Genomic DNA, 55,576 nt, shown 5'->3' on the forward strand with positions numbered 1-55,576 from the left:
CGCCCGCCCGCCCGGACGTCAGTGCCCGGCGGCCCGGTGCTCGGGTGCAGCTGCCAGCGAGGCGTCGAGCCGGGCCAGGAGACCCCTGAGCTGGTCCTGCTCGGCCTGGTCCAGTCCCGCGGTCGTCACCGCCTCGAGGGTCGCCCACACGGCCATGACCGGCGCTTCGAGCGCCCGCCCGGCATCGGTCAGGGACACCAGGAGCACGCGACGGTCGGACCCGGAGCGTTCACGGGTGACCAGCCCGAGGTTCTCGAGCCGGGCCAGTGCCTTCGCACTGGTCGGCGGCTCCACCATCAGCTGCCGCGTCAGGTCCGCCTGCGACTGCGGTGACACCTGCCACAGGAGCATCAGCACGAACTCCTGGCCGGCGGCGAGACCCAGGTCCTGCAGCAACGAGCCGGCGAGCTTCCGGTGTGACTTCGCCACGGCCGGGATCAACGAGCTGATCGGCACGACGGCCGGTGCCGGGATCGGCTGTGAGTCTTCCGCGTGGTCCATCGCACACCTTCCGGGAATGTTCTTAGCCGGCTAATGATTGAGACCGAGACCGACCACGAAGGAGTCAACCATGAGCACCCAGACCACATCGACCACGCCGACCATCGCCGTCTTCGCCGCCACGGGCAGTCAGGGCGGTGCCGTCACCGATGCCCTGCTCGCGGCGGGCGCCCGGGTCCGCGCACTCCTGCGGGACACGACCTCGGAGAAGGCGACGGCCCTCGCCGGACGCGGTGTCGAACTCGCGCAGATCGACGTCCACGACCCGTCGTCCCTGGTGACCGCACTGCAGGGCGTGGACGCGTTCTGGTTCATGACGACGCCCCCGGGAGGCATGCAGCAGCCCGACACGGAGGGCGAGACCGCGCAGGGCATCGCACTCGCCGACGCTGCCGCCACCGCGCAGGTGCCGCGCGTCGTCTTCAGCTCCGTGGGCGGCGCGGAGCGCGACTCCCACGTCCCGCACTTCGAGTCCAAGTACCGCGTCGAGCAGCACCTCGCCACGCTGGGGCTCCACGTGACCGTGGTCCGGCCGGTGTTCTTCACGGACAACTTCCACGCGTTCGCACCGACCCGGGAGGACGGCACCCTCGTGCTCCGGCTGCCGTTCCCCGACGGGATCCCGCTGCAGATGATCGCGACCCGCGACGTCGGCGCGATCGCGGCCACCGCGCTGCTCGACCCGACAGCAGTCCCCGCCGAGATCGAGATCGCCGGGGACGCCCTGACCGGGAGCGAGATCGCCGCGGCCTTCGCCGAGCAGACCGGCACGCCGACCCGGTACGAGGCCCTGCCCCTGGCGGTCCTGGACGGACAGGACGACATGCAGGCGATGTTCCGGTGGTTCGCCGAGACGCCCGCGTACCAGGCCGACCTCGAGCAGGTCCGCCGGATCGCCCCGACCACGTGGACGCTCGCCCAGTGGCTCGAGACCGCCGGCCCCACCCGGGACTCCTGACCCCGCGCCACCACCCCGTCATCCCACCCCGACCTGAGGACCCGACCATGCGAGCAGTGCAGTTCACCACCTACGGGGCACCCGACGTGCTCGGTGTCGTCGAGATCGACGCACCCCGTCCCGGTCCCCGCGAGGTGCTCGTCCGGGTCGCCGGCGCCGGGGTCAACCAGATCGACACCAAGATCCGCTCCGGCTCCATGGCCGGCGGCGCCGCGCTCGCCGCCCCGAGCGGCACCGGGTTCGACGCTGCCGGCACGGTCCTCCGGGTCGGCACGTCGGTGGGCGACGTCGCCCCCGGCGACCTCGTCTTCGGCACCGGCCGGGACACCCTGGCCGAGCAGGCGGTCCTGACGCAGTGGGCCAGGGTGCCTGCAGGTGTCGATCCGGTCATGGCCGGCGGATGGGGTGTCGCGGTCGAGACCGCCCACCGGCTCCTCACCGAACTCGCCGTCGACGAGGGCACCGTCCTGCTCAGCGGCGCCTCCGGCGGGGTCGGCTCAGCACTCGTCCAGCTCGCCCGCGCCCGTGGCCTCCGGGTCGTCGGCACCGCCAGCGTCGAGAACCACCCGTACCTCGCCCGGCTCGGGGCCACGCCCGTCACCTACGGCGTGGGACTCGTCGACCGCGTCCGGGCGGTCGCGCCGGAGGGTGTGGACGGTGCGCTCGACCTGTCCGGAGCCGGAGTCATCGCCGACCTCGTCGCGTTGGTCGGCGACCCGCGGAAGGTGATCTCGATCTCGGACTTCACCGCCCCGGCGCTCGGTGCCCGTGTCTCGACCGGCGCCGGGCGGACGACCGATCCCCGCGACGGGTTCGCGGAAGCCGCGGCGCTCCCCGGGTTCACACTGCAGATCGAGCGCCGGTACGCACTGGACGAGGCTGCCGCCGCGCACCGGGCAGCGGAGGGCGGTCACACGATCGGGAAGCTCGTGGTCGTCCCGTAGCTCGACGGGGCTCCGGACCGGCCGGTCCGCGAGGGCGACGACGACAGACCAGTCGTCACCGTGGGCTTCGCGTCAGCGGCCCTGGTCGCGGGTCGCGCGGCGCTGCGCGAGGACACCCTGCACTGCCCACACGACGAGTCCGACCGCGCCGACGACCGTCCCGCCCAGCATCAGCGCGCCCGCACCGATGTCCGCGTCGCCCGCCGGACCGGCCGCGTTGCTGAACCCGCCGAGCACGACCATCACGAGCCCGCAGGCGAGCAGGATCATGCCGACGAGGGCGATGGGACGACGACGCTGCATGCCACGAACACTAGTGCTCGGCGGCGCAGTGGCGGCGATCCCGCCGGTCAGAGCCAGACTGCGACGCCGCCGTGCCGTGAGCACGTGCCCCGGCGCGACTGACTGAAGCTGTAGGTGCCGTCTCCACACTTCGCGGTGGCACCGCTCGGCGCGCTCGACGAGACCTCCGGTCGGCAGACGGTGGCTCCGGCGCTGTTGACGTACGTCCCGTTCGTGCAGGTCGTCGCCGGAGCTGGGGCGGGAGCAGGAGGCGCGACGTACGTGCCGACCGTCGTCACCTGCGTGACCGGTGCCGTCGTGACGTCGTCGCTCACGAGCGTGCGACCGGTCTCCACACCGTCCGTGGACGTGACCGTCCAGGTCTTCGTCTCGACGCCGTTGACCCCAGCGGTCGTCACCGCGCTCGTGCCCTTCGCCGCGGTCGCGCTCTGGGCCGTGGTCGACGTGAACGGGATCGCCACCGTCTCCGTGACGGTCCGGGTGGTGACGACCGGTGTCGGTGTAGGGGTCGCTGTCGGTGTCGGGGTCGGTGAGCCGCTCCGGGTCGGTTCAGGCGTCGGCGTGGAGACCGGTCGCGAGGACGCCGAAACGTCCGCGACCGCCGCCAGTGGCCGCGGAGCGGTCTCCGTCGTGGGATGGGTGGCCCCGAACGCTGCGCCGGAGCCCATCATGACGAGGAAGGCGATTCCGGTGCCGAGAGCCGCGACGCTGCGCTTGCGCGGCAGGCGGAGCCAGGTGGTCCGGCGGAAGAGGACGCCGTAGACGGCGGTCACCAGCACCACCAACGCGGCCATCATCACCATGCCCCAGGGGCCGCTCGAGGCCAGCCCGATGAGTGCCACCAGGATCGTGCCGACGACACCGATCCAGGTCGTGAGTGGGATCCGGCGGCGGGGACGCGGGCTCGCCTGCGAGCCCCGGGTGGAACGAATGGACACGACACTCCTTGGAAGTGAGAACTGCACAAGTCTGTTGCGCCACGGACGTCCCCCGGAGACCCACTTCGGGGGGCCGGATGTGGCTCGTGACTCTGCGTGACGTCCCGCCGGCGATGTCCCGACCGCCCTGCATAGGCTCCGGGCACCGGCGGACCCGCCGCCGGGACCCCCCAGAGGAGCCCCGATGCCCCAGCAGTCCCTGGCTGAGCAGGTCGCGACGTTCACCGACGGCTTCGCCGCACAGATCGGCCGCGAGCTCAGCGCGGTCTTCGACGAGGAGCAGGCCGAACTGCGAACAGCCGGGGTGCCGAGCGGTGCCGCTGACGTCGGGACCCACGTACCGGACGCGACGCTGCTGACGCCGAGCGGGGCGTCGACCTCACTGGCCGCTGAGCTCGGAGGCGACCCGGGCGTCGTCGTCTTCTACCGCGGCGCCTGGTGCCCGTACTGCAACCTGACGCTGCGGACCTACCAGCAGGACCTGCTGCCGGAACTCGATGCCCGCGGGGTGCGGCTGATCGCGATCTCGCCGCAGACTCCGGAGGGCTCGGAGCTCGCGATCGCGAATGGCGAGCTGGCGTTCGCGGTGCTCTCGGACCCGGGCAACGTGCTCGCGGCCGCGCTCGGCATCGTCACCGCGCCGAGCCCGTCCGCACGGGAGGCGCACACCTCGCTCGGCTTCGACGTCGCGGACAGCAACGCCGACGACACCGCGCAGATCCCGTTCCCCTCGGTGTTCCTGGTCGACGGGGAACGGGTGGTGCGGTTCGCTGACGTGCACGTCGACTACACCACCCGGACCGAGGTCTCGGAGATCCTGGCCGCGGTCACCCGCGTCGCTGGTTAGCGAGGGGGGGGTGACCGCGATCCGGCAGGAGGCGCCTACCGGTCCTGCGGCCGGTCCCGCGGCGCGGTCGCCCACTTCGTGTCCGGGATGCTCCCGACCCGGAGCGACAGCGTGCCACCCCGGTTCACGAAGGACGCCGGCACCCACGACTTCGTCAGGGTCCGACCGTCGAGCCGTGCGCCCTGCACGTACTGCTCGGTGCCCGAGGACCGGATGACGATCCGCTGGCCGCTCGACCGCCGGATGTCGACCGTGCTGAACGTCGGGCTGCCGATGAGCATCTCGGCACGGCCCGGCGTCTGCGGGAAGAGTCCGATCGAGGCGAAGACGTACCAGGCGCTCATCGTCCCGAGGTCGTCGTTCCCCGGCAGCCCGCCGGGCCCGGTGCCGTAGGCGTCGTCGACGACACGGCGCACGGTCTCCTGCGTCTTCCAGGGCTGTCCGAGCGCGTTGTACATCCACGGGGTGTGGATGTCGGGCTCGTTCGTCGGGTCGAACTTCGTCGCGTCGCCGCCGGTCACCGCGAAGTTCCCCGCGGCGTCGTGGAAGAACGCGTCGAGTCGGGCCACCGCGGCGGCGTCGCCACCCAGCGCGGCGGAGAGCCCGCTGACGTCCTGCGGCACGAGCCACGTGTACTGCGCGCTGGTCCCCTGCGCGAAGCCGGTCCCGGTGGACGGCGACCACCCGGGCGTCCACGACCCGTCCGCCTGGCGCGCTGCCTGGTACCCGACGGCCGCGTTGAACGTGTTCTTCCAGTACGTCCCGCGCTCCGCGAACATCCGGGCGTCGGAGCGCAGCCCCATGGATCCCGCCCAGGAGCCGAGCGCGCTGTCGGAGATCGAGTCCTCGAGCGTCGCGGCGGCCCCACCCCAGCACGAGCAGTCGTCGTTCGCGGCGTACTGCCGCTGGAGGTACTCGTCGAGTGCCGGTCGTTGCGCGAGGCACTGCCCCGGGCAGCCGATGTCGCTCTCGGCGTCCGCGTTCTCCACCGTCGCCTGCCGCTTGAGCGACTGGTACGCGGCCTGGACGTCGAAGTTCCGGACGCCCATCGCGTACCAGGTGGCGAGCGTCGCCGCCGAGGGGTCACCGGTCATCACGTGGGTCGGGGCACCGAGGTGCAGCCACCGGTCCCAGATGCCGCCGTTCTGCTGGGCGAACCGCAGCATCGACTGGGCCATGTCCCCGGCGACGTCCGGTCGGAGCAGGGCGAGCAGCTGGATCTGCGCCCGGTACTGGTCCCACCCGGAGTACGTGCCGTAGACCGCCGCGTGCCCACGGTCGATGCGGTGCACCCGCATGTCCGGCCCGAGGTACCGACCGTCGCGGTCGTTCAGCGTGTTCGGCTGCATGAGCGCGTGGTACACCGACGTGTAGAGCTGCGTGGTCCGGTCAGCCGTGCCGCCGCCGACCCGGATGCGGGACAGTTCGCGGTTCCAGGAGGCCCGTGTCCCCGCCGCCACACTGGCGACCGTCGCGTGCCGCTGCACCTCGGCATCGCGGTTCGCGACCGCACCCGCGGCGCTGACGTACGAGATGCCGATCTTCGCGTGCACGGTGGCACCGCGACGCGCGTCGAACCCGACCCATGCACCGGAGCCGCGTCCGGCACGGTCGGCCCCGGTCAGGTAGCCCTCCCCGCCGGAGGCGCGCGTGCCTCCCGGCTGGACGGTGCCGTCCTTCCAGGTGCCGGTGCTCGTGAAGTCGCGGTCGAAGGTGGCGGTGAAGTAGAGGCGGAAGTAGCTGCGACGGTCCGGGTTGGTCGCGCCGCCGCCGTTGCCGCGACGGCTGCAGAAGCCGCCGGTCAGGACGCTGCCGCTCACCGTGCGGGTCCGGGCGTCGACGCGGGTGTCGGCGGCTTCGCTGCCGTTGATCGAGTTCGAGGTGCGGAACAACAGGTTCGCGTCCTTGCCGGCGGGGAAGGCGAACTCGCCGATGCCGGCACGCGTGGTGACCGCGAGGTCGGTGCGGACGCCGTTGTCGAGCTGGACGCCGTAGCGGCCGGGGCTCGCGGACTCCTGGTCGTGGGAGTACCCCGCGGCGTAGACGGCGTCGGTCGAGTCAGCCGAGGGCGAGGTCGTGACCGCCGTCGTGATCGGCATGATCGGCACGTCACCCGCGGCTCCCGGAGCACAACCGGCGCCGTTGAGGTGCGTCAGGCTGAACCCGCGCAGGCGGTTGACGTCGTAGGAGTAGCCGTTCGCGACCGGGGTCGAGGTCTGGTCGCCCTTCGTTCCGGTCGGGCTCCACTGCAGCATCCCGAACGGCGCGGTCGCACCCGGCCAGGTGTTGCCGTCATGGCTGGTCCCGATGAACGGGTCCACGGATGCTGCGGGGTCGGTGACCGGCCGGGAGGCCGTGGTCGCCCCCGCCTGGTCGGTCGCGGGGGCCGCCGTGGCCGGGGAGGCGACCACCCCCGTGCCGAGCAGCGCGGCGATCGTGGCGGCCGCGGCGAGCGGGAACGGACGAAGGAGCGGGCGACGGTGCACGCGAGGACTGGTCACGTCCGCGACGCTAGCCCCCTCGGATGAGGGACGTGCGCCGGGTCACCGAGCGGTCGCCCGGTGTTCACGTCCAGGCAGGGTCCGCTCCGCGCTCACGTCGATCCGCTGTCAGGCGCGGGTGCGGTCGACGGCCTGTTCGACCAATGTGCGCACGCGTGACCGGAAGGCCGGGTCGGCGGCGGCGCCACGGACCGGGACGACGTGCAGTCGTCGGTCGGACCGACGCAGACCGGGGCCGACGAAGGAGCCCTCCTCGACGTCCGGAGCCGTCGCTGCCCAGAGGATCGAACGCGCGCCGTCGTCGGGCGTGCGGGCGAACAGCCGTGCCACCGCTCCCCCGAGCCGCGCGCGGAGGGTCTCCGTCTGGCCGATCATGCCCGTGGCGGCGACGCCCGGGTGCGCGATCACCGACCGGACCGGGGAGCCCGATGCCCGCAGCCGCTCCCCGAGGTCCACCGCGAGGGCGGCCGCCGCGGTCTTCGAGGCGACGTACGCGGCGAGCTGGCGGTAGGCGGCCGCATCCCCCACGGCGTCGAGGTCCGGCACGCGGGAGGTCCGCTGCGAGAAGTTCGAGCCGACCAGGACCACGCGCGGCGACGGACCGCCGAGCACCGGCAGCATCGCGTCGGCGAGCGCCGCCGGTCCCACGACGTTCGTCGCCCAGGTCCGCTCGAGCCCGTCCACGCCGAGCGCGAAGGCGGGCGCGGAGACCCCCGCGTTGTTGACCAGGGCATCGACGACGATGCCGTCCTCGGCGAGGTGCCGGGCGAACGCCGTGACGGACGCGACGGACGCGGTGTCGACGAGCCCGGCCTCCAGACCGGAGGGCAGGACGCGGGCCGCCTTGTCGACGTCGCGGACCCCGGCGACGACGCGCGCTCCTGCGGCGGCGAGCCGCGTGGCGACGGCGAGGCCGAGTCCGCCGGTCGCGCCGGTGACGACGACCGTCCTGCCGTGTTGGTCCGGCATCTGGTCGGGTTCCCAGTCGAAGGACTGCATGGGGGCTCCTGGTCGGTCGCTTGCTCGGTCAATCGGATGATCTATCCGGAACGGTAGCACAAGCGGATACACTGTCCGAATGACCGACCTCGCTCGTCCGGACTCCCTGCGCGCCGACGCCCTGCGCAACCGCGCGGCCCTGCTCTCAGTCGCGCGGGAGCACCTCGAGCGGGGCGAGTCCACGCAGCTCAACGCGGTCGCGCGGGAGGCCGGTGTCGGCGTGGGCACCGCCTACCGGCACTTCCCCACCCAGCAGCACCTGCTGGAGGCGCTCGCGATCGACGCCTTCGAGGCGATGCTCGACCGGGTGCGCGACGCGGTCGAGCTCCCGGACGTCGACGCGGCCGTCCGCGGGGTCGTGACCGAGGCCTTCCGGGGACTGGTCGACGACGCAGCGCTCGGGGACCTGCTGACGAGCGGGCGGTTCTCGTGCGCGGACACGATGGCGCTGGCCGGGGACCTCGTCGCCGCTGTCGGGGAACTGCTCGAACGAGGTGCCGCCGCCGGTGTCGTCCGCGGCGACGTCGGGCCGGACGACGTCCGCCGCCTGGTCTGCGGGATGCGGGAGGCAGCCACCGCGGGCGGGGTCACCGTCGCGGATCCGGACCGGTACGTCGAGATCCTGCTCACCGGGCTGCGTCCCCTGCGAGGATGACCAGCATGAGCGTCATGGTCTCCGTGTTCGATGCCTCCCGGACCCGCACGAGCGAGAAGTACACGGCCTACCCGCCGGAGGTGCTGCCGATGTTCGTCGCCGAGATGGACTGCGCCCTCGCCGAACCGGTGCGGGACGCCATGGTCCGAGCCGTCACCGACGGCGACACCGGCTACGTGGGGCACGGCCGCGCGCTCCCGGAGGCGTTCGCGGACTTCGCGGCCGACCGGTGGGACTGGCAGGTCGATCCCGACCTGGTCCGGACGACCACGGACGTGTCGGTCGCCGCGGTCGAGACCCTGCGGCGGGTCATCGAGCCGGGCGACCAGGTCGTCGTGATGCCCCCGGTCTACGCGCCGTTCTGGGAGTACGTCACCGAGGCCGGCGGCTCGGTGACCGAGGTCCCGCTCCTGGCGCCGTCGGGCACCGCTGACCCCTACAGCACCACGGCGGGCTGGCGGATGGACCTGGACGGGGTGCGGCAGGCGTTCGCCGAGGGTGCCCGCACGGTGCTGCTCTGCAACCCGCACAACCCCCTCGGGCTCGTGCACGACCGCGAGTCCCTCGCCGCACTGGCACGGCTCGCGGCGGAGTGGGACGCGGTGGTGGTCTCCGACGAGATCCACGCGCCGCTCGTCCACGCCGATGCGACCTTCACGCCGTTCCTCGACTCCTGCCCCGAGGCCGCGGCCGTCGGCGTCGCCCTGACCAGTGCGAGCAAGGCGTGGAACCTGGCCGGCACCAAGTGCGCGCTCATGATCGGTGCCTCCGACCGGGCCCGGACGTGGTTCGACGGGATGCCGACCGAGGTCGTCGAGCGCACCGGGATCCTCGGCTACACCGCGAGCGTCGCCGCGTTCTCCGAGGGCGGTCCCTGGCTGGCGTCACTGCTGGCGGAACTGCAGGCGAACCGGCGGATCCTGGCCGAGGAGCTCGGGACAGCGCTGCCCGGTGCCGGCTACCGACAGCCGCAGGCGTCGTACCTGGCGTGGCTCGACCTCCGGGCGCTGCCGTGGGGCGACGACCCGGCCCTCCGGCTGGTGGACGAGGCGAAGGTGGCGCTGTCGAACGGTCGCGACTTCGGACGGCAGGGCATCGGGCACGCCCGGCTGAACTTCGGCTGCTCCGAGGAGAGCCTGCGCGAGGGGCTGTCCCGCCTGGCTGCCGCCGTCTGACCCCCGCGGAACGCAACGTCGGCGGCTGCACGCAACGGAACACCGCTGCGAGCAACCGCCGACGTTGCGTTTTGCGGGGGGGCTACTCGAAGCGCTGCCAGGACGGCTTGTTGGCGTACGTGTAGCGGTAGTAGTCGGCGAGACGGAGGCCCGCGGCGGCCTCTTCGTCGACGACGACCGTGGCGTGCTCGTGCAGCTGCAGCGCGGAGCCCGGGACGAAGGAGCTCAGCGGCCCCTCGACCGCGGCGGCGACCGCGTCCGCCTTCGCCGCACCCTGCGCGACGAGGACGAGCTCGCGGGCCTCGAGGATCGTGCCGAGCCCCTGCGTCATGCAGTGCGTCGGCACCTGGTCGGGCGAGTCGAAGAACCGGGCGTTCGCCTCGCGTGTGGACGGCGCGAGGGTCTTGATGCGGGTCCGGGACGCGAACGAGGACGTCGGCTCGTTGAACCCGATGTGCCCGTTCGCGCCGATGCCGAGGATCTGCACGTCGACACCGCCGGCGGCTCGGATCGCGGCGTCGTACTCCTTCGCGGCGAACGCCAGGTCCCCGGCACGGCCGTCCGGCACACGGACCCGGGTCGGGTCGAAGCCGAGCGGCCCGACGACGTCGCGGGCGATGACGCTGGCGTACGACTCCGGGTGTTCGAGGGGGATGCCGACGTACTCGTCGAGCGCGAACCCGCGGGCCTGCGCGAACGACAGCTCGCCGGCCTCGACACGACGACGCAGGTCGGCGTAGATGCCCTCGGGGCTCGACCCCGTGGCGAGTCCGACGACCGCGGACGGCTTCTCCGTGACGACCGACGCGATCTTGGCCGCGGCGACGCGACCGACCTCCGCCGGAGTGGGCAGGATGATGATCTCCACACGGTCAGCCTACTGGTCATGACCAGTGGGCGACAGGGTTCGGACGCTCCGGGCGACCCGGGTAGCGTGGCGGCATGCCCACCCCCGACTTCGTCCTGTCCCTGCGCGAGAAGGTCGGCACCGAGCTGCTCTGGCTCACCGGCGTCACCGCGGTCGTCACCCGCGGCGACGGCGACGACCGCGAACTCCTCGTCGTCCGCCGCGCCGACAACGGCGCGCTCACCCCGGTCACCGGCATCGTGGATCCCGGTGAGGAACCCGCCGTGGCCGCCGAGCGCGAGGTCCTCGAGGAGGCCGACGTCGTCGCCGTCGCCGAGCGCCTCGCGTGGGTGCAGACGCTCGAACCGATGACCTACCCGAACGGCGACCGGGCGCAGTACATGGACCTCGTCTTCGCCTGCCGCTGGGTGTCGGGGGACCCGTACCCGGCCGACGGCGAGAACACCGAGGCGTTCTGGGCACCGGTCACGAGCCTCCCGGACATGCCCGAGAACATGCGCCGACGGGTCGACGCGGTCCTGGCGGACGAGGTCGCGGCGCGCTTCGAGCGCTGACCGGACGGGAGGCACGCCCCACCCGCGCCGCGTCCCCTGCAGTCAGGAGACGGCTGCGATCAGGAGACGGGTGCCACCGCCACCGGAGCGCCGAGCAGCCGGACCGCCACGGGGTCACCGGACGCGCGTCGGTCGCCGACCTCGTGCTGGACCGTGACGATGGTGTCGTCGTCGAGCCGGACCGTGGTGCGCCGGATCGAGCCGAGGAAGCTCGAGGAGACGACGGTGCCGGTGACGCCCTCGGGAGCGAACGCGATGTCCTCCGGTCGGACGTAGGCGAGCACGGGACCGTCCGCCACGGTGAGGTCGAGTGCGGGGACCCGGAAACCGTAGACGAACACGTCGCCGCCGCGCAGGTCACCGCCGAGTCGGTTCGACTGCCCGACGAAGTCCGCCGTGAACGCCGACGACGGGGAGCGGTAGAGCTCCTCGGGCGTCCCGATCTGCTCGATGTCGCCCGCGTTCATCACCGCGATCCGGTCGGACACGGCGAGCGCCTCCTCTTGGTCGTGCGTGACGAAGACCGTGGTGATGCCGAGGTCGGACTGGATACGGCGGATTTCCTCGCGGAGGGACACCCGCACCTTGGCGTCGAGGGCGGACAGCGGCTCGTCGAGGAGCAGCACGCGGGGGCGGGTGACGAGCGCGCGGGCAAGTGCCACGCGCTGCTGCTGCCCACCGGAGAGCTGGTGCGGGAACCGATCGGCGAAGTCGGCGAGGTGCACCATGTCGAGCGCGTCGACGACCCGGGACTTCCGCTCGGACGACGGCACCCTGCGCATCTCGAGGCCGAACGCCACGTTCTGCCGCACGGTCATGTGCGGGAACAGCGAGTACTGCTGGAAGACCATCCCCATGTCGCGCTTGTTCGCGGGGGTGTTCGCCACGTCCTCGCCGTCGATGCGGATGGCACCGGCGTCGATCGCCTCGAGCCCGGCGAGCGCGCGCAACGCGGTCGTCTTGCCGCAGCCGGAGGGGCCGAGGAGCGACACGAACTCCCCCGGCTCGACGCGCAGCGACAACCCGGCGAGTGCCCGGTGGGCGCCGTAGCGCTTCTCGACCGCCTCGAGTTCGACGACGGCGCCGGTGCCCGACAGGGACGCGAGGGCGGCGGGTGCAGTGGTGGTCATGCGGGGTCCTTGCGGTGGGGACGACGGACACGCGTGCGGCGCCGACCGATCCGGCCGATGGCGACGAGCAGCAGGAAGCCGAACACCAGCGCGCCGAGCGAGAAGATCGCCGCGACGTACGGGTCGGTCCCCTGCACGAGGAGCAGTGCCGTCTGGAAGGTGGTGCGGGAGAGGAACGACGCCAGGGTGTACTCGCCCAGGACGACCGTGATCGTGAGGAAGCACGCGGCCAGGATCCCCCGTCGCAGGTTCGGCAGGAGCACCCGCCAGGTCACCGTCCACCACGAGGCGCCGAGGGATCGAGCGGCCTCGGTCAACGTGATGAGGTCCATCGCGGTGATCGCGGCGGAGATCGGACGGAAGGCGAACGGCAGCGCGACGACGCCGATGGCGAAGGAGAGCGTCCAGGCGCCGGACCCGAAGAGCTGGGCCACGACCTGGTAGACGGGCACGAACCCGACGACGAGGACGACCACCGGCACCGTGATCGGCACCAGGCAGACGAACTCCAGGATGCGTCGGAGCCGCGGGTGGTGCAGGGCGGTGATGACCTGTGCGGGCAGGAGCACGAGCAGGACGATCGCGACGGCGATGACCGCGATGACCAGCGAGGCCCCGAGGCCGTCGAAGACCGGCTGGTAGGTGCCCGCGTTCGCCGGGTCCGCCAGGGCCCTGTAGTGCGCCGTGCTCAGGCTGCCGTCGGTGCCCCGGCGGAACGTGAACTGGGCCAGCGCGGCCAGCGGCACGGCGAAGAGGAGTCCGACGACGGCCAACACGACCGCTGCGGTGCCCCGTGACGGGGCCGCGCCGAACTGTGGGACGCGGGCCGGGCCTCCAGTCCGAGCGGGACGTACCGGACGTGCCGGACGTGCCGGCGCTCCCGCGCTCATCGTTGCCACCGGGCCGCTCGGCGCTGCAGCAGCGAGTACGCCGTCATGACGACCGCCATCACGACGACCATGCCGAGGGCCAGGACGCCCGCGACGTTCTGCAGGCCGATGATCGTCTCGCTGGTGAGCTGCGCGCGGATCGTCAGCGGGACGATGCCGCCCTGCGAGATGAGCGCGGCGGCGGTCGCGAACGACGAGAACCCGTTCGCGAACAGCAGCAGCAGCGATCCCCAGAACGCTGGCGCGAGCACGGGCAGCGCCACGCGACGCCAGTAGGTGGCGCGCGATGCTCCGAGCGTCGCCGCGGCCTCGCCCCACTGCGTCTTGACGCCCTCGAGTGCGGGCATGAAGGTGAGGACCATGAGCGGTACCTGGAAGTACACGTAGGGGATCACCAGGCCGGGCACCGTGTAGAGGAAGGCGCCGTCGGCGTTGAGGTCCCAGTGGAAGGTGGACACCAGCCACGCCGTGACCAGTCCCTGCGTGCCGATCGTCGCGATGAACGCGAAGGCGAGCATCACACCGCCGAACTGGGCCAGCACGCTGGCGGCGGAGTCGATCATCGACCGGACGATCCCGTCCGGGCGGAGTGCGGCGAGCGCCCAGCACACGAGCGCACCGATCACCGCGCCGATCACGGCCGAGGCCGCGGACAGCCCGAACGAGCCACCGAAGGCCCGCAGCACGCTGGGGTCGCCGAGCGCGGCCAGGTTCGCGAGCGTCGGGTGGCCCGACGCGTCGAAGAACCCGGAACCGACGGCGATCAGCGCCGGCACGGCGAGGAAGAGCAGCATGTACGCCGCGAACGGGGTGAGGCCGAGCCACGCGACGCCGCCGCGGCGCCGGACACGGGGTCCGGCGCCGCGGCGGGCGGTGGCATCGGCCTGCGTGCCCGCGCGGGTCGCGGTCGCCTGCTCGCTCGTGACGAGCGTCGCGGCCGGGACCCCGGCGGCGGGCACCCCCGCGGTGCCGGGGGCCGATGCGGTGGTCATGCTGCTCAGGAGCCCATCGTGGACGACCACTCGGCCGCCAGGACCTTCGCGGCCGCGGTCACCTGCGCGTCGGTCAGCTCGACCGAGTTCTTCGGTGCGCCACCGGCGGCCTGCAGCGCGTCCTCGTCGACCTTGCCCGACTCCTGGAGCGCGGCGAGGGTGGACGGGAACGCTCCGGCCTGCAGGTACAGGTTCTGGGCGTCGGGGCTGGCGATGTACTCCTGCCACAGGCGGGCGGCCGCGGGGTGCGGGGCGTCCTTGTTGATCGCCTGCGAGTAGTACGAGCTGAGCGCCTGCCCCTCGGGGACGACGGTCTTCCAGTGCTCGTTGCCGCTCGCGCCGGCTGCCGGGCCCCAGGCCAGGTTGTTGTAGGACCACTGGACGACGACCGGGGTCTCACCCGAGGCGACCGTGGCCTGCGTCGGCAACACGTTCTGGAAGTTGCCGGCCTGCTTGAGCTCGCCGAAGTAGTCGATGCCCTTGCTGATGTCGTCGGCCGAGCCGCCGTTCTCGAGCGCCGCGAGGTAGACCGCGCTGGCGGCCTGGTTCGCCTGGGTGGGGTCACCGGCGATCGAGACCTTGCCCTTGTACTCGGCGCCGAGCAGGTCGTTCAGGTCCTCCGGTGCGTCCGTGATCTTCGACGAGTCGTAGCCGATCGACATCAGGCCCGTGTAGTCGCGGGTCCAGGCGCCGTCCTTCTCCTTCAGGTCCGTGGGGATGTCGCTCCAGTTCGCGACCTTGTAGTCCGTCAGCAGCCCGAGGTTCTGCTGCAGCACGGCGTTGCCGAGGTCGAGCACGTCGGGAGCCGTCGACTGGCCCTTCTGTGACTTCACAGCGGCGACCTCGTCGGCGCTCGACCCGTTCGGGTTCGCGGAGTTGATCTTGATGCCGTACTTCTCCGTGAAGCCGTCGATGATCTTGCCGTAGTTCGCCCAGCTCGGCGGGAGCGCGATGACGTTGAGCTGCCCCTCCGCCTTTGCGGCCTTCACCAGGGCGTCCATGCCGCCCGCGCCCTCGGCGCTCGTGGCGGTCTTCCAGCTCGCGTCGCCGCTGCTCGTCGAGGCGGAGCTCGTGGCCGAGCAACCGGCGAGGGTGACGACGGCCGCTGCGGCGAATGCCAGGCCGGTGAGGGTGCGCTTGTACTGCACGGGGAAGCCTTCCGTGTTCGGGTCCGACCCGTCGGGCCGGTCCGGCTGGGAGCGCCGGTCGGGACGATCGTGGACGCGGCCGGTTTCCGGTCCGTGCTCGAACGGTGAACGGTGGCAGAACAGCGCGTGCGCCTGTACGGTTCTGCGTGATCTCGGTCCGCCGGTGATCGAGCAGCCGGGAGGCCCGCATGGAGTTCACGACGACCGTCCTGCAGGCGCGGGTCAACGCCACCGGCCTGCCCGTCCCGCCCGAGGTGATCGAGGCGCTGGGCTCCGGCGGGCGCCCGGCCGTCGTGGTCACCATCGACGGTGGCTACACCTACCGCTCGACGGTCGGCGTGATGGGCGGACAGGCCCTCGTCCCGCTGTCCGCGGAGCACCGGACGGCCTCGGGCATCGTCGCTGGGCAGACCGTGACGGTGTCGCTCGAGGTGGACACCCTGCCGCGGACCGTGGACGTGGCGGACGACCTGGACCAGGCGCTCACAGCCGCCGGGGTCCGCGCCGCGTTCGACACGCTGTCGGCGTCACGGCAGCGGGCGCTCGTCGACCCGGTGACGCAGGCGAAGGCGCCGGAGACCCGCGCGCGGCGGGTCGCGAAGGCCGTGGAGTCGCTCCGCGGGTGACTGGGTCGACTGGCATGATGTACCACATGCCAGTACCGCTCGGGGTGGTCCGTTTCCGCGCCTACCGCCGCTACGAAGCCCTCCGAGTCGAAGCCAGCAACGCCCTCATGGGGCTCCTCGCAGGCGCACAGCTCTCGAACCACCTCCTCCAGCTGAACCGCGGTTCTGACCGGCTCCTGCCCGAGGTGTACCCGAACGTGCCGCACATCCGCCGCTTCAACCTCACGGCCGAGGCAGCGAGCGACATCCTCGCCGAGGCCGACGTCCACCTCGGCGCGATGAGCATCGCCTACGTCCTTGCGCTCCACGAGGACTCCCTGAAGACCTGTCTGGGCATGGCTGCAGACGCCGGGCTCGTCTCACGCCGACGCGCTCGAGAGACGCCGTCGGCCGGGCAGCACGAGGCACTGCAGCAGGCGTGCGGGTCGCGCATCGACGGCCTCCCTCTCGAACAGTTGGCGGTCCTGCGCAGGATGCGGAACGCGGTCATCCACGACGGCGGTCGGGTGGACCAGGGTCTCGTGGACGCCGTGTCCGCCCTCTCCCCGGCCGCGGTGCTGGCCTGGACGAAGGCCTCGGGGAGCGATCCCACACGGCTGGCGAAGGGCGACGTACTCCGACTGGGCCACGGGGAGATGCTGCTGGCGCTCGCCGTCACCAAGGCGATCGATCGAGCGTGCAACGGTCTGCTGCAGCTCGGGCTTCCACGAGACCATTGGATCCGTGAGGCGGTCGAGGACGCCCTGACCGAGCACCCGCAAGCGGGGCATGCTGCCACGGTGCTACGGAAGTGCCATGGGTTCGCCCGTCATCACTACGGGCCACTCAGGCTCGCCCGCGCCGAGGTCGAGTCCGAACTCGCTCGTCGCCGCGACGGCTGAAGGCAAAACGGGGCTCTACTCGTTGAGCTACGTGCCAGGACTTGCACCTGGGTCTCCGCGTTTCTGTGGGGATTCCGGTCGTGATCCGGAAGCGGCCTGCACCGATCTCCTGCTTGGAACGGTACCAGCATCGTCGCCACCTGCCAACGCGGTGGACGCCGCCTCAGGCGCCGAACTCGACCAGGACGCGTGGGATCTCGCCGAGCAGTTCGCTCGCCAGGTAGCCCATCGGTCCGACCTGCACCGCCAGGCGGTCCCCCGCGGCGGCGTGCACCTGCGTCGCCCAGACCGTGGCCTGCGCGACGTCGGCGCCGCGGGCGAGCAGCCCGGTGATCGCGCCGGAGAGCACGTCCCCGCTGCCGCTGGTCCCCAGCCCCCCGGCGCCGGTGCCCTTCGCCCACGCCCGACCGTCCGGGGCGGCGATGATCCCGCCGAGGGAGACGACCGCCCCGAAACGCTCGGCGATCTCCGCCGCGTCGGTGTGGTCGTCCGAGCAGTCCCGGCCGAGCAGCCGTTCGGCCTCGCCGGAGTTCGGCGTCATCACGAGTCGGCCGCGCAGCGGGGCGAGTTCGTCCACCAGGTCTGCGGCGACCCCGAGCGCGAAGGCGTCGAGCACGACGACCGTCTCGTCGCCGACGGCCGCGGCGAGTCCGGCGACGAGGTCGCGGCTCCCCTCGGGTTCGTCGAGCCCCGGGCCGACGAGCACCGCGTCGGCGGCTGCCAGGTCGTCCGTCAGGCTCTGGATCGCGCCGACGGCCACGTGGCCGCCCTCGTCCTCGGCGAGGGGCTGCACGCCCGACTCGGGCAGGGCGACGGCGACGTGTGGTGCGACGCTGCCCGCGACGGCGAGCGTCAGGCGTCCACCGCCGACACGGAGGGCTGCGGTCGCGGACAGCATCGCCGCGCCGGGGGTCTTCGCGGCGCCACCGACGACGAGCACCTGGCCGCGGCCGTACTTGCTGCCGCCGACCTCCGGCAGGGACCACTCGCGGAGCAGGTTCGGGGTGACGGGGATGGGCTCAGACACGGGCGTCGTCCTTCCGACCTTCGTGTTCGGTGACGGCCGCGTCCGGGTCCTCGTCGAGGTGTCCGGTGCCGGAGAACTCCTCGAGCGTCCACGGGGCACCGAGTGCGTCGCGGCGGAGTCGGGTGAGTGACGCGTTCGCGACGGTGTGGTCCTCCGCGAAGGCCATCAGTTCGGGCTCGTCGAGGTCCAGGCACACGGCGATGGCGAGCATGACGACGGCGTCGTGGGCGGCGATCACGAGACGCTCGGCGTCCGCGATGCGGTCGACGTCGGCAAAGAGCGTGCGCAGTCGGAGCATCACGTCGACCCAGGACTCGCCGCCGGCCGGCCGGTGGTAGTACTTGCCGAGCCACTGGCGCCGCTGCTCCTCGTCGGGGTGCAGGTTCGCAGACCCGGTGCGGGTCAGCCGGTCGAGGACGCCGAGTTCCCGGTCACGCAGCCGTTCGTCGACGCGGCGCGGGGGTTCGGTGAGGCCGCCGGCCTCGAGCGCGATGCCGATCGTCTGCTGCGCTCGACGGTAGGGCGAGACCCAGAGCACGACGGGCACGTCGTCGACCCCGCGATCGGCGAGTTCGGCACCGAGCGCCCGGGACTGCTCCTCGCCGAGGGGGCTCAGCGGGACGTCGGCGTCCCGGTGGTCGACCTCGATGACGTCGGCGCCCGCGGCATCGGCCTCGGCTGCTGCGACGTTCGCGGTGGACTCGCCGTGACGGACGAGCCAGATCTCGGTGACGGCCATGGTCGTGACGCTAGCCGGGAGGCGCTGGACCGGTTCACGGGCGGGCGCCATTGGGCGGCCACCCACGACACGGCGGACAGCACACGGCACCGCCCGTCCGGAGACGAGCGGTGCCGTGCGTGGTGCGGGTGGTCTGACCCGGCGTCAGACGCGGGCTGCGCGACGACGGCGGGCGACGACGGTCAGGCCGATGCCGGCAGCCAGCAACACTCCGGCGATGCCGAGCGGGACCGTCGGGTCACTTCCGGTGAAGGCCAGCGTTCCGGTCGGGGTCCGGCCGTTGCCGGAGACCACGCCTGCGGTGGTCGGGCTGTCGGTCGGGGTCGTGCCGGCGGGCGTGCCAGCGGTCGGTGTCGGTGCCGGGGTGGTGGGCGTCGGCGAGGGCACCGGAGTGGTCGGCGTCGGGGTCGGCGTCGGGGTGGGCGTCGGCGTCGGGGTGGGCGTCGGCGCCACGACGCGGACCGTGACGACCTGGGTGTCGGCCGGTCCGGTGCCGTTCGAGGCGGTGATCGTCACGGTCGAGGAACCCGTGGCGGTCGGGGTGCCCGAGATGACCCCGGTGGTGCTGTCGATCGTCAGACCGGCGGGCAGCCCCGTCGCGGTGAAGGTCGGCGTCGGCGTCCCGGTGGCGGTCACGGTGTAGCTGTAGGGCCGGCCGGTGGTCGCGGCCGTCGGCGTGCCGGAGGTGATCGAGGGTGCCACGGTCGGGGTGGGCGTCGTGGGCGGCGGGCAGCTCTGCGCCGGGGTGATCGTGTTCGTGTCGAGCGTCACGGCGGCGTCGAGCGCGATCAGACGGCCCTGGACGGTCGCGCCGGTGACCGCGGTCACGGACGTCCTCGCGAGGACGGTGCCCTGGAACTGCGAGCTGGTCTGGATGGTGGTTGAGCTGCCGACCTGCCAGAACACGTTGCACGAGCTCGCCCCACCGGTGATGAGGATCCGCGTGTTCGTCCCGACGACCAACGACGAGGCTGCCTGGAACACCCAGGTCGACTGGGCGTTGCCGTTCAGCGTGAGCGTGTTGTTGTCCGACAGGTTGAGCGCGCCACCGGAGTAGACGCCCGGCACGAGCGTCCCGACGTTGTCGAGGTCGCTGACGTCGACGCCGCTCGGCGTGAGGGAGGCCGCGACGTTGAAGGCGTTCCGGGCGTCCTGCTGCGCGAGCGCGGCTTCGGTCGGGGTGCGGACGGTGCCCGTGACCAGGCCGTTCGGCAGTCCACCGAACCCGCTGATCTTGGAGCTGGGGGGTCCGCCGAGGTCGCCGTTGACGACGGTCGGTCCGGTGTTGGTGATGGCCTGGCTGGCGAGCACCCCGTAGGTCGCAGCGGCCCCGAGCTTGACGGGCCCGTCGATCTCGGTCGCGGCGGAGGCACCGGACGACGCCATGAGGACGAGGGACGCTGCGAGGCCGAGCGCGGCACCACCCGTCAGGACTCTGCGGAGGAACGGGGACGTCGCCATGGGAGGCACCTGACTGAGAGGGAGAGGCACAGTGCGATCGTCGACGACGGGCGCATGATCTCCGTCGTCGCAGTATGCACTCCAGGCGCTCTGATCAGGGGCGATCGCCTGAAAACGCTCTGTCTACCCGCCGGACTCCCAGCCTGAGCAGTCTGGAAGGCGATCCCAGGCGCGTCCGCACCCCCAGTAGTGGGGTGGGCGTGGCGACGGGCCGCCGTACCCCCCGCACGAGCGGCGCCGGACGAGTGCACCCAGAGCCTCGCCCGACGCCGCGGTCTCGCGTCGACCCGACGTCTACGCCCGCCGGACCCGCAGGGTGACGAGCTCGAAGGGCCGCATGGTCAGGACCACGGGCGTCCCGTCGTCCCACTGCACGGGGGTTCCGGCTCCGTCGTCGAGCCCTCGTTCGAGCAGGTCGACCCGGGTGACCCCGGCGACGGCGAAGCCGAAGTCGACACCGACGTCGGTCGCCCGGCCGCCGAGTGCTTCGTACAGGCGCACGACGACGTCGCCGGAGCGGTCCTCGGCGAGCTTCACGGCCTCGACGAACACCTGCGGCGACGACACCGTGACGAGCGGCTCCACGACACGGTCGCCCGGCACGGCACGGACCGGCAGGTTGAGCCGGTACCCGGAGTCAGCCGCGTCGAGCACCGAGGCACCGACCCGCAGCACGGTCCGGAACACGTGGTGGCCCTGGTCGGCCTCGGGGTCGGGGAACTTCGGCCCGCGCACCAGCGACTCGCGCACCTGCGTCGTGGTGCCACCGTCTGCACGGGTCCGCCGTGTGACGTCGTGCCCGTAGGTCGAGTCGTTGGCGATCGCGACGCCGAACCCCGGCTCGGCGACGTGCACCCAGCGGTGGGCGCTCGTCTCGAACCGGGCGAAGTCCCACGACGTGTTCTGGTGCGTCGGCCGGTCGATGTGCCCGAACTGGATCTCACTCGAGGCCTGGTCGGCCTTGAGGTCGAGCGGGAACGACAGCTTGAGGAGCTTCTGCTGCTCGTGCCAGTCGGCCTCCGTCTCGACGACGAGCTCCGGCTGCCCCTCGGTCGCCGTGTAGCGGGTGGTGACGGTGGAGCGACCGAACGGGCGGACCACGACGAGTGCGTCCCCCTCGACCGTCACGCTCGTCGCGGCGAGCACCGACCCGTGCCGCTGGTACGCGCGGTCGATGTCCCACGCCTCCCACTGGTTCGGCGTGTCGCGGAAGACGGTGTACTCGGCGGCGGCCTCCCCCGGCGCGACGGCGTCGCGGCCGGTGCCACGGTCGACGAGCGAGACGACGTGTCCGCCGGCGTCGACGGTGGCGACGACGACGCCGGTGTCGAAGACGAAGCGGTCGCCGTCGCGGACGGGAGGCACGGCGCGCGCCGCGTCGACCGGCACGGCTCCCAGCGCCCGGACCCCGTCGGCGGGGACCGGGGACGCGTTGAACCGGACGTGCGAGGCGGCGGAGGGTGAGCCTCCCGGCCGGTCCGCGCCGCTGTCCGGACCCGCACCACCGGTGGCGAGGGCCGTGGTCGCGGTGCCGATCAGCTCCTCGAGCACCGCGGCGACGCGGGCGTACTCGGCCTCGGCGTTCTCGTAGACCCAGGCGATCGACGAGCCGGGCAGGATGTCGTGGAACTGCTGCAGGAGCACGGTGTGCCAGGCCGACTCGAGCGCGTCGTACGGGTACTCCCGACCGAGGCGCACCGCGGCCGTCGTCGCCCAGAGTTCGGCCTCGCGGAGCAGGTGCTCGGAGCGGCGGTTGCCCTGCTTGGTGCGGATCTGTGACGTGTAGGTGCCGCGGTGGAACTCCAGGTACATCTCGCCGGACCACACACCGGGGGTGGGCAGGGCGCGCTCGAGCTCCTCGAACACCTGTGCCGGTGTCCCGAGTTCGACCCGGGGTGAGCCGTCCAGGTCGTGCTGCCGGCGTGCGGCGGCGACCATCTCGCGGGTGGGACCGCCGCCGCCGTCGCCGAAGCCGTAGAGCAGCATCGAGGTGTTCGCGACGCCGCGCTCCTTGTTGTTCCGCTCCCCACGGTGCAGGTCGGCGGGCGAGACGTCCGAGTTGTACGTGTCCGCCGGCGGCAGGTGGGTGAGGACGCGGGAGCCGTCGATGCCCTCCCAGAGGAACGAGGTGTGCGGGATGACGTTCGTCTCGTTCCACGACGGCTTCTGCGTGACGAACCACTTCGATCCGGCGGCCCGGACGATCTGCGGCAGCGCGCCCGTGTAGCCGAACGAGTCGGGGAGCCATGCCTCGGGGGTGTCCACGCCGAACTCCTCGAGGAAGAACCGCTTGCCGGCGACGAACTGGCGGGCCAGGGCTTCGCCGCCGGGCAGGTTCGTGTCGGACTCGACCCACATGCCGCCGACCGGGATCCACCTGCCCTCGGCGACGCGCTGCTTGATGCGCGCGAAGACCTCGGGGTACTCGTCGCGCATCCACGCGTACTGCTGCGCCGACGAGCACGCGAAGGTGAAGTCGGGATCACGGTCCATCAGGTCGAGCACGTTCGAGAAGGTCCGGGCGCACTTGCGCTTGGTCTCGCGCACCGGCCAGAGCCAGGCGGAGTCGATGTGGGCGTGTCCGACGGCGATCGCGCGGTGCGCCGAGCCGCTGGCGGGTACGGCGAGCGCCCCGGCCAGGACGGCACGGGCGTCGGCGGCGGTCCCGGCGACGTCGTCGGGGTCGAGCGCGTCCGCGGCCCGTTCGAGCACCCGGAGGACGTCGGCACCGCGGGTGCCGTCGGTCGGCAGTTCCGCCATCAGCCCGCGGAGCACCCACAGGTCCTGCTGCAACTCCCACACGGTGTCGTCCCGTTCGACGACCTCGAGCGCGCGGAGCCGGTAGATCGGGGCGTCGCCCGCGGTGTGCTTGGAGCCGAGCGGGGTGGCGCCCTGGAACGAGTCCCCGCCGATGTCGGGGTTGGCGCCGGCCTCGATGTACAGCTCGAACGACTCCCCCGGTCCGACCTGCAGCGGGACGCTGTCGTTGCGCGGCTCGATGGCCTTGATCGTGGAGCCGTCCGGACGCCAGGCGAGCCCCTCGGCCTGGAACCCGGCCTGGCGCTTGGTGAACCCGAGGTCGACGTGCAGCTCGGCAGTGGTGCCCTCGGCGGTGCCGAAGTCGGCCGGGACGGTGCCGGTCACACGGAACCAGGTGGTGCCCCAGGGCCGACCGCCCCACGGCGAGCCGACGGTGAACGGTTCGTACTGCTGGGTCACTGCCTCGGCGAAGGGCACGGGTTCGTCCGGGACCTGCCACGCCTCGATCGTGACCGGCGATGCCCGGCGGTGGACGTTCGGGTCGACGCGGTCCCGCACGAGTCGTGCGATCCGGGCCTCGACGAGGGGTTCGTCCTGGTGCATGGAGATGGGTTCCTTCCCAGCGGCGGAGTTCGGTCAGCCCTTGATGCCGCCGGCGAGGGCGTTGCCGCCGCCGAGGCCTCGGGACACGAGCACGTAGAGCGCGATGACGGGCACGGAGTAGACGATCGAGAACGCGGCGAGCTGCCCGTAGGCCACCGCCCCGTTCTGCCCGAAGAAGTTGAAGATGCTCACCGCGGCGGGCACCTTGTCGGGCGAGAGCAGCAGGACGAAGGGGACGAAGAAGTTCCCCCACGCCTGGATGAACACGAAGATGAACACCACGGCGATGCCCGGTCGCATCAGCGGGATGACGATGCGCCACAGCGTCGTGAACATCGACGCCCCGTCGGTCCAGGCCGCTTCCTCGAGCGAGATCGGGACCGCGTCCATGAAGTTCTTCGCCATCCAGATCGCCATCGGCAGGCTGGTCGCGGCGAGGAAGAAGATGCAGCCGTAGATGTTGTCGATGAGGTTGAGCGACACGAACAGCGCGTAGACGGGCACCATCATCGCGGTGATCGGAAGGCCGGTGCCGAACAGGATGCTGTACAGGAACGGCTTGTTGACACGCATCTTGTACCGGGACAGCGGGTACGCGGCGAGGATCGCGACGACGACCGTGACGACCGCCGTCCCGCCGGAGAGCAGCAGGCTGTTGCCGAGCGGGATGAACGACAGCTCCGGGGTGAGCACCGTCGTGAAGTTGTCCAGCGTGAACTGCGACGGCAGCTTCACCGACAGCGACGCCTGCGCGTCGAGCGAGGCGAACACGAGCCACAGGAGCGGCACCGCGAAGCAGACCGCGATGACGAGCAGCACGACGTTCGCCACCCACCGCATCGTCCGACCTCGGGGCGAGGTCATGTGCAGGGACCCCGGCGCGGTGATCGAACGGGTCGTGGTCTGGTCGAGGGACGGGGCTGTGATGGCCATCAGTCCACCTCCGGCTTGAGCGCTCTGATGTAGATGATCGAGAAGACCGCCCCCACCACGAGCAGGATGGTCGCGATCGCGGTCCCGAAGCCGAGCTGCGAGAACTTGAACGCCTCCTGGTACGCCAGGATCGGCAGCGTCGAGGAGTTGGTGCCCGGCCCGCCACCGGTCATCACGAAGATGAGGGTGAAGACCGACAGCGTCTGCAGCGTCGTCAGCATGAGGTTCGTGGAGATGCTCCGGCGGATCACCGGCAGCGTGATGTAGACGAGTCGCTGCCACCCGGTGGCGCCGTCCACCTCGGCGGACTCGGTGATCTCCTCGGGGACCTCCTGCACGGCGGCGGAGTAGACGAGCATCGAGAACGCGGTGCCGCGCCAGATGTTCGCCAGGATGATCGCGACCATCGGGTACGTGTAGAGCCAGTTCGAACCGGTGATCCCGAAGACCGCCAGGAACGAGTTGAGTGTGCCCTCGTCGTTGAAGAACGCGTACGCCGCGAAGGACGCCACGATCTCGGGCAGGACCCACGCCGCGACGACGAAGGTGCCGACGATCGAGCGGACGACGTTGTTCGCCGACCGCATGAGGAGCGCCAGACCGAGTCCGAGCACGTTCTGTCCCACGACCGCCGAGGCGAGCAGGAACACCACGGTCAGGATGACCGACTTCGGGAAGTCCTTGTCCTGGAACAGCTCGATGTAGTTCCGCATGCCGACGAACTGCTGGTCGGCAGCGCCGGCGCCGGTCAGGGCGGAGTTCGTGAACGACCCGTAGAACGACGAGATGACGGGGCCGAGCAGGAAGATCACGAGCAGGACGAGCGCCGGCAGGAGCGGGACGGCCCGACCGACGTTGCGGAGCGGCTTGCGCTTCCGCGGGACGGGAGGGTCGGTGCGTCTCGGCGCACCGGGCGCCGGGAGCACCGGCGCGAGGGGAGTACTGGTCATGCTGGGTGCCTTCCAGGACAGCTCACGGTGATGAGTGGGGACGGACGGGAGGAGCGGTGCGGGCTGGCACCGCGCCTCCCGTCCGACGACGGTCGGGTCAGGGCCCGGTCCGGTCAGCGCGCCGAGACCGTGTTCTCCTTGCCGACCACGCCGACGACGGCGTCGTCGTAGGCGGCCGCCGCTTCCTTCGGCGACTGCTGTCCGGTCATCACCGACTCCATGGCGACCTGGATGGCGTTCGAGATCTGTGAGTAGTCACTCGTGGCGGGGCGGAAGTTGGTGTGCTCCACGAGGCCTGAGAAGAACTTGAACGTCGGGTTGGCGCCGGTGTACTCCGGGTCCTCGGCGACGTCCTTGCGGACGGCGATCTGGCTGTTCTCGGAGTCGTACTTCAGGGAACCGTCCTTGCTGAGGAAGGTGGTGATGAAGTCGAACGCCGCCTGCGGGTTCTTCGTCTTGGCGCCGACCGCCAGGGTCCAGCCACCGGACATGCTGTTGTAGCCGGGCTCCTGGCCGTTCTGGGTCGGCATGGCCGCCTGGCCCATCACGTCGTTCCACTCGGCCCACGGGGCGGTGCCGGACTTCAGCCAGGTGCCGGACTGCCACGAGCCGTCGAGGTCGATCGCGAGCTTGCCCTCGGGCAACCACGTCTGCGCGATGGTCGTGCCCACGTTGGTGTCGAGCGCCTGCTGCGGTGTCGGGCCGAGATCGCCCTGGTAGACGTCCTTCACGAACTGCAGCGAGTCCTGGAACTGCTTCGAGCCGGTGACCCACTTCTTGTCCTTGTACAGCGTGTTGCCGGGGCCGTCCGCGCCGTACAGGAGCATCTCGAAGCCCTGCATGGTCGACGCTTCGCCCTGCGCCTTGCCCGAGTAGATGTTGAAGGGGATGAGGTCGGGCTTCTCGTCCTTGATGGTCTTCGCGGCGGCGAGCACGTCGTCCCAGGTCTTCGGCTGCCACGGAACGGGCAGACCGACCTCCTTGAAGACGTCCTTGTTGTACCAGAGGGCTCGGGTGTCGGTGCCCATCGGGACGCCGTAGACCTTGCCGTCGTCACCCTGCCCGGCCTGCTTGGCGTTGTCGAAGAACTGGTCCCACTCGTCCCACTTGTCCGTGTACTCGTCGAGTGGCAGCAGGTAGCCCGCCTCGGCATCGGCCTTGACGAGGAACGTGTCCTCGTACATGACGTCCGGCGCGGTGGCGGGGGCCTTGTTCATCAACGCGAGCTTCGTGTAGTAGTCGTTGCCCTGGGCCTGGATCGGGACGAGCGTGACCTTCTTGCCCGGGTTGTCCTTCTCGTACTCCTTCTTGACGACCTTCATCTGGGCGTCGAGCTGCTGGAAGGCACCGTACTTCTGGTACGCGATCTTGATGGTGTCACTCGAGGCGGACCCCGAGCTCGAGCAGCCTGCGAGACCCACTGCGGCGACTGCCACGGCTGCGAGTCCGGCGATGATGCGGGTGCGTTTCATCGGTGCTCCTTTGCACGGGTGAAGGTCGCGGACTCCGTTGCCCGCGTTGCGCAGTTAGTCCACCGTATGGACTTAAACGTTGTCAAGACATGGGCGCAAAGTGCGCCCGGTTCGTGACCTGCGGCCCGGGGGCGGGGTGCGCGCGGGCGTCCGCCGAGATTCGCGCTGAGCGACAGAACTCGCGGCCCCGAGCCCGAGCGGTGTCGCTGGGCGCGAAACCCGGCCGGGCGCGCGGGCGCCCCGCCGGCCAGCCGGCTCCGGGCCGCTACCGGATCGGCGTGGCTCCGCCGGTCACGGTGACGCCACCAGCCGCCGGCACGTCGACGAGCAGCAGACTCGGCCGTCCGACATGCCGACCCTGACGGATGACGACACGGTCGCCCGCGGAGGCCCGTCCCACCGCCCGCAGGTACGCGCCGACCGACGCGGCCGCCGATCCCGTCGCCGGGTCTTCGGTGATGCGGCCGACCGGGAAGAGGTTCCGCGCCTCGTACACGGCCGGGCCCGCTGCCGGAGTGGGACCGGCACCCGTCATCTTCCCCGGACCCCCGGTCTCCCCCGGGCCGGCCGTCTCGCCCGGGCCGACAGGGTGCAGCACGGTGACGGTCGCCGGCCACGAGCTCCGCCGCATCAGCTCGGCGAGGACGTCGGGCGCAAACCGGAACTGGTGGAACAGGTCCTGGTCGGCCAGGACGAGCACGGGGTGCCAGTTGCCGGCGAAGGCCTCGAGTGGTGGGTGCCCCGCGTCGAGGTCGTCCAGCGTCAGGCCGAGCACCGCGAGCAGCGGCATCAGGCGTTCGTCCGGCAGGCCCCGGGTCGCGGGCCCGACGCTGGTCATCGCGACCTGGACACCGGCCGTGGTGTCGCTCGCCCGCAGGACGACGTCACCCGAGGCCGTGGCGAACACCCGCCGACCCGCCCCCTGCCGCTCGGCGATCGCCACCGCGAGGGCCACCGTCGCATGGCCGCAGAACGGCACCTCGGCAGCCGGCGAGAAGTACCGCACCCGGACCCGGTCGCCGACGACGCCGGTGACGAACGCGGTCTCGGAGTACCCGACGCGTCGGGCGATCGCGAGCATCTCGTCGTCACCGAGTCCGGCCGCGTCGAGGACGACGCCCGCCGGGTTGCCGCCGGTACCACCGGCCTCCGGGTCGGCGAACGCGGTGTACCGGAGGACCTCGACGGGCTGCACCGTCCGAGCGTACCGACGGCACCCGCCCGCACCCAGCGCCGCACGTGCCGCCGTCGACCGCACGCCGGAACTCGCGCTCAGCGACCCCGCTCGCGCTGACCGACGCGAAGGGTGTCGCTCAGCGCGGATCCACGCCGGTCGCACCGGACGGACCGGTCGAACCGGACGAACGGTCGCACCGGACCCGGCGCGCCGCCGTCAGTGCGCGATGAGCATCGTGCTCGCCCGCGGCGACAGCGCCGCGTCGAGCACCAGGCAGGCCGCCCCGACCGCGGCGACGTCCGTGCCGCGTCGGCTCTCGACCACGGTCACCGGGTGTTTCGGCACCAGGATCGGGGACCCGGTGATCGCCGCGGCGGCTGCCGGGAGGGCCGCGGTCGCGATCCGGGACCAGAACGGTCCGCCGAAGACCACGCGGTCCACGTCGAGCAGGTTCACGATGACGACCACCGCCCGTCCCATCACGGTGCCGACCTCGGCCGCGAACGTCGTCGCGACCGGGTCGCCGGCCGCGATCGCCGCGCCGATGGCGTCCCACGCCCGGTCGACGGCTGCCAGGTCCACCGCGACGCCCGCCCCGGCCTCGCCCGCGCTGCCCGCGCCGGCGCCCGCGCCCGCGCTGCCCGCACCCGCGCCCACGCCCGCGCCGCCGAGGTCCACCCCGCGCTCCACGGCGATCCGCACGAGCCGGTCCGGTGTCACCGTCGCCCCGACCTCACCACGCCCACCGGCACTGTCGGGCGTCCCCGCGAGGAACCCCTGGTCCACCATGATGTGTCCGGCGTCCCCGGCGTTCGCACCCGCACCCCGGACGGGCTCGTGGTCGACGACGAGCCCGACGCCGAAGCCGGTGCCGAAGTACACGAACGCGAAGTCCCGGGCCGCGGACTCCCGCGCCAGGAACATCTCGCCGACGGCGGCCGCCGTGACGTCCTTCTCCAGCAGCACCGGGTAGCCGGTGGCGTCGCCGAGGGCGTCCCGGAGTGCCACGTCCCGCCATCGCGGCAGGAACGGCGGGTCGAGCACGACACCCGCGGCCGCGTCGATCGGACCGGGCGACGCGATGCCGACCCCGAGCACGGTGTCCGGCGCGACGCCGGACCGGCGGACGAGCCCGTCGACGGCTGCGGCCATGGTGCGGACGACCTGGTCCGGGTCCTCGGCGCTCGGCGTCGAGGTGGTCGACTCGGCGACGACCGCGCCGGCGAGGTCGAGCAACACGTACGTGACGACGGCGGGATCGACGTGCACGCCGATCGCGAACCGGCTCCGCGCCTCCAGTCTGAGGATCGTGCGCGGCTTGCCGCGGCCGGAGACGACAGTTCCGGACTCGACGATCATGCCGGCGTCGATGAGGAACCGCGTGACGTTCGAGACGGTCTGTGGGCTGAGGCCCGTCCGGGCCGCGAGTTCGACGCGGCTCAGGCCCTCCGGCGACCGGCGGACGGCATCCAGCACGACCGTGCGGTTGAACCCACCCAATGACGGCAGGTTCGCCCCACGCCGATGCTCCGCCATCCCGCGACCATACCGCCGTGTGACGACGGCTCCGGCGCATCGCTGGCTTCTCACCCGCCTGCACCGTTACCCTGACCGACATGACGGACCTCCGCCTCGAAGAACTCTCCGCAGCGACCGTCGCCGCGGCCAACTCCCTGACCCTGAAGCCGGGGCAGGAGCAGTTCGTCCAGCCCACCTCGTACGCGCAGGCCGAGTCGGACGTCAAGCCGAGCGCCGCCTGGCCCCGCGTGGTCCTGGACGGGGACGAGGTCGTCGGCCTCATCGTCGGCAGCTTCGACGCGGAGAACGCGCAGGAGGAACTCCGCAGCTGCATCTGGCGCGTCAACGTCGCGGCCAACGCGCAGGGGCGCGGGGTCGGTCGATTCGCCGTCCACGGACTGGCGGAGGAGGCCCGCAAGCGCGGCTTCGAGCGCCTCACCGTCGTCTACGAGCCGGGCACCGGCAGCCCCGAGGCGTTCTTCGAGGCCATCGGCTTCACCGTCGTGGGTGAGACGCAGTACGGCGACCACTTCGCGGCCCTGACGCTGTAGTGCCGGAACCGGTCGACTTCGGGGCCGAGGTCGCCGCGGTCGTCCGGGCCATCCCGCCGGCGCACGTGATGACCTACGGCGACGTCGCCGCGGTGCTCGGGTCGCGTGCGTCCCGCGCGGTCGGCAAGGTGATGGCGCACGAGGGCTCGGACCTACCGTGGTGGCGGGTCGTCCGTTCCGGCGGGCTGCCGCCGGTCCACCACGAGGCGCGCGCACTGGAGCAGTACCGCGTCGAGGGCACGCCGCTCCGGTGGTCGCGGGACGGCGCGTCCTGGAGGCTCGACATGCGGCGGGCGCGCTGGTCGCCGTCCGGGGACGGCTGGACAGACGACGGTCCGCCCGACGAGCCCGACGAGCCCGACGGCCTCGGCGGCTAGCGCTTCCGAGTGGTCGTCGCGGTGCCGGGCCGGACGTCGAACCGCGTGCCCTTCGCGTTCGGCGGCAGCAGGAACATCACGAACAGCACGAGCGACCCGATGCCCGGCAGCACGTGCAGGAACTGCCAGAACCCGGACAGGTTCGCGTCGTGCAGCCGCCGAGCGCCGAGTGCCAGCCCGCCGATGAGGGTGATCAGCGCCCAGAGCACGAACAGGTAGGACCCGACGGGGTTCTCGAGCAGCGGTGCATCGGGGGTGAAGGCCTGCGGCACGAGCTGCAGCACCAGACCGATCGCGAACGAGGTCAGCCACCACCACCAGAACTCGGCGCGCGAGGCCCGGCCGGTGAACACGGTGTACTTCCGCCAGAACCGTCGGACGGCCTCGGCGAAGGGCGCTCCGTAGAGGGGATCGCGGAGGGCGACACCACCCGGCTGCACGTCGTTGTCGCTCATCCCCCCACCCAACCACGCCGTCCCGCCGGACTCCGGACGGGACGCGCCCCCGGACGCACATCGCGCCCCGTCGGAACGGGGCGCGATGGGCGTGGCGGGGCAGAGCGCAGCGGTCGTCAGACCAACGAGTCGCGCCAGGCCGCGTGCAGCTGCGCGAACCGTCCGGTCCCCGCGATGAGGTCGGCGGGCGTGCCGTCCTCGACGATGCGGCCGTACTCCATCACGAGCACCCGGTGGGCGATCGCGACCGTGGACAGTCGGTGCGCGATGATCACCGCGGTGCGGTCGGCGAGCAGGGTCTCCAGGCCCTCCTGCACCAGACGCTCCGACGGGATGTCGAGCGACGCCGTGGCCTCGTCGAGGATCAGCACCTTCGGGTCGGCGAGGAAGGCCCGGGCGAACGAGAGCAGCTGGCGCTGCCCCGCCGACACCCGGCCACCGCGCTTGTTGACGTCGGTGTCGTACCCGTCCGGCAGCGCCATGATGAACTCGTGCGCGCCGACGGCCTTCGCCGCCGACTCGATCTCCGCACGGGAGGCCCCGGGTCGACCGAGCTCGATGTTGTCCGCGACGGACCCCGAGAACAGGTACGCCTCCTGCGTCACCATCACGATGGCGCGGCGCATGTCCTTCGGGTCGAGGTCCCGCAGGTCCACGCCGTCGAGCGTCACCGTGCCCGAGGTCGGGTCGTAGAACCGGGCCATCAGCTTCGCGAGCGTCGACTTGCCGGCACCGGTGGACCCGACCAGGGCGATCGTCTGCCCGGATGGGATGTGCAGGTCGAACTCCGGCAGCACGACCCGGTCGGCCGTGTACGCGAACTCCACGTGGTCGAAGTCGATCCGACCCCGGGCGTCCGGCAGCTTCGTCGGCTTCGTCGGGTCCGGCACGCTCGGCCGCTCCTCGAGCACGCCGGAGATCTTCTCCATCGCCGCGGATGCCGACTGGTAGCTGTTGTAGAACATCGCCAGTTCCTGCGCCGGGTCGAAGAACCGCTTGGCGTACAGGGCGACCGCGAGCAGCGCGCCGATCTCCAGCGATCCACCGACGACCCGGAAGCCGCCGACGATGACGACGGCAGCCAGGGTGGCGTTGCCGATGAGGACCAGGCCCGGGTCGAAGATCCCGAACAGGTTGAACACCCGGGCGTTCGCCTGCCGGTTCTGCTCGACCTGGACGCCGTACTCGGTCTCGTTGCGGGACTCCTTGCGGAACGCCTGCACCGCGCGGATGCCCGTCATCGTCTCGACGAAGTGCACGATCACACGGGCGCTGGTCGTCCGGGTGGAGCGGAACAGCTGCTGCGAGCGCTGCTGGAACCACCGGGTCAGGAACCACAGCGGGACGAGGGCGATCGCGAGCACCAGGCCCGAGGTCGGGTCGAGGAACACCAGCGCGACTGCGGTGAACACCATGTACAGGACGCCCTGGATGAGCTGGTTCAACCCGGAGTCGAGCAGTTCCCGGATGGAGTCCAGGTCGCTCGTCTGCCGGGAGATGATCCGTCCCGACGTGTACGTCTCGTGGAACTCCAGCGACAGCCGCTGCGTGTGCAGGAACACCCGCTTCCGGAGGTCGAACAGGATCGCCTGACTGATCCGGGCCGCCAGCACCGTGTACCAGGCGGTGAGGACCGCCCCGACGATCGCGATGGTGATGTAGAGCCCGACGACGAGGAACGCCGGCATCCAGTCGTCACGGTCGAGCACGGCGGGCAGGGCGTTGTCGATGCCCCACGCGATGAGCGTCGGGCCGGCGACCTGTCCACCGGTGGAGAGCACCACGACGACCGCGATGCCCCAGAGCCGGGCCTTGAGCGGTGCCGCGAGGGAGCTGAGCAGCGTCAGCGACCGGCGGCGCAGCCGACGGCTCTCGGCCTTCGTGAAGTCCTCACGCTCCTCGCCACGTGTCCCGTGGACGGTGATGGACGCGGTGACCGGAGCTGCCGCCTCGGCCGCCTGCGTGCCGGTGCCGACCTGCGCCACCGGCACCGAGCCTCCCGTCGGTTCCTGGTCGACGGTCAGGGGCTGGTCGTGGTCGGTCTCGTTGCTCATGCCATCGCCTCCTCTCGGTCCTCGGCGTCGTCGTCGTCGAGCGACGAGATGACGAAGCGGTAGTGCTCGTTGGTGGCCATCAGCTCCGAGTGGGTGCCGACGGCGGTGACGCGGCCGTTCTCCATGAGCGCCACGCGGTCGGCGAGGGTCACGGTGGACGGGCGGTGGGCGACGATCAGTGACGTCGTCTCGGCGAGGACCCGGCGGAGCCCCGCTTCGACGCGTGCCTCGGTGTCGACGTCGAGCGCGGACAGCGGGTCGTCGAGGACGAGCACGCTCGGCCGCGCCGCGATGGCCCGGGCGAGCGCCAGGCGCTGTCGCTGACCGCCGGAGAGGGACAGCCCCTCTTCGCCGACGCGGGTGTCGACACCCTCGGGCAGGTCGTCCACGAAGGACGCCTGCGCGATGTCGAGCGCCTCGCGCATGACCCGCTCGGCTTCGTCCCCGGACAGGTCGGGCCGACCGAGCAGGACGTTGTCCCGCACGCTCGACGAGAACAGGGTGGCGTCCTCGAACGCGACGCCGACGTGCCGACGGAGTTCGGCGCGGGACAGGTCGCGGACGTCGACGCCGTCGATCGTCACCGATCCGCCGGTCACGTCGTACAGCCGCGGGACGAGCGCCAGCAGGGTCGTCTTGCCCGAGCCGGTGAGGCCGACGAGCGCCATGGTCTCGCCGGGACGCAGCTGCAGCTCGACGCCGTTCACCAGGTCGGGGAACTGCGCCGGGGAGTCCTGGTAGCGGAAGTGCGTCGCGTTGAAGGCGAGTGCCCCGTGGGGTTCTGCGATCGTCTTCGGCGACTCCGGGTCCGTGATCGTGTTCTCGGAGTCCATGACCTCGAAGAACCGGTCCACGGCGGTGCGGGTGTCGAACGTCATCGACAGGAAGAAGCCGATCGACTCGATCGGGAACCGCAGCACGGTGGCCGTCGCGAAGAACGCGAACAGCTGGCCGACGCTCAGCTCCCCCTGGCTGGCGAGCCAGATGCCGGCGAGCAGACACAGCGCGAACGCCACGTCCGGCACGAGCAGCAGCCAGAACCAGATCGCCGCGATCGCCTTGGCCTTCTCGATCTCGGTGCCGCGCAGCTGTTCGGCCTGCTCGGCGAACTCGTCGAGCTTGTACCGACCGCGGCCGAACGCCTTGAGCACGCGGATGCCGTGCACCGACTGCTCGACACTGGTCGCGAGGTCCCCGACCTGGTCCTGACTGCGTCGGGCGACGACCGAGTACTTGCGCTCGAACAGCACGCTGTTCACCCAGACCGGGATCGAGGCGACCAGGAAGATCAGGCCGAGCTGCCACCCGAAGGTGAACAGGACACCGAACCCGATGACGATCGTCACGACGTTGACGACCAGGAGCACGATCCCGAAGGCGAGCCAACGGCGGATCAGCGACAGGTCGGACACCGATCGGGACAGCAGCTGCCCGGACTCCCACCGGTCGTGGAAGGCGACCGGCAGGTCCTGCAGCTTCGCGTACAGCGCGTTGCGCATGCTCGCCTCGATCCGGGTCGACGGCCGCATGACCATCTTCCGACGGGAGGCGATGAAGAACGCCTCGAGGACGCCGAGCGCCAGCACGCCGAGTCCGGCGGGCCAGATGCGGCTGCCGTCACCGGACGCGAGCGGTCCGTCGACGAGCGCCTGCAGCACGTAGGGGATGACGAGCGCGACGACGGAGGCGCCGAGCGCTGCCAGCATCCCGCCGAGGAGCCGCCATCGGTACGGCTTGACGTAGGGCCAGATGCGCGCGATGGCGCGGGCGGTGGATGGGCGCGCCGGTGTCGGCGCCGGTTCCCGGTGGTGTACCTGGGACATGCGTGTGCGTCCTCGTGCTTCGTACGGGCGCCGGTGCGGTCAGGTTGCGTCTGACCGGACGGGAGGCCCGGGGTGCGTTGCGTGGTCTGGTCGGCCGGGTGCCCGTTCGGGTCCACCGCGACGGCGCGCGGCGTCCCTCCGGTTCCGTCGGCGCCGCTGGGACGACGTCGCCCGTGGGGCGGGTGGGGCCGGTCGTGCGCCTAGGCGGACGGCGGCGTCGGGACGCCGGGAGCGGCCGTGCCGATGGACGTCGATCGCGTCCGGGCAGCCGTTGCGGTGGTGCCGGTCGTCGTGCCCATCGTCACTCCAGTCTCGTCGTCGTCACCGTCGTGCCCGCGGTGCTGCCGACCTGAGAAGTCGTCAGCGATGAGGTCGCGGAGCCTTGCAGACTATCGGCAGCGACTCTCAGGACGCAACCAGGATCTCGTGCCGGTTGCGCCCTGGTCGACGCGGGGTCGAACTGGACTCAGTGGAAGAAGTGCCGCTCGCCCGTGAAGTACATCGTCACGCCGGCAGCGGTCGCAGCCGCGATGACCTCGTCGTCGCGGACGCTCCCGCCGGGCTGGGCGACGGCACGGACGCCCGCGTCGAGCAGCACCTGCAGGCCGTCGGCGAACGGGAAGAACGCGTCGGACGCCGCGACCGAACCGGCAGCGCGGTCCCCGGCCCGGTTCACCGCGAGGTGGCACGAGTCGACCCGGTTGACCTGCCCCATCCCGACACCGACGCTCGCGCCCTGGTTCGCCAGGAGGATCGCGTTCGACTTCACCGCGCGGCTCGCCTTCCACGCGAACGCCAGGTCCGCCAGGGTCTGCTCGTCGGCCGGCTCGCCGGAGACGAGCGTCCACGTGGACTGGTCGAACGTCGTGAAGCGGTCGGCGTCCTGCACGAGGAACCCGCCGGAGATCTGCTTGACCTCTCGCTCGGCGAGGGCGAAGTCACCCGGCAGCGTGAGCAGCCGGATGTTCTTCTTGCGGGACAGGACCTCGAGCGCCTCCGGGTCGAACGCGGGAGCGACGACGACCTCGGTGAAGATGTCGGCGATCGTCTCGGCCATGCCACGGGTCACCGTCCGGTTCGCCGCGATGACGCCGCCGAACGCCGACAGCGGGTCGCAGGCGTGGGCAGCCGCGTGCGCCGAGGCGATCGGGTCACCGGCGTCGGGCGCCGCCACCGCGATGCCGCAGGGGTTGGCGTGCTTGATGATCGCGACGGCCGGCTCGGTGAAGTCGTACGCAGCACGGACGGCGGCATCGGCATCGACGTAGTTGTTGTACGACATCTCCTTGCCGTGCAGCTGCGTCGCCTGGGCGATCCCGGTGCCGTTCGTGCTCGTGTAGAGCGCCGCGGACTGGTGGGCGTTCTCGCCGTAGCGGAGCGTCGCGGTTCGGTCCGCGGACAGCGTGAGGTGCTCCGGGAACGCGCTGGGGGCCTCCTGGCCGTCGTGCTCTGATGCCGCGGACGTCGCCGACGTTGCCGACGGGGCCACGACCTCGGACGCGAAGTAGCTGGCGACCGCGGTGTCGTACGCCGCGGTGTGACCGAAGGCCTGCGCGGCCAGACGCTTGCGGAGTTCCAGGGTCGTGCCGCCGGCACGGACGGCTTCGACGACCTCGGCGTACGAGGACGGCGACACCACGATCGCGACGTTCGGGTGGTTCTTCGCGGACGCGCGGACCATCGCCGGGCCGCCGATGTCGACGTTCTCGACCACGGTCGCGGTGTCGGCGCCCGAGGCGACCGTCTCGACGAACGGGTACAGGTTCACCACGACCAGCTCGAACGGGGCGATCCCCAGGTCGGCGAGCTGCTGCTCGTGCGACTCCAGCCGCAGGTCGGCGAGCAGGCCCGCGTGCACGGCCGGGTGCAGGGTCTTCACGCGGCCGTCGAGCGACTCCGGGAAGCCCGTGACGCTCGCGACGTCGGTGACGACGTACCCGGCGTCACGGATGGTCTGCGCGGTGGAGCCCGTCGAGACGAGTTCGACGCCGGCGTCGGCGAGCGCGCCGGCGAGCTCGAGCAGCCCCGACTTGTCGCTCACCGAGATGAGGGCTCGACGCACGGGCACGACGTCCCGGTCGCGGTACAGGCTGGGGTCGGCGGCGTGCACGCTCATGCGGGGGTGGTGCCCTTCAGGTCGATGTGTCCGTTGGCGATGTCGAGGACGGTCTGGATGAGCAGCCGACGTTCGACGGGCTTGATGCGGTCGTGCAGGGTCGACTCGGTGTCGCCGGGCAGGACCGGGATGCGCTCCTGCGCCAGGACCGGACCGCTGTCGACACCGTCGTCCACCGCGATGACGCTCGCGCCGGTCTGGGTGACGCCGGCGGCCAGCGCGTCCCGGACGCCGTGCGCTCCCGGGAACTCCGGCAGGTACGCGGGGTGGGTGTTGATGACCGACGGCCCGAACTCGGCGACGACCGCGGGCGGGAGCAGGCGCATGAGCCCGGACAGGACGAGCAGGTCGGGCGTCCACGGGCGGATCTGCTCGGCGAGCGCTGCACCCCACTCGGCTCGGGTGGCGTACCGGGTGTACGGGACCGTGAAGGTCGGGATCGAGTAGTGCTCGCCGAGCTGCAGGCCCTCGGCGTCACGGTCCGCCCCGATCGCGACGACGCGGGCGGGGTACTCGGCATCACGGGTCGCCTCGAGCAGGGCTCGGAGGTTCGACCCGGTACCGGAGATCAGGACGACCAGTTCGAGCACGGGGACAAGCCTAGCGGGGGCGGGTGCTGCCGGGCGCGTGGGCAGGCTGACCGTACGGCGTCCATCGTCGTCACCGGTCGTCCGCGGTGACATCTGGTACTGGAGTGTGTAGCGTCAGATCCTCGCCCAACTCGTCCTCGACGCAACGATCCGGAGTCATCGTGATCCTTTCCCTCCCTCCCCTCGCCATCGCCGGTCTCGCGGCCGTCGTCTCCTTCGCGGGCGCACTCGTGCCGACGCATCCCGCCGACGCCGCATCCGTCATCGACACTCCTGCCGCCGCTGCTGCTGCAGCAGCCGCACAGGAGGCGGACCCGGTCCTCAGTGCGCTGCAGGCTTTGGAAGGGAAGCAGTCCGCCGCGGAGATCGATCGGATCGTCGACACCGGACACGTGGTCGCCACGTACACCGAAGGCACCTCGTCGACGATCGTCGCGGCCGTGGACCTCGGGCCGGCGTCTCGCGGACTCTCCTTCGTCGCACCCGGCTGCAGTGCCGACAGCCTGTGCGTGATGAACACGAGCAACTCGCCGAGCGCCTCCACCGGCGTGGGATCGCTCACCGGAACGTGGAATCGCATCAAGAGCGCCGCCGCCCGAGGCCGCAACGCCCGCTTCACGTGGAGCGGCGGCGCGCTCACCGTCGGCGCCGGGCAGATCAACTACTTCGGCTCACCCGTCACGATGACGAAGGCCAGCAGGTGACCGGCTGACCTTCGCTCAGGCGTCGTCGTCGCCCTTCGGCTTCCGCCACCATGGCAGCTCGTCCTCGGGGATCTGGTCCGTCGTGTCCCAGGTCGTCGCCCGTGGCGCGGGTCGCGCCGGCGGTTCCGGGTCGACGTCGTCACGGCCGGCGACGAACTCCTCGGTGCTCCACGGGAAGGCCGGCTGTTCGTCCGTCCGCGGGACGGGAGGTGCCTCCCGCCGTTCCGCAGGACCGGCCGCGGCGTTCGTGGACGACTCGTCCGCTGGACGACCGGCACCGCCCGCACGGTGGCGCAGGTCGTCCGCACGGTCACGGAGGCCACTCGCACGGTCGCGGAGGTCGCCGGCACGGTCGCGGGCACCGGACGCGGCAGCCCGGAGGCGTGCGCGCATGCTGCCGACGGCCGGCGCTGCTGCTGCGCGGTCGTCGAGGCGCTCGGCCGCGACGGCGTCGGTCCGTGCCCAGTCGGGCAGGTCGACGTCGGTGGCGACGGCAGCGGTCGAGACGGCGGTGGGGGCGGGTGCGGGCGCTGCGTCCGCCGAGCGGTCGTCCTCGTCCTCGTCGACGGCGTTCGGCGATCGGTCCGTCTCCGCGTGCGCGGTCGTCACCGCGTCGTGCTGCTCGTCGACCGAGAACCGATGGACTCCGGTGGTGCGTCCGGCGCCGGCGGACTCTAGCGCGGCGATGAGCGAGCCGTGCTCCGGAGTCGCGTCGGCGGTGGCGAGGTCGTCCTCGGTCTCGTGCCAGCGCTCACCGATCCACGAGCGCTCGGGCAGCCGGACCAGGTCACTGCCGATCGCGAGCGCGATGAGGGCGGGGATGCCCACCTCGAGCGCGGCGAACCCGCCCACGGCCAGCGCATGCGGTCCGACGTCGGCCAGGCGCCCGGGTCCGACGGAGCCGGACGACATCCAGGCGAGGCCACCGATGACGACGCCCGCGACGAGTCCGGTCACGACACCACCGATCGCCCGGTACAGCGCCGAGTCGGCGGCACCGAGCATCCGCACCAGGCGCGGCCGCATCAGCCCGCCGACCGCGAAGCCCGCGACGACGGGGACCAGGATCCAGACGAGTCCGAACGTGTGCCCGGAGGTCGGCAGCGCACCGAGGACGGGGATCGCCGGCACCGGCCCCAGTGCCGTGCCGATCGGGGACACTGCGGAACCGGTGCCGATCGCGAAGCCCGGGCCGACGAGCCAGGCCGTGGCCCAGGCGACGAAGTCGGGGATGAACGCGAGTTGGCCGACGGTCAGGGCGAAGCCGCCGACCAGTCCGGCGTGCGAGCGTTCGTAGAGGGTGATGACCTCGGCGAACGAGACCAGCAGCACGAGTCCGACGAGCACTGCGGCGACGGCGACGACGCATGCGGTCGCGACCGTGCCGGCGCGCAGGCCGAAGCCGACGACGACCCGCCACAGGGTGGGGATCCGGTCGACCAGGTCGACGATGCGCGCGGTGACCGGGTCGGCGGCCAGGCCTCTGCGTCGACGGCAGACCTCGGCGGAGACGACCGCGGGGATCCCGAACCAGAGCGCCGGTGCGACGACCGCCTGCCAGGTGGTCGGGTGCGTGGCTGCGCTGGTCGAGCTCAGTGCGACGAGGAGCCCGAGGACGGCGACAGCGGCCGTCCCGACGAGGATGCCGGTCACGCGGTGCTCGGTCTCGGCGAACCGACGTCCGGCGCGCGCGCCCAGCCAGGCGGTGACGACGGCGAACCCGAGGGCGGCGAGACTCACCCCGATCGGCGCGGAGGCTCCGGACAACCCGGTCGCCTTCGCCGCGGCGGCCCCGAGCGTGAACGTCACGTCGACGCCGTGTCCGATCAGCCAGACGTTGCCGGCAGCGGTCCAGAACACGTCCCAGTCGACCTGGAGCCCGTACTCGAACGCCCACAGCAGGGTGAGCGGGACGAGCGCGATGCCCACGCCGACGCCGACCGTCACGATCGCTTCGATCACGGCGAGCAGAGCGGTTCCCAGGCGGTTCATCGCAGCGAGGATACGGCGGCCACCTCCGCGCTCGCGGGTGCCGCGCGGCTCCGCCGGAACACCGGGGCTCTTCAGCCGCACCGCGTCCGGGCGCGGCGCGATCGGAGGACACCGGTGTCGCGGGGACCAGCCCGACCACGAACGGACGGGAGGCGCGGTGCCAGCCGGCACCGCGCCTCCCGTCCGCAGGGGGCCTGCGACTACTTCGCCGCGACGACCTCGCGCAGCAGCGCGGCGGTCTCGGACGGCGTCTTGCCGACCTTGACGCCGGCAGCCTCGAGCGCCTGCTTCTTCGCCTCGGCCGTACCGGCGGAACCGGACACGATCGCGCCGGCGTGGCCCATCGTCTTGCCCTCCGGGGCGGTGAAGCCCGCGACGTACCCGACGACCGGCTTCGTGACGTGCGCCTTGATGTAGTCGGCGGCACGCTCCTCGGCGTCGCCACCGATCTCACCGATCATCACGATGGCCTCGGTCTCGGGGTCGGCCTCGAACGCGGCGAGCGCGTCGATGTGCGTCGTCCCGATGACCGGGTCGCCGCCGATGCCGATGGCGGTCGAGAAGCCCAGGTCACGCAGCTCGTACATCATCTGGTAGGTCAGGGTGCCGGACTTCGACACGAGACCGATCGGGCCCTTTCCGGTGATCGTCGCCGGGGTGATGCCGACGAGCGACTCCCCGGGGGTGATGATGCCGGGGCAGTTCGGCCCGATGATCCGGGTCTTCGCGCCGAGGGCCTTGGCGTGCGCCCAGAACTCGGCGGAGTCCTGCACGGGGATGCCCTCGGTGATGACGACGACCAGCGGGATCTCGGCGTCGATGGCCTCCATCACGGCGTCCTTCGCGAACGCCGGCGGGACGAAGACGATCGAGACGTCGGCACCGGTGGTGTCGATGGCTTCGCGCACCGAACCGAAGACGGGCAGCTCGACGTCACCGTGGGTGACGGTCGTGCCGGCCTTGCGGGCGTTGACACCGCCGACGACGTGCGTCCCGGCCTTGAGCATGAGGGCGGTGTGCTTCGTGCCCTCACCGCCCGTGATGCCCTGGACGATGACCTTGGAGTCCTTGTTGAGGAAGATCGACATGGTCAGTCCCTTCAGGCCGCTGCGGCGGCGAGTTCGGCGGCCTTCTCGGCCGCGTCGTCCATGGTCGCGGCGACGGTGACGAGCGGGTGCGCTGCCTCCGCCAGGATCCGTCGGCCCTCTTCCACGTTGTTGCCGTCCAGGCGGACGACGAGCGGCTTGGTGGCCGCGTCGCCGAGGATGCCGAGGGCGGCGACGATGCCGTTCGCGACGGCGTCGCAGGCCGTGATGCCACCGAAGACGTTCACGAAGACGCTCTTCACCTGGGGGTCACCGAGGATGACGTCGAGGCCGTTGGCCATCACCTCTGCTGAGGCACCGCCACCGATGTCGAGGAAGTTCGCGGGCTTGACCCCGCCGTGACGCTCACCGGCGTAGGCGACGACGTCGAGCGTCGACATGACGAGCCCCGCACCGTTGCCGATGACGCCGACCTGGCCGTCGAGCTTGACGTAGTTGAGGCCGTGGGCCTTCGCCTTGGCCTCGAGCGGGTCCTCGCTGGCGGTGTCCTCGAGTGCCCCGTGTCCCTCGTGGCGGAAGTCGGCGTTCTCGTCGAGCGTGACCTTGCCGTCGAGCGCCAGGATCTGGCCGTCACCGGTGCGGACGAGGGGGTTGACCTCGACCAGGGTGGCGTCCTCACCCGCGAACACGTCGTAGAGCTTCACGAAGACGCTCGCGACCTGGTCGACCAGCTCGTCCGGGAACCCGGCCTGGCGTGCGATGTCGACCCCGGCCTCCTGGTTGATCCCGGTCAGCGGGTTCACCTCGACCCGTGCGAGGGCTTCGGGCTTCTCCACCGCGAGCTGCTCGATCTCCATGCCGCCCTCGACGCTGACGAGCGACAGGTAGGAGCGGTTCGCGCGGTCGAGCAGCACCGAGAAGTAGAACTCCTCGGCGATGTCAGCGCCCTGCGCGACCATCACGCGCTGCACGGTGTGGCCCTTGATGTCGAGGCCGAGGATCGCCTGTGCGTGCTCGAACGCCTCGTCGGGGGTCTTCGCGACCTTGACGCCGCCGGCCTTGCCGCGACCGCCGACCTTCACCTGCGCCTTGACGACGACGACTCCGCCGATCTGCTCGGCCGCCGCCTTCGCCTGCTCGGGGGTGTCGGCGATGATGCCCTGCAGCACAGGGACGCCGTAGGACTCGAAGAGGTCCCTGGCCTGGTACTCGAAAAGATCCACGCTGTTCTTCTTCCCGCACGGTTCGTGCGATCGGCATCGGTCATCCGGTCGCGTCCTCCTCATCGAGGGTCGCTCGATGTCGAGACGACGGCCGCAGCCGAGCCTAGCGCTGGCAGGTGGACGCGCGGTGCCCGGCGGGGAACGCGCGGCCCAGGCCGCCTCGGACCCACGTCGTCCGGGGTACGCCGTCTCCGGGCGACCGACCAGGCCCGATCGTGCACCGTCGATCGGGTGCAGAACGATCTCCGTACCCGTGCCGCCGACGTCTTCGGTTGGGAACTCCGCGATGCCCAGGAGACCGTGGTCGACGCGGTCCTCGCCGGACGCGACGCCCTGGCGCTGATGCCGACCGGTTCGGGCAAGTCCGCGATCTACCAGGTCGCCGCCCTGGCCCTCGACGGCCCGGTCGTCGTGGTCTCGCCGCTCGTGGCCCTGCAGGAGGACCAGGTCGTCGGCATCGAGGACCACCCGGACGCGCCCCGTGCCGTCACGATCAACGCCACCCGGGCGCACCGGGAGCTCGACGGCGCGTGGCAGGCCGTCGCCTCCGGAGATGCCGGCTACGTCTTCCTCGCCCCGGAGCAACTCGCGAAGGACGACGTCGTCGACCGACTCCGGGACGCCGGCGTCGCGCTGGTCACGGTCGACGAGGCGCACTGCGTCTCGAGCTGGGGGCACGACTTCCGTCCGGACTACCTGGCCCTCGGCGAGGTCGTCGAACGCCTCGGCCGTCCGCCGGTGCTCGCGATGACGGCCACCGGGTCGACGCCGGTCCGGAAGGAGATCGTCGAGCGCCTCGGGATGCGCGACCCCCTCGTGCTCGCCACCGGGTTCGACCGGCCGAACCTGCGCTTCGAGGTGCAGCGGCACACGGACGAGGACGAGAAGCGTGAAGCCGTCATCGCCCAGGTCGCGGGGCTCGAGGGTGCCGGCATCGTCTACGTCGCCACCCGTGCCGAGACCGTGCTCTACGCCGACGAACTCGTCGAGAGGGGCCGGCGGGCGAAGGCCTACCACGCGGGGCTCCGGGTGCGGGACCGCGAGCACGTGCACCACGAGTTCCTCGACGGCGACCTGGACGTCGTCGTCGCCACGAGCGCGTTCGGCATGGGCATCGACAAGCCCGACGTCCGCTTCGTCGTGCACGCCGACGTCCCCGAGTCGGTGGACGCCTACTACCAGGAGGTCGGCCGGGCCGGACGGGACGGCGACGTCGGTCTCGCGACCCTGCACTACCGGTCGGAGGACCTCGGGCTGCGCCGGTTCTTCGCCTCGGGCTCACCCCGTCCGGCATCGCTCCGCGCCGTGTTCGACGCGGTGCCCGCTGACGGCGCCGTCGCCCGCTCCGAGGTCGCCGAGCGGGCCGGGCTCGCCGCACGCACCGCGGGACGGGTCGTGAACACCCTGGTCGACGCCGGTGCGCTGGTCGACGACCGGGACGGCCTGCGTCGGGCACCGCACGGCCCGGCGGACGCCGCCGCGGCCGCCGAGCTCGCCAGGGCGCACGCGAAGGAGCGGGAGCGGGTCGAGGAGTCCCGGATCGAGATGATGCGTCGCTTCGCCGAGACGAACGGTTGCCGTCGGCAGTTCCTGCTCGGCTACTTCGGCGACGAACTGCCCGAGCCGTGCGGCAACTGCGACACCTGCTCCGCGGGCACCGCGACCGACGCCGACGCACACGGGGCGGACGGGTCGCACGACGCCGAGTGGCCGCCGGACGCGCCGGTCGAGCACTCCGAATGGGGCCGTGGAACCGTGATGAGCACCGAGGACGACCGGCTGACGGTGTTCTTCGAGTCCGCCGGCTACCGCACGCTCGCCCTGGCCGACGTCACCGAGCGGCACCTGCTCGAACGGGTCTGAACCAGCCGCAGCGGGCGGTCCCCCCGGGGGCGGGAGGGGGAAGGCGCGGTCGCTCGACCACCCGTCGGCGACCGCGCTCCACTCCCCCGAGCACGTGCAGTAGACACCGGGAGTGTGACCCGTCGGTGTCCACCGGGTGAACGGCGCGCGAACCGGCCACGATCAGTCCCGCGGAGCTCCGACGGTGCGCCGAGCGACGCGGTGCGTCCCCCGGGCACCGCGCACACTCCCACCGGCACCCGGGTACCAAGGACCGGTGGGCAGGACGGCGCACCGCAGACCGCGCACGGCAGGCGCGCACCGCAGATCGAGCCCACACGCATCAGCACGACGACCGACAGGAGCGACCATGTCCGACCCCGGCATCACCCCAGGCGACGAGTTCAGCGACGGCGTCAGCGACTCCGACGACGAGGGCCGCGCCGACGACGTCGACCGCGAGTACGTCGGCGGCTTCGAGACCGACGACGCCGAAGAGGCGCTCGAGACCGTCACGAACGACGCCGTCGCCGGCGAGACCGTCGAGCCCCAGCTCGGTGACGGCACCGACGACGGCCCGACCGGTGGCGCCCCGAACGAGGGCTCCCCGGACATGTGGGAGCACGGCGACGAGCGCCCCGACCTCGGCGGCGACCTGGGCACGAAGCCGCTCTGAGCTGCCCGACGCCGACCTGACAGGACGACGCTGACCGTGACCGGACGACGGACGGGAGGCCCGGTGCGCGACGTGCGCCGGGCCTCCCGTCCGTGTCCTGCTCACGACCAGAGCCGCGCGCTCCGCCGGTTCCTCGCCGACAGCACGCCCGTCGCGGCGGGCGGCCGCGCGATCCTGCTGCAGATCGCCGATCCCGTGGTGGCGGCCGGGGTCCGGCGCCACTCGGACTTCGCCAGGAGACCGCAGCAGCGCCTGGCGCACACCCTGATGTACGTCTACGCGGTCGTTGTCGGAACCCCCGAGGACGCTGCCGTCGCAGCCTCGTTCGTGGCCCACGCGCACCGCCCGGTGACCGGCGCCGACGACCCGGACCGCCAGCTCTGGGTCGCGGCCACGCTCGTCGACTCGGCGATCCGGACCCACCGCCTGCTCGGCATCCCCGTCGACGACGCACGGGCCGAGGACGTGCTCCGCGCCTACGCGCCGATCGCGACGGCCCTGCGGGTCCCGGCCGAGCGGTGGCCGGACTCGATGCCGGCCTTCGAGCAGTACTGGGCCGCGTCGCTCGCGCAGCTCCGGGTGACGGACGACGCCCGCGGTGTGGTGCGCGACCTGCTGCACCCGCGACACGCGCCGGCATGGGTGCGCGCGGCGATGCCGGTCGTGCGGATCGTCACGGTGGGGATGCTGCCCGCGGCGGTGCGGTCGCAGTACGGCTTCGCGTGGGGGCCGCGCGAGGCTCGACGCTTCCGCCGGACCGTGACGGGCCTCCGGCTGTTCCGCGCGGTGCTGCCCGGCGCGCTGCTGCGACTGCCGGGGCCGCTGCTCATCCGCGCGATGCACCGGACCGCCCGCCGGTACTCCGCGCACTGAAGCGGGTCGAACCACTTCTTGTCGCTACGACAAGAACCGTGGTACGGTCGGGTCATGGCAGTCGAACTCAGCACCCGGACCCGCTCCGGCCAGCCGGTCACCCCGACGTTCACCACGATGCGGTTCCCCGCCGGTGAAGCGCACGTCAAGGTCGCCGCAGGTCCCGACAGCGACGCCGCAGGCGCCCCCGACCTCGTCGAGGTCGCGACCCTGCGCGGCACTTCCGGCGACGACCTGGTGATGCTCGGCATGTGGGCGGACGCGGTCCGACAGCGTGGATCGCGATCGGTCGCCCTCGTCCCCTACCTGCCCGGTGCCCGACAGGACCGTGGCCTGCCGTTCGGCGCGAAGGTCTACGCCGACGTCCTCAACGGGTTCCACATCGACCAGGTGATCGCGTTCGACCCGCACTCGCCGGTCATCGTCGACCTCGTCGATCACCTGACCGTGGTGACCAGCGACCGCATCGTCCGCGACGAGGTCGTCGGCGCACCCGGCACCGACCAGCGCTACCAGGGCATCATCGCCCCGGACGCCGGTGCGGTCGCCCGGGCCACCGCGGCCGCCGACGCCTGCGGTCTGCCGGTGTACCGCGCCGAGAAGCACCGCAACCCGGACACCGGGAAGCTCGACGGCTTCAGCTGCGAACCGCTGCCCGACACCGGTCGGTTCCTCGTCGTCGACGACATCTGCGACGGCGGCGGCACCTTCATGGGCCTCGCGGGCAGCACCGGGCTGCCGAAGGAGCGGCTGGGCCTCTGGGTCTCGCACGGTGTCTTCTCCGGCCGGGCCGCGCAGCTCGGCGACCACTTCGGCGAGATCGTCACCACCGACTCGTACCCCGCGCAGAACGCCATCGAGGGCCTGCGCACCGTCCCCCTGACCCCGTACCTCACCGAGGAGATCCGATGACGAACGCCGGCACGACCACGACCACCGCCACGACGACCACCGGCCTCGACCCGCGGATCACCACCGCCAGCCCGATCGCCCCGCTCCTGGCCGTCGACGGCTACAAGCACTCGCACCGGCAGCTCTACCCCGAGGGCACCACGCGGATCCTGATCAACTGGACCAACCGGTCGAACGCCCACATGCCGGACTCGACGCACGCGGTCGTGTTCGGCCTGCAGGCCTTCGTCCAGCGGTTCCTGGTCGAGGCGTGGGCGCCGTTCTTCGCCGCCGACGAGGAGCTGGTGTGCGACCTGTTCCAGCAGGCACTCGAGGGGTACTTCGGCCCGAACTCCATCGGCGTCGACCACGTCCGCGCCCTGCACCGGCTCGGGTACCTGCCGCTGGAGATCCGCGCCCTGCCCGAGGGCACCCTCGCCCCGATCGGCGTGGCCACCCTGACCGTCGAGAACACGGTCGATGCGTTCTCCTGGCTGCCGAACTACATCGAGACCGCACTGTCGGCATCGATCTGGCACCCGTCCACCGTCGCGACGAAGGCCCTGGAGTACCGCGACCTCATGGAGGACTGGGCCGAACGGACCGGCGCGGACCCGGCGAGCATCGACTTCGCCGCACACGACTTCTCGTTCCGCGGGCAGACCAGCATCGAGTCGGCCGCGGCATCCGGCGCCGGACACCTGCTCTCGTTCCTCGGCACCGACTCGATGCCGACGCTCGACCACATCGCCCGCTACTACCCCGGCGACAACGGCTGGGTGGCGGCGAGCGTGCCGGCGACCGAGCACAGCGTCATGTGCGTCCGTGGCGCCAACGGGGAGCTCGAGACCTTCGAACAGATCCTCGACGTGTACCCGACGGGCATCGTCTCGGCGGTCAGCGACGGCTTCGACCTGTTCAAGGTCCTCACCGAGGTGCTCCCGCAGCTCAAGGACCGCATCACGGCCCGCGACGGCAAGCTCGTCATCCGCCCGGACTCCGGCGACCCGGTCGACATCGTCACCGGCACCGTGCACGGCGTCGACGAGGCCGAGCTGTTCGCCGCCGACCGCAGCGACGAGCAGAAGGGCGTCGTCGAACTCCTCGACGAGCTGTTCGGCCACACGGTCAACGAGCGCGGCTACAAGGTCCTCGACCAGCACATCGGCGTCATCTATGGCGACAGCATCACCCTCGACCGCGCGCGCCGGATCTACGAGCGCCTCGCCGCGAAGGGCTACGCCAGCGACAACGTGGTGCTCGGCATCGGGTCGTACACGTACCAGTTCATGACCCGCGACAACCTCGGCAGCGCCGTGAAGGCCACCTGGGCCCTGGTCGACGGCGAACCGGTCGACATCCAGAAGGACCCGAAGACCGGCAGCGGCAAGAAGAGCGCCAAGGGCCGGATCGCCCTGCACCGCGACGCGACCGGTGAGATCCGGCAGACCGACCAGGCGACGCCGGAGGACGAGGCGACCAGTCTGCTCCAGCCGGTGTGGGTCGACGGGCGGTTCACGGTCCTCCAGTCCTTCGCCGACGTCCGCGAGACGCTCCGTCGTGAGCGGGCCGACCGTGCCGCCCGACGTGCAGCTGCCGCCGGCACCGACACTGCCCCGGCGGCGGCGAACGCGTGACCGGGGCCGCCCCGGCGGCGGTCCGCGACCAGCCGCTCATCGCTGTGGACGTCGTCCTCGTCGCGTTCGACGACACGGGTGACGGGGCCGATCCGGGTGGCCTCCGGGTCGCCACCGCCAGGCGGCGGTACGAACCGTTCGTCGGACGGGAGGCGCTGCCCGGCGTGCTCCTGGACGGTCCGGAACTCCTCGCCGACGGTGCGCGACGCGCCCTGCGGACCAAGACCGGGACGGACGCGGCGGCGGTCCGGCACCTCGCCCAGATCGGGGCGTTCGACGGACCCGAACGGGACCCGCGGAGCGCCGCGATCAGCATCGCGTTCCTCGCGGTCACCGCCGGCACGGCCGCTGTCTCCGACGCCGTGGTCTGGCACGACGCGGTGGGGCTGCCGCTCGGGCTGCCGTTCGACCACGACCGGATCATCACGGCAGCGCTCGACCACGCGCGGACCCGGCTCTGGTCGGACGGACCGCTGACCCGGGCGCTGCTCGGCGAGCGCTTCACCACGCCGGACGCGGCACGGCTCGTCGTCGCCCTGACCGGGGTGGCACCGGACCCGGGCAACCTCAACCGGGCGCTCCGCACGAACCCGGCACTGACCCGGCTCGACCCCGCGGCGGAACCGGTCGTCCGTTCCGGTGCCGGGCGGGGCGGGCGTCCCCCGGCAGCCTGGACGTGGACGGACTGAGCGCGGTTGAGTGGGCGCATGTCTGCTTCGCTGTCCGGGGACGAGTCCCTGCACCTGCCCGAGTTCGACGCGCCTCCCGCATCGCCGCTCGACCTCGCGCGCCTCTGGCTCGACCAGGCCGGTGAGCATGAGGTGTCCGAGCCGATGTCGATGACGCTCGCGACCGCCGGCGCCGACGGCCGGGTCAGTGCCCGGACCGTCGACGTCAAGCGCATCGAGGACCGCGGGCTGGTGTTCGGTACCTCCGCCGAGAGCCCGAAGGGCCGCCAGCTCACTGAGAACCCGCACGCCGCCCTGCAGGTGTACTGGCGTGAGACGATGCAGCAGCTCCGGTTCGAGGGCCGCGTGGTGCAGCTCTCCGACGAGGAGTCCGACGCCCTGTTCGCCGACCGCTCGCCGAAGTCCCGCGCCGCCACCGCGATCGCCGACCAGTCCGCGGTGCTCGAACCGCGGACGCTGCAGGACCTGATCGACGACGCCAACGAGCTGCTCGCCGAGTCCGACGACGACGTGCCGCGGCCGCCGCTGTGGGACGCGTGGCGCCTGGAGCCCGACACCGTCGAGTTCTGGCACGGCAGCCGCGACCGGATGCACCGCCGCCTGCAGTACGTGCACGCCGGCGAGAGCTGGACCGCGACGCGGCTGCAGCCGTAGCGCAGCGGGCAGTGCGCGCCCCGGGCTCGGGACGACGCTGCGGTAGCGTCGGACCATGTCGGCCGCAGCACGCATCACCGTCCGGACCGCGGTGGAAGCGGACGCCGCGGGCATCGCCGACGTGCATGTCCAGGCCTGGCGCGAGGCGTACGCCCACCTGCTGCCCGCCGCGTTCCTGTCATCGCTCGACCCCGTCGCCCGCACCAACCGATGGCGGCGCACGATCGCCGGCGCGAGCGCGGCCGGTACCGGTGTCGCCGTCGCCGAGCTCGACGGCGTCGTCATCGGCTGGGCGACCGCCGGGCCGGGGCGTGACGAACACTCCGTCCGGGACGTCGAGCTCACCGGCATCTACGTCCTGGCCTCCGCGTACGGGTCCGGGGCCGGCCAGATGCTCCTCGACGCGGTGCTCTCGGACGCGCCGGCGTTCCTCTGGGTCGCGGACGACAACCCTCGTGCGCAGGCGTTCTACGCCCGCAACGGGTTCCGCCGAGACGGCGCGACGAAGACCGAGCACCTCGGCGACAACGCACTCGTCGCGGCGCGCATGGTCCGCTGACGTCGGGCTAGAGCTTCTCGATCGGCGCGATCTTGATGAGGAGCTTCTTCCGCCCCGCGGTGTCGAAGGCGATCTCGGCGATCCGCTTCGCACCCTGACCGGTCACCGCCGAGACGGTCCCCTGCCCGAAGTCGACGTGCGAGATCCGGTCACCGGCAGCGAGTTCCATGTCCCCGTTGTCCCGGACCTGCCCGGACACCCGGTTCGCCCACTCGGTCTTCGGACGGGTCTTCGCGGCAGCAGCAGCACGGTCGTAGGAACCGCTGCCCCAGCCGCCCCCGCCGCGGTAGCCGCCACCGGCGCCACCGCCCGAACCGCCGAACCCGCCGTCACGCTTGGCGTTGATCGCGCGGGGCTGCGTGCCACCACGACTGTTCGCCATGCCCGGTGACTGCTTCCACTCGATGAGCCCCTCGGGGATCTCCTGCAGGAAGCGCGAGGGCATCGCCACGTTGACGTCGCCGAACTGCGCCCGGGTCATGGCGAGCGACAGGAACAGGACCTTCTTCGCGCGGGTGATGCCGACGTAGAACAGACGGCGCTCCTCCGACGGGCCACCGGGCTCGTTCGCGGACATCCGGTGCGGCAGCAGGTCTTCTTCGACGCCGGTCAGGAACACCGCGTCGTACTCCAGGCCCTTCGCGGTGTGCAGCGTCATCAGTGACACCGTGCCGGAGGAGTCGTCGAGCTCGTCGGCTGCGGCCACCAGCGAGACCTCGGTGAGGAAGTCGGACAGCGTGCCCTCGGGGTTGTTCTTCTGGAACTCCCGCGTCACGGCCACGAGCTCGTCGATGTTGTCCGCACGGGCCGCGTCCTGCGCGTCCGGCGACTTCCGGAGCTGTTCGAGCAGACCGGACCCGTCGAGCAGCTGCGTCAGGGTGTCCACGACGGGCTGGTCCGCGGCCTTCGCGGACACGTCGTCGAGCAGCACCGCGAACGAGGTGATGGCGGTCCGGACCTTGGGACCGAAGCCGAGCTCGTCGGCGTGCCGCAGGGCTTCGCGCATCGAGACCTCGTGCTCGTCGGCGTACCGCTGCAGGGTCGTCTCGGTGACGGCGCCGATGCCGCGCTTCGGCACGTTGAGGATGCGGCGGAGCGACAGCGGATCGGCCGGGTTCGCGACCGTGATCAGGTAGGACATGGCGTCCTTGATCTCGGCGCGCTCGTAGAACTTCGTGCCGCCGAGCACCCGGTACGGGATCGCCGCCCGGATGAAGATCTCCTCCAGCGCACGGGTCTGCGAGTTCGTCCGGTAGAACACCGCCATGTCGCGGTAGTCCATGCCGTCCTCGTGCAGGCGCTGGATCTCGTCCGCGACGAACTGGGCTTCGTCGTGGCCGGTGTACCCGGTGAAGCCGACGATCTTCTCGCCGGCGCCGACGTCGGTGAACAGGCTCTTCGCCTGCCGGTCGAAGTTGTTGGAGATGACGGCGTTCGCGGCGTCGAGGATGTTCTGCGTCGATCGGTAGTTCTGCTCGAGCAGGATCACCTTCGAGTTCGGGAAGTCGCGCTCGAACTCGACGATGTTGCGGATGTCCGCCCCGCGGAACGCGTAGATGGACTGGTCGGAGTCACCGACGACCGTCAGCGAGGCGCCGGCGATCGATCCGTCGGTCTCCCGCATCCGGGCGACGTGCTGCCCCTGGTCCTCGAGACGGTCGACCTGCTCGACCGGGACCGGCCGGGTGAGTTCCCGGATCAACGAGTACTGCGCGTGGTTGGTGTCCTGGTACTCGTCGACCAGGATGAAACGGAAGCGACGCTGGTACAGCGCGGCCACCTCCGGGAACGCCCGGAACAGGAACACCGTCTGGCCGATGAGGTCGTCGAAGTCGAACGCGTTCGCCCGCCGCAGCTCGTTCGTGTACCGACGGAACACCTCGGTGAACATGACCTCCTGCGGGTCGCTCGCGTTGATGTTGCGGGCGTAGGTGTCGATGTCCTGCAGCTCGTTCTTGAGCTTCGAGATCTTCGCCGCCGCGGCCCCGACCGTCAGCCCGAGGGTGTCCGCCTCGAGGTCCTTGATGATCCGCTTGAGCAACGCCCGGGAGTCCGCGGAGTCGTAGATCGTGAACGACTGCGGGAACCCGAACCGTTCGGCTTCACGCCGGAGGATCCGGACGCACGCGGAGTGGAACGTCGAGATCCACATGCCCTCGGCGGCCTGGCCGACCAGGGCCTGCACCCGCTCGCGCATCTCGGCCGCGGCCTTGTTGGTGAACGTGATCGCCAGGATCTGGGACGGCCAGGCTTCCCGGTTCGCCAGGAGCAGCGCGATGCGACGGGTGAGCACGCTCGTCTTGCCCGAGCCGGCACCGGCCACGATGAGCAGGGACTCGCCGCGGTACTCGACGGCTTCCTTCTGCTGGGGGTTCAGGCCCGCGGTGAACGGGTCCTCGTAGGCACGGTCACGCGCACCCGCGCCGTCGGTGCGGCCGGGCGTCGGGTCGGAGGGGTCGAGCACGATCGTCATGTCCGAGACAGTCTAGGCGCGACCCCCGACGTCCGATCAGGCCCGGTCGGAGGGTTCCGCGACGAGCGATCGGGCCCGGACGGCCAGGTCGGCGTGGTCCGCGAAGACCCCGTCGACGCCCGTGCGGAGGACCGACGTGAACCACCGTTCCCAGTCCCCGAGCGCCGCCAGCTCGCCGCCACGACGGAGGGCAGCGGGCAGGAACCGGTTCTCCGGCCGCAGGGTCCACGTGTAGATGGCGAGGCCGGCCGCGTGTGCCCGCTCGACCACGTCGCTCCGCACCGGGCCGGGATCGTCGACCGCCCGGGTGTCGACGCCCGCCATCAGCGTCGGCAGGTCGACGCTGATGCCGTCGAACTCGGCCGCGAGCCGCGCGAGCGCGGCGTCGGTCCGCTCGTCGGCGTAGGTGGTGGCGGCGGGACCGGCGTCGGCGACCTCGTCAGCGGCCGCACCACGGGCCTCCTGGAGGTACACCAGCCGCGCACCGGTGCCCTGTTCGGCGACCTGCCGGAGGACGCCCTTCTCGAACGACTCGACCGTCAGCCGGTCGTCGCCGCGCCAGCCCGCGGTACCCAGGACGCCGTCGAGGAGCGACGCCATCGGGAACCCGGCCGCGGCGAACGCGCTGGCGTGCTTCACCTCGGCGACGAGCGCGACCCGCCGCGGTGCGGCGTCCAGGATCGCGAGCAGGTCCTCCAACCGCAGGACCGTGTCCTCGCCATCGTGCTGCCGGGAGGCCCGGCGCAACTCCGGCAGGCGCTCACGGGTCCGCAGGGTGCGCAGCTCGTCCCAGGTGAAGTCCTCGGTGAACCAGCCGGTGAACCGGTGCCCGTCGATCGTCTTCGTGGTGCGGCGGTCACGGAACTCCGGTCGGTCGGCGACGTCGGTCGTCCCGGAGACCTCGTTCTCGTGCCGGAGGACCAGGACACCGTCCTTCGTCGGCACGAGGTCCGGCTCGATGGCGTCCGCGCCGAGCTCGATCGCGAGCTCGTAGGCGCTGCGGGAGTGCTCGGGACGGTACCCGGAGGCTCCACGGTGGGCGATGACGAGCGGCTGCATGCAGGCGACGATACGGAGCGCGGGTGAACGCCGGGCCCTCGGGACCGAGGTCCCGCGGACGTTCAGCGAGCGTGCGGAGGTCCCACGGTGGACCGCCAGAGACCGTCAATAGGCTCCAGCGCAGGAGCACGGATGCCGGTTCCGCTTCCCGCGGATCCTCAGCCATCGAGGCCCCACGGCCCGTAGGCTGTGAGGACACGAAGGAACGGCACCGCCGCACTCCGTCACGAGCCCACGAACCGATGCCACCCGGGTACCGGATCCACGACTCCACACCAGAGGAAATCAGAGGACACCATGGCCTTCAAGCCCGGTTTCGACCAGTCCCCCGCCTTCAACGACGCGGGCCGGAACGCATGGGGCGCCGGCTCGAACGCACCGCAGGGCGCCTACCCGCAGCAGGGGTACCCGCAGCAGGGCGGCTACCCGCAGGCCCCGTACGGCCAGACCGGCTGGGGACAGGCACCGCAGCAGCCCGGCATGTCGCCCGACCAGCTCCGGGACATGTACGACCGCCCCTCGGCCGACAAGGTCGACACCGGGCGCATGTCGTACGAGGACACCATCGTCAAGACGCTCCTGGCGTTCGGCGTGCTCCTCGTCGGCGCGGTCGCCGGCTGGAACCTGCCGCCCGTGGTCTGGATCGTCGGCGCGATCGTCGGGTTCGTCCTCGCCCTGGTGAACACCTTCAAGAAGAAGCCGTCGCCGGCACTCGTGCTGGCGTACGCCTTCTTCGAGGGCCTCTTCGTCGGTGGCATCTCGGGGATGTACAACACGATGTGGGACGGCATCGTCACGCAGGCGGTGTTCGGCACCCTCGGTGTCTTCGCCGTCACGCTGCTGCTGTTCTCGTCCGGCAAGGTCCGTGCCACCCCCAAGCTGACCCGGTTCTTCCTGGTCGCGATGGTCGGCTACATGGCGTTCTCGCTCGTCAACATCGTGCTCATGTTCACCGGTGTGACCCAGAGCGCGTTCGGGCTCCTCGGCGTCTCGCTGTTCGGCATCCCGCTCGGTGTCCTGATCGGCATCTTCGTGGTGCTGATGGCGGCGTACTCGCTGATCCTCGACTTCGACCAGATCAAGACCGGTGTCGAGCGCGGCGCTCCGCGCGTCTACGCATGGACGGCCGCCTTCGGCCTCATCGTCACGCTGGTCTGGCTCTACCTCGAGATCCTGCGCATCCTGGCGATCGTCGCGAGCAGCTCCCGCAACTAGCGTTCCTGTTCGACACGACGGGCCCCGGCTTCTGCCGGGGCCCGTCGTCGTTCCCGGGCGGGCGGCGGGCGCGGGCGGCGGCGGGCGCCCGACTGGTCACGACACCCCGCTCACCTCCGCCGAGCGGTCACGGATCGTCGCTCACTACCCGCCAGAACGACGACGTGTGACCGCTCGGCGGAACGGGCCGGGCGCGGCAGGCGGGCCCGGCCCGCGCCTCCCGTCCGGCACGTCTGCCCGCCGACGTCGCGCAACACGCCGCAGCCGGTTCGCCGAGGTCGCTCAACCCGCCGCCGTCCACCCGCCCGAGCGGCAGATCGTGCGACCCCGAGAGCGCCGGCAGCATCCCCCGCACGCCAGCCCCGTCCGCCGCCAGATCGCACGACATGCCGCAGCCGGTCCGCCGGGGTCGCGGGAACTGCCGTCAGCGAGCCGGCCCGACGGCAGAACGTGCGACCTCGGCGGCCGGGCTGGGCGGGCGACGGCAGAACGTGCGACCTCGGCGGCCGGGCGGGCTGGGCCTGTCT

49 protein-coding genes are annotated in these 55,576 nt (G+C 71.7%); 20 read left to right on the plus strand and 29 right to left on the minus strand.

The genetic code is table 11. The features are described from left to right. Window positions 1–18: 18 nt before the first annotated feature. Window positions 19–501 carry a MarR family winged helix-turn-helix transcriptional regulator gene (locus DEJ33_RS15380; protein ID WP_111195447.1) on the minus strand — a complete coding sequence of 161 codons (483 nt, stop codon included), beginning with the start codon at window positions 499–501 and terminating at the stop codon, window positions 19–21. Between the two features lie 70 nt (window positions 502–571). Here DEJ33_RS15380 and DEJ33_RS15385 point away from each other — a divergent pair, with 70 nt between their 5' ends. Both DEJ33_RS15385 and DEJ33_RS15390 read left to right on the plus strand, forming a co-directional pair. After that, on the plus strand, window positions 572–1,459 hold the full coding sequence (locus tag DEJ33_RS15385; RefSeq protein WP_111195448.1) for an NmrA/HSCARG family protein: 888 nt from the start codon (window positions 572–574) through the stop codon (window positions 1,457–1,459). A 47-nt stretch (window positions 1,460–1,506) separates the two neighbouring features. After that, a complete protein-coding gene (locus DEJ33_RS15390) occupies window positions 1,507–2,403 on the plus strand; it encodes an NADP-dependent oxidoreductase (RefSeq protein WP_220034494.1) in 897 nt (298 codons plus the stop codon). Between the two features lie 72 nt (window positions 2,404–2,475). Here the strand turns inward: DEJ33_RS15390 and DEJ33_RS15395 are convergent, their stop codons facing one another. Together DEJ33_RS15395 and DEJ33_RS15400 are read right to left on the minus strand one after the other, a co-directional pair. Then, window positions 2,476–2,706: a hypothetical protein gene (locus tag DEJ33_RS15395; protein ID WP_111121471.1), complete on the minus strand. Its 231-nt coding sequence runs from the start codon at window positions 2,704–2,706 to the stop codon at window positions 2,476–2,478. Between the two features lie 47 nt (window positions 2,707–2,753). Next, complete coding sequence (locus DEJ33_RS15400; protein WP_258378188.1) at window positions 2,754–3,644, minus strand: DUF3761 domain-containing protein; 891 nt, start codon at window positions 3,642–3,644, stop codon at window positions 2,754–2,756. Between the two features lie 184 nt (window positions 3,645–3,828). Here DEJ33_RS15400 and DEJ33_RS15405 point away from each other — a divergent pair, with 184 nt between their 5' ends. Beyond that, window positions 3,829–4,491: a peroxiredoxin-like family protein gene (locus DEJ33_RS15405; RefSeq protein ID WP_111195450.1), complete on the plus strand. Its 663-nt coding sequence runs from the start codon at window positions 3,829–3,831 to the stop codon at window positions 4,489–4,491. A gap of 35 nt (window positions 4,492–4,526) precedes the next feature. Here DEJ33_RS15405 and DEJ33_RS15410 read toward each other — a convergent pair whose 3' ends face one another. After that, window positions 4,527–6,992 carry a GH92 family glycosyl hydrolase gene (locus tag DEJ33_RS15410; protein WP_258378189.1) on the minus strand — a complete coding sequence of 822 codons (2,466 nt, stop codon included), beginning with the start codon at window positions 6,990–6,992 and terminating at the stop codon, window positions 4,527–4,529. 108 nt (window positions 6,993–7,100) lie between these two features. After that, window positions 7,101–7,991, minus strand: coding sequence for an SDR family NAD(P)-dependent oxidoreductase (locus DEJ33_RS15415; RefSeq protein WP_111195452.1), 891 nt, complete (start codon window positions 7,989–7,991; stop codon window positions 7,101–7,103). 79 nt (window positions 7,992–8,070) lie between these two features. On the opposite strand from DEJ33_RS15415, the gene DEJ33_RS15420 reads away from it, so the two are divergent. Then, window positions 8,071–8,646: a TetR/AcrR family transcriptional regulator gene (locus tag DEJ33_RS15420; RefSeq protein WP_111195453.1), complete on the plus strand. Its 576-nt coding sequence runs from the start codon at window positions 8,071–8,073 to the stop codon at window positions 8,644–8,646. A 5-nt stretch (window positions 8,647–8,651) separates the two neighbouring features. Further along, entirely contained in the window at window positions 8,652–9,821 is a 1,170-nt protein-coding gene (locus DEJ33_RS15425) for a MalY/PatB family protein (protein WP_111195454.1), read from the plus strand. 82 nt (window positions 9,822–9,903) lie between these two features. Here the strand turns inward: DEJ33_RS15425 and nagB are convergent, their stop codons facing one another. Further along, a complete protein-coding gene (gene nagB / locus DEJ33_RS15430; protein WP_111078182.1) occupies window positions 9,904–10,689 on the minus strand; it encodes a glucosamine-6-phosphate deaminase in 786 nt (261 codons plus the stop codon). Window positions 10,690–10,763: 74 nt separating this feature from the next. Between nagB and DEJ33_RS15435 the strand changes: the two genes are divergently transcribed. Next, on the plus strand, window positions 10,764–11,243 hold the full coding sequence (locus DEJ33_RS15435; protein WP_111078184.1) for an NUDIX domain-containing protein: 480 nt from the start codon (window positions 10,764–10,766) through the stop codon (window positions 11,241–11,243). Window positions 11,244–11,302: 59 nt separating this feature from the next. On the opposite strand, the gene DEJ33_RS15440 is transcribed toward DEJ33_RS15435, so the two are convergent. The 4 genes from DEJ33_RS15440 to DEJ33_RS15455 all read right to left on the minus strand — a co-directional run bounded on the left by DEJ33_RS15440 (window position 11,303) and on the right by DEJ33_RS15455 (window position 15,403). Then, complete coding sequence (locus DEJ33_RS15440) at window positions 11,303–12,373, minus strand: ABC transporter ATP-binding protein (protein WP_111078186.1); 1,071 nt, start codon at window positions 12,371–12,373, stop codon at window positions 11,303–11,305. Further along, window positions 12,370–13,149 (minus strand): ABC transporter permease, encoded by a 780-nt coding sequence (locus DEJ33_RS15445; RefSeq protein WP_258378190.1) that lies wholly within the window; start codon window positions 13,147–13,149, stop codon window positions 12,370–12,372. The genes DEJ33_RS15440 and DEJ33_RS15445 overlap by 4 nt, the downstream gene beginning before the upstream one ends. 110 nt (window positions 13,150–13,259) lie before the next feature. Then, entirely contained in the window at window positions 13,260–14,255 is a 996-nt protein-coding gene (locus tag DEJ33_RS15450) for an ABC transporter permease subunit (RefSeq protein ID WP_111195481.1), read from the minus strand. Window positions 14,256–14,260: 5 nt separating this feature from the next. Next, window positions 14,261–15,403 (minus strand): ABC transporter substrate-binding protein, encoded by a 1,143-nt coding sequence (locus tag DEJ33_RS15455; protein ID WP_111195456.1) that lies wholly within the window; start codon window positions 15,401–15,403, stop codon window positions 14,261–14,263. Between the two features lie 188 nt (window positions 15,404–15,591). On the opposite strand from DEJ33_RS15455, the gene DEJ33_RS15460 reads away from it, so the two are divergent. Both DEJ33_RS15460 and DEJ33_RS15465 read left to right on the plus strand, forming a co-directional pair. Further along, complete coding sequence (locus DEJ33_RS15460) at window positions 15,592–16,029, plus strand: YdeI/OmpD-associated family protein (RefSeq protein WP_111195457.1); 438 nt, start codon at window positions 15,592–15,594, stop codon at window positions 16,027–16,029. A 26-nt stretch (window positions 16,030–16,055) separates the two neighbouring features. Continuing rightward, on the plus strand, window positions 16,056–16,910 hold the full coding sequence (locus DEJ33_RS15465) for a hypothetical protein (RefSeq protein WP_146242653.1): 855 nt from the start codon (window positions 16,056–16,058) through the stop codon (window positions 16,908–16,910). A 163-nt stretch (window positions 16,911–17,073) separates the two neighbouring features. On the opposite strand, the gene DEJ33_RS15470 is transcribed toward DEJ33_RS15465, so the two are convergent. The 9 genes from DEJ33_RS15470 to DEJ33_RS15510 all read right to left on the minus strand — a co-directional run bounded on the left by DEJ33_RS15470 (window position 17,074) and on the right by DEJ33_RS15510 (window position 29,568). Continuing rightward, the gene (locus tag DEJ33_RS15470; RefSeq protein ID WP_111078190.1) at window positions 17,074–17,937 is read right to left on the minus strand and encodes an NAD(P)H-hydrate dehydratase; all 864 of its coding nucleotides are present in this window, start codon (window positions 17,935–17,937) and stop codon (window positions 17,074–17,076) included. Then, entirely contained in the window at window positions 17,930–18,676 is a 747-nt protein-coding gene (locus DEJ33_RS15475) for a histidine phosphatase family protein (protein WP_111195458.1), read from the minus strand. The genes DEJ33_RS15470 and DEJ33_RS15475 overlap by 8 nt, the downstream gene beginning before the upstream one ends. Window positions 18,677–18,820: 144 nt before the next feature. Beyond that, window positions 18,821–20,137, minus strand: a complete 1,317-nt coding sequence (locus tag DEJ33_RS17015) for an ice-binding family protein (protein WP_146242654.1) — start codon at window positions 20,135–20,137, stop codon at window positions 18,821–18,823. Window positions 20,138–20,431: 294 nt separating this feature from the next. Continuing rightward, window positions 20,432–23,500 carry a glycoside hydrolase family 38 C-terminal domain-containing protein gene (locus tag DEJ33_RS15485; protein ID WP_111195459.1) on the minus strand — a complete coding sequence of 1,023 codons (3,069 nt, stop codon included), beginning with the start codon at window positions 23,498–23,500 and terminating at the stop codon, window positions 20,432–20,434. A 33-nt stretch (window positions 23,501–23,533) separates the two neighbouring features. Beyond that, window positions 23,534–24,364 (minus strand): carbohydrate ABC transporter permease, encoded by an 831-nt coding sequence (locus DEJ33_RS15490; protein WP_181437330.1) that lies wholly within the window; start codon window positions 24,362–24,364, stop codon window positions 23,534–23,536. Between the two features lie 68 nt (window positions 24,365–24,432). Then, window positions 24,433–25,383, minus strand: a complete 951-nt coding sequence (locus DEJ33_RS15495) for a carbohydrate ABC transporter permease (protein ID WP_111195460.1) — start codon at window positions 25,381–25,383, stop codon at window positions 24,433–24,435. Between the two features lie 113 nt (window positions 25,384–25,496). Next, a complete protein-coding gene (locus DEJ33_RS15500; RefSeq protein ID WP_111195461.1) occupies window positions 25,497–26,855 on the minus strand; it encodes an extracellular solute-binding protein in 1,359 nt (452 codons plus the stop codon). A 265-nt stretch (window positions 26,856–27,120) separates the two neighbouring features. Then, window positions 27,121–28,050: a PhzF family phenazine biosynthesis protein gene (locus tag DEJ33_RS15505; protein WP_111195462.1), complete on the minus strand. Its 930-nt coding sequence runs from the start codon at window positions 28,048–28,050 to the stop codon at window positions 27,121–27,123. 198 nt (window positions 28,051–28,248) lie between these two features. Further along, window positions 28,249–29,568 (minus strand): ROK family transcriptional regulator, encoded by a 1,320-nt coding sequence (locus DEJ33_RS15510; RefSeq protein WP_111195463.1) that lies wholly within the window; start codon window positions 29,566–29,568, stop codon window positions 28,249–28,251. Between the two features lie 80 nt (window positions 29,569–29,648). Between DEJ33_RS15510 and DEJ33_RS15515 the strand changes: the two genes are divergently transcribed. Together DEJ33_RS15515 and DEJ33_RS15520 are read left to right on the plus strand one after the other, a co-directional pair. Further along, window positions 29,649–30,101, plus strand: coding sequence for a GNAT family N-acetyltransferase (locus DEJ33_RS15515; protein ID WP_111078713.1), 453 nt, complete (start codon window positions 29,649–29,651; stop codon window positions 30,099–30,101). Then, the gene (locus DEJ33_RS15520) at window positions 30,101–30,478 is read left to right on the plus strand and encodes an MGMT family protein (protein WP_111195464.1); all 378 of its coding nucleotides are present in this window, start codon (window positions 30,101–30,103) and stop codon (window positions 30,476–30,478) included. The genes DEJ33_RS15515 and DEJ33_RS15520 overlap by 1 nt, the downstream gene beginning before the upstream one ends. Here DEJ33_RS15520 and DEJ33_RS15525 read toward each other — a convergent pair. The 5 genes from DEJ33_RS15525 to purN all read right to left on the minus strand — a co-directional run bounded on the left by DEJ33_RS15525 (window position 30,475) and on the right by purN (window position 37,516). Beyond that, window positions 30,475–30,933: a DUF805 domain-containing protein gene (locus DEJ33_RS15525; RefSeq protein WP_111195465.1), complete on the minus strand. Its 459-nt coding sequence runs from the start codon at window positions 30,931–30,933 to the stop codon at window positions 30,475–30,477. The two genes, DEJ33_RS15520 and DEJ33_RS15525, sit on opposite strands and share 4 nt — an antisense overlap. Window positions 30,934–31,049: 116 nt before the next feature. Next, window positions 31,050–32,858 (minus strand): ABC transporter ATP-binding protein, encoded by a 1,809-nt coding sequence (locus DEJ33_RS15530; RefSeq protein ID WP_111195484.1) that lies wholly within the window; start codon window positions 32,856–32,858, stop codon window positions 31,050–31,052. 125 nt (window positions 32,859–32,983) lie between these two features. After that, window positions 32,984–34,810 carry an ABC transporter ATP-binding protein gene (locus DEJ33_RS15535; protein ID WP_111195466.1) on the minus strand — a complete coding sequence of 609 codons (1,827 nt, stop codon included), beginning with the start codon at window positions 34,808–34,810 and terminating at the stop codon, window positions 32,984–32,986. A 466-nt stretch (window positions 34,811–35,276) separates the two neighbouring features. Beyond that, window positions 35,277–36,926 carry a bifunctional phosphoribosylaminoimidazolecarboxamide formyltransferase/IMP cyclohydrolase gene (purH, locus tag DEJ33_RS15540; RefSeq protein WP_111195467.1) on the minus strand — a complete coding sequence of 550 codons (1,650 nt, stop codon included), beginning with the start codon at window positions 36,924–36,926 and terminating at the stop codon, window positions 35,277–35,279. Then, on the minus strand, window positions 36,923–37,516 hold the full coding sequence (gene purN, locus DEJ33_RS15545; protein ID WP_111195468.1) for a phosphoribosylglycinamide formyltransferase: 594 nt from the start codon (window positions 37,514–37,516) through the stop codon (window positions 36,923–36,925). Before purN ends, purH begins: the two co-directional genes overlap by 4 nt. 161 nt (window positions 37,517–37,677) lie before the next feature. Between purN and DEJ33_RS15550 the strand changes: the two genes are divergently transcribed. Beyond that, the gene (locus DEJ33_RS15550) at window positions 37,678–38,220 is read left to right on the plus strand and encodes a hypothetical protein (RefSeq protein WP_111195469.1); all 543 of its coding nucleotides are present in this window, start codon (window positions 37,678–37,680) and stop codon (window positions 38,218–38,220) included. A gap of 15 nt (window positions 38,221–38,235) precedes the next feature. Here DEJ33_RS15550 and DEJ33_RS17725 read toward each other — a convergent pair whose 3' ends face one another. The 3 genes from DEJ33_RS17725 to sucC form a co-directional block, all read right to left on the minus strand. Then, complete coding sequence (locus DEJ33_RS17725) at window positions 38,236–40,212, minus strand: DUF6350 family protein (RefSeq protein ID WP_111195470.1); 1,977 nt, start codon at window positions 40,210–40,212, stop codon at window positions 38,236–38,238. Between the two features lie 200 nt (window positions 40,213–40,412). Continuing rightward, a complete protein-coding gene (gene sucD / locus DEJ33_RS15560) occupies window positions 40,413–41,300 on the minus strand; it encodes a succinate--CoA ligase subunit alpha (RefSeq protein WP_110903496.1) in 888 nt (295 codons plus the stop codon). An 11-nt stretch (window positions 41,301–41,311) separates the two neighbouring features. Further along, entirely contained in the window at window positions 41,312–42,481 is a 1,170-nt protein-coding gene (sucC, locus tag DEJ33_RS15565; protein WP_111078721.1) for an ADP-forming succinate--CoA ligase subunit beta, read from the minus strand. A gap of 231 nt (window positions 42,482–42,712) precedes the next feature. Between sucC and DEJ33_RS15570 the strand changes: the two genes are divergently transcribed. From DEJ33_RS15570 to DEJ33_RS15605, 8 genes are all read left to right on the plus strand, one after another. Next, window positions 42,713–44,344, plus strand: a complete 1,632-nt coding sequence (locus tag DEJ33_RS15570; RefSeq protein ID WP_111195471.1) for a RecQ family ATP-dependent DNA helicase — start codon at window positions 42,713–42,715, stop codon at window positions 44,342–44,344. 349 nt (window positions 44,345–44,693) lie between these two features. Further along, a complete protein-coding gene (locus DEJ33_RS15575; RefSeq protein ID WP_111195472.1) occupies window positions 44,694–44,999 on the plus strand; it encodes a hypothetical protein in 306 nt (101 codons plus the stop codon). A 63-nt stretch (window positions 45,000–45,062) separates the two neighbouring features. Next, window positions 45,063–45,872, plus strand: coding sequence for an oxygenase MpaB family protein (locus tag DEJ33_RS15580; protein ID WP_181437329.1), 810 nt, complete (start codon window positions 45,063–45,065; stop codon window positions 45,870–45,872). 54 nt (window positions 45,873–45,926) lie between these two features. Next, window positions 45,927–46,784: a ribose-phosphate pyrophosphokinase gene (locus DEJ33_RS15585; RefSeq protein WP_111195474.1), complete on the plus strand. Its 858-nt coding sequence runs from the start codon at window positions 45,927–45,929 to the stop codon at window positions 46,782–46,784. Continuing rightward, on the plus strand, window positions 46,781–48,400 hold the full coding sequence (locus tag DEJ33_RS15590) for a nicotinate phosphoribosyltransferase (RefSeq protein ID WP_111195475.1): 1,620 nt from the start codon (window positions 46,781–46,783) through the stop codon (window positions 48,398–48,400). Before DEJ33_RS15585 ends, DEJ33_RS15590 begins: the two co-directional genes overlap by 4 nt. Then, window positions 48,397–49,089 (plus strand): NUDIX hydrolase, encoded by a 693-nt coding sequence (locus DEJ33_RS15595; protein WP_111195476.1) that lies wholly within the window; start codon window positions 48,397–48,399, stop codon window positions 49,087–49,089. Before DEJ33_RS15590 ends, DEJ33_RS15595 begins: the two co-directional genes overlap by 4 nt. Before the next feature lie 18 nt (window positions 49,090–49,107). Then, window positions 49,108–49,743: a pyridoxal 5'-phosphate synthase gene (locus DEJ33_RS15600; RefSeq protein WP_111195477.1), complete on the plus strand. Its 636-nt coding sequence runs from the start codon at window positions 49,108–49,110 to the stop codon at window positions 49,741–49,743. 55 nt (window positions 49,744–49,798) lie between these two features. Then, window positions 49,799–50,302 carry a GNAT family N-acetyltransferase gene (locus DEJ33_RS15605; RefSeq protein ID WP_111195478.1) on the plus strand — a complete coding sequence of 168 codons (504 nt, stop codon included), beginning with the start codon at window positions 49,799–49,801 and terminating at the stop codon, window positions 50,300–50,302. Between the two features lie 7 nt (window positions 50,303–50,309). On the opposite strand, the gene DEJ33_RS15610 is transcribed toward DEJ33_RS15605, so the two are convergent. After that, window positions 50,310–52,775 (minus strand): ATP-dependent helicase, encoded by a 2,466-nt coding sequence (locus tag DEJ33_RS15610; protein ID WP_111195479.1) that lies wholly within the window; start codon window positions 52,773–52,775, stop codon window positions 50,310–50,312. A gap of 36 nt (window positions 52,776–52,811) precedes the next feature. Beyond that, window positions 52,812–53,834 (minus strand): glycerophosphodiester phosphodiesterase family protein, encoded by a 1,023-nt coding sequence (locus tag DEJ33_RS15615; protein WP_111078731.1) that lies wholly within the window; start codon window positions 53,832–53,834, stop codon window positions 52,812–52,814. A gap of 297 nt (window positions 53,835–54,131) precedes the next feature. On the opposite strand from DEJ33_RS15615, the gene DEJ33_RS15620 reads away from it, so the two are divergent. Then, window positions 54,132–55,049, plus strand: coding sequence for a Bax inhibitor-1/YccA family protein (locus tag DEJ33_RS15620; RefSeq protein WP_111078732.1), 918 nt, complete (start codon window positions 54,132–54,134; stop codon window positions 55,047–55,049). Window positions 55,050–55,576 lie beyond the last annotated feature (527 nt).

Source organism: Curtobacterium sp. MCPF17_047 (assembly GCF_003234045.1).
Lineage (GTDB): Bacteria > Actinomycetota > Actinomycetes > Actinomycetales > Microbacteriaceae > Curtobacterium.

Excerpts from the sequence above, each read along its gene's own strand:
- DEJ33_RS15385 (WP_111195448.1), top strand. The coding sequence starts at position 572 with ATGAGCACCCAGACCACATCGACCACGCCGACCATCGCCGTCTTCGCC.
- DEJ33_RS15405 (WP_111195450.1), top strand. The coding sequence starts at position 3,829 with ATGCCCCAGCAGTCCCTGGCTGAGCAGGTCGCGACGTTCACCGACGGC.
- DEJ33_RS15395 (WP_111121471.1), bottom strand. The coding sequence starts at position 2,706 with ATGCAGCGTCGTCGTCCCATCGCCCTCGTCGGCATGATCCTGCTCGCC.
- DEJ33_RS15415 (WP_111195452.1), bottom strand. The coding sequence starts at position 7,991 with ATGCAGTCCTTCGACTGGGAACCCGACCAGATGCCGGACCAACACGGC.
- sucD (WP_110903496.1), bottom strand. The coding sequence starts at position 41,300 with ATGTCGATCTTCCTCAACAAGGACTCCAAGGTCATCGTCCAGGGCATC.
- DEJ33_RS15490 (WP_181437330.1), bottom strand. The coding sequence starts at position 24,364 with ATGACCTCGCCCCGAGGTCGGACGATGCGGTGGGTGGCGAACGTCGTG.
- DEJ33_RS15435 (WP_111078184.1), top strand. The coding sequence starts at position 10,764 with ATGCCCACCCCCGACTTCGTCCTGTCCCTGCGCGAGAAGGTCGGCACC.
- DEJ33_RS15500 (WP_111195461.1), bottom strand. The coding sequence starts at position 26,855 with ATGAAACGCACCCGCATCATCGCCGGACTCGCAGCCGTGGCAGTCGCC.
- DEJ33_RS15485 (WP_111195459.1), bottom strand. The coding sequence starts at position 23,500 with ATGCACCAGGACGAACCCCTCGTCGAGGCCCGGATCGCACGACTCGTG.
- DEJ33_RS15420 (WP_111195453.1), top strand. The coding sequence starts at position 8,071 with ATGACCGACCTCGCTCGTCCGGACTCCCTGCGCGCCGACGCCCTGCGC.
- DEJ33_RS15425 (WP_111195454.1), top strand. The coding sequence starts at position 8,652 with ATGAGCGTCATGGTCTCCGTGTTCGATGCCTCCCGGACCCGCACGAGC.
- DEJ33_RS15575 (WP_111195472.1), top strand. The coding sequence starts at position 44,694 with ATGTCCGACCCCGGCATCACCCCAGGCGACGAGTTCAGCGACGGCGTC.
- DEJ33_RS15535 (WP_111195466.1), bottom strand. The coding sequence starts at position 34,810 with ATGTCCCAGGTACACCACCGGGAACCGGCGCCGACACCGGCGCGCCCA.
- DEJ33_RS15510 (WP_111195463.1), bottom strand. The coding sequence starts at position 29,568 with ATGGCGGAGCATCGGCGTGGGGCGAACCTGCCGTCATTGGGTGGGTTC.
- DEJ33_RS15515 (WP_111078713.1), top strand. The coding sequence starts at position 29,649 with ATGACGGACCTCCGCCTCGAAGAACTCTCCGCAGCGACCGTCGCCGCG.
- DEJ33_RS15585 (WP_111195474.1), top strand. The coding sequence starts at position 45,927 with ATGGCAGTCGAACTCAGCACCCGGACCCGCTCCGGCCAGCCGGTCACC.
- DEJ33_RS15390 (WP_220034494.1), top strand. The coding sequence starts at position 1,507 with ATGCGAGCAGTGCAGTTCACCACCTACGGGGCACCCGACGTGCTCGGT.
- DEJ33_RS17015 (WP_146242654.1), bottom strand. The coding sequence starts at position 20,137 with ATGGCGACGTCCCCGTTCCTCCGCAGAGTCCTGACGGGTGGTGCCGCG.
- DEJ33_RS15450 (WP_111195481.1), bottom strand. The coding sequence starts at position 14,255 with ATGACCACCGCATCGGCCCCCGGCACCGCGGGGGTGCCCGCCGCCGGG.
- DEJ33_RS15605 (WP_111195478.1), top strand. The coding sequence starts at position 49,799 with ATGTCGGCCGCAGCACGCATCACCGTCCGGACCGCGGTGGAAGCGGAC.
- DEJ33_RS15525 (WP_111195465.1), bottom strand. The coding sequence starts at position 30,933 with ATGAGCGACAACGACGTGCAGCCGGGTGGTGTCGCCCTCCGCGATCCC.
- DEJ33_RS15465 (WP_146242653.1), top strand. The coding sequence starts at position 16,056 with ATGCCAGTACCGCTCGGGGTGGTCCGTTTCCGCGCCTACCGCCGCTAC.
- DEJ33_RS15475 (WP_111195458.1), bottom strand. The coding sequence starts at position 18,676 with ATGGCCGTCACCGAGATCTGGCTCGTCCGTCACGGCGAGTCCACCGCG.
- DEJ33_RS17725 (WP_111195470.1), bottom strand. The coding sequence starts at position 40,212 with ATGAACCGCCTGGGAACCGCTCTGCTCGCCGTGATCGAAGCGATCGTG.
- DEJ33_RS15460 (WP_111195457.1), top strand. The coding sequence starts at position 15,592 with ATGGAGTTCACGACGACCGTCCTGCAGGCGCGGGTCAACGCCACCGGC.
- DEJ33_RS15590 (WP_111195475.1), top strand. The coding sequence starts at position 46,781 with ATGACGAACGCCGGCACGACCACGACCACCGCCACGACGACCACCGGC.
- DEJ33_RS15615 (WP_111078731.1), bottom strand. The coding sequence starts at position 53,834 with ATGCAGCCGCTCGTCATCGCCCACCGTGGAGCCTCCGGGTACCGTCCC.
- DEJ33_RS15380 (WP_111195447.1), bottom strand. The coding sequence starts at position 501 with ATGGACCACGCGGAAGACTCACAGCCGATCCCGGCACCGGCCGTCGTG.
- DEJ33_RS15610 (WP_111195479.1), bottom strand. The coding sequence starts at position 52,775 with ATGACGATCGTGCTCGACCCCTCCGACCCGACGCCCGGCCGCACCGAC.
- DEJ33_RS15620 (WP_111078732.1), top strand. The coding sequence starts at position 54,132 with ATGGCCTTCAAGCCCGGTTTCGACCAGTCCCCCGCCTTCAACGACGCG.
- DEJ33_RS15495 (WP_111195460.1), bottom strand. The coding sequence starts at position 25,383 with ATGACCAGTACTCCCCTCGCGCCGGTGCTCCCGGCGCCCGGTGCGCCG.
- DEJ33_RS15440 (WP_111078186.1), bottom strand. The coding sequence starts at position 12,373 with ATGACCACCACTGCACCCGCCGCCCTCGCGTCCCTGTCGGGCACCGGC.
- DEJ33_RS15600 (WP_111195477.1), top strand. The coding sequence starts at position 49,108 with ATGTCTGCTTCGCTGTCCGGGGACGAGTCCCTGCACCTGCCCGAGTTC.
- purH (WP_111195467.1), bottom strand. The coding sequence starts at position 36,926 with ATGAGCGTGCACGCCGCCGACCCCAGCCTGTACCGCGACCGGGACGTC.